This is a genomic window from Streptomyces sp. NPDC026672 (assembly GCF_040638185.1).
Lineage (GTDB): Bacteria > Actinomycetota > Actinomycetes > Streptomycetales > Streptomycetaceae > Streptomyces.
On the sequence record NZ_JBEZXS010000021.1, the window covers coordinates 1 to 57119 of the forward strand.

Consider the following 57119-nt stretch of genomic DNA (forward strand, 5'->3'; position numbering starts at 1 on the left):
GGCGCGGGGGCCCCGAGGGTTTCCCCCGGCGTCTGGTGGGGGGGGGGCCCCGGGCCCCCCCGGGCCCCCCCCTCCACGTCGTAGCGGCACGGCCACCGTCCACCCGGCCGCCTCGTGCCTGTCGGCCGGCTCGTGCCGGCCCGCGGTGCCTATCTGCGGTGGCGGCCGCCGGTCGGGGTCTCGCCGGTCTCCTGGGCGAGCGCCGCCTTCCGTTCCTCCTCGGCCTTCTCCTCCGCCTCCATCTCCGCGAACACGTCGATCGGCGCGGGCGCCTTCGCCAGGAAGACCCACGTCAGCCAGACGGCCAGCAGGAACGGCGGGATCTTCAGGATGACGAGGACCCAGCCGAGCTGGGTGGTGTCGGCCCACCAGTAGAGCGGGAAGAGGATCGCGCACTTGGCGAGCAGGATCAGGCCCCAGGCCCAGCTGGCCTTGGCGTACGCCTTCTTGCGGCCGGGGTTGCGGGTGCGCCAGGAGAGGTTCTCCTTGAACACCGGGCCGAGGATGAGTCCGATCAGGGGCACGCCCGCGAGGGTGGTGACGATGTACGCGAGGGCGAGGCCCAGCGTGTACAGCATGCCCGGCAGATAGAAGTCCTTGGCGTTGCCCGTCATCATCGCGAAGACGACGCCGAAGGCCACGCCGAAGACCCCGCTGAAGGCGTGTTTGACGGTGTCCTTCATCGCCAGCCGCACCACGACCAGGATCAAGGACACCGCGAGGGCGGCGATCGCCGACCAGTGCAGGTCCTTGTTGATCGTGAAGATGGTGACGAAGAGGAGTCCGGGCAGGACCGTCTCGACCATGCCCCGGACGCCGCCGAACGCCTCGAACAGCGCGGCCTCGGTCACCGCCCGCGCTTCGGCCTGCCGCTGGGCGTCTTCCGTCGGCTTGTCGAGTGACGTCACCGGCTACTCCCGTCCGAGGGGTCTCAGTTCGTACTTGGGATTGAACAGCACCCGGCGGCCCCGGCTCATCGAGATCCGGCCCGATGCGATCAGCTTGCGCCCGGGCTCTATCCCGACGATGGAGCGTCTGCCGAGCCACACCACGTCCAGCGCGGCGGTGCCGTCGAACAGTTCGGCCTCCAGGGCCGGGACGCCGGCCCGCGGCCGCAGGGTGACCGTGCGCAACGTACCAGTTACCGTCACGATCTGCCGGTCCCTGCAGTCACCGATACGGGTGCACCCCGCGGTCTCGGTGTCCTCCCGCAGCTCCTCCGACTCCAGGTCCTCCTGGGACGAGGAGAGCCGGTCGAGCATACGGCGGAACCGACTCACCGGCTTCTCGGAACGAGGAACAGCACTCATATCCAAAGCGTACCGGGGCCCACCCGAGGGACCGAACCCCTACGAACTGACGCTCGAACCGACACCCGGAAACTCCAGCCCCCAGAACCCCATCAACCACCCGCGCCCACCTCGCGAACCGCTAACCCATCCCCGGCTCGGTGATGCCGCATCCTCCGCGTGACGCCCCCCCGAACCCCCAGCAGCACCCGCGCTCACTCCTCGCACCCGAAGCCCCACCACCTCCGCCACGCCACGCCACGCCACCCGGAGAACTCCAGCCTCCGCCCCCATCAACCGCCCCCGCTCACCTCTCGAACCGGTAGCCCATCCCCGGCTCGGTGATGAAGTGCTTCGGGTGGGACGGGTTCGATTCGAGTTTGCGGCGGAGTTGGGCCATGTAGACGCGCAGATAGTTCGTCTCCGTGCCGTACGACGGGCCCCACACCTCCTGGAGCAGCTGTTTCTGGCTGACGAGGCGACCGGTGTTGCGCACCAGCACCTCCAGCAGGTGCCACTCCGTCGGCGTCAGGCGCACGTCCCTGCCGCCCCGGTTGACCTTCTTCGCGGCGAGGTCGACCGTGAAGCCCGCGGTCTCGACGAGCACCTCGTCCTCCCCGCCCCCGGCGACCGGCTCGGCACGCCGCACGGCGGCCCGCAGCCGGGCCAGCAGTTCGTCCATCCCGAACGGCTTGGTCACATAGTCGTCGGCGCCCGCGTCCAGCGCCTCGACCTTCTCGTCCGAGGAGTGCCGGGCCGACAGGACCAGGATCGGCACCCGGGTCCAGCCCCGCAGCCCCTTGATCACCTCGACGCCGTCCATGTCGGGCAGCCCCAGGTCGAGCACGATCACGTCGGGGTGGCGGGAGGCGGCCAGTTCGAGGGCGCTCCTGCCGTCGGCCGCCGCGTCGACCTCGTACGCGCGCGCCCTGAGGTTGATCACGAGCGCGCGCACGATCTGCGGTTCGTCGTCGACCACGAGCACCCGGGTCATGACACCTGCCTCTCCGGTGTGACGGCCGTCTCCGCTCCTTCGGCGGGGACGGGCCCGGGACGTGATCCTGCCGCGCGCAGGCTCAGCACCATGGTCAGGCCGCCACCCGGCGTGTCCTCGGCGTTCAGGGTGCCGCCCATGGCCTCGGCGAAACCGCGGGCGACCGCGAGGCCGAGGCCGACCCCGGCACCGCGCGGGGCGTCGCCGTAGCGCTGGAAGGGCTCGAAGATGCGGTCCTTGGCGTCGTCGGGGACGCCGGGCCCGCGGTCCACCACCCGTACCTCGACGCGGTCGGCGATGGCGCTGGCGGCGACCAGGACGCGCCGCTCCTGCGGGCTGTACTTGACGGCGTTCTCCACCAGGTTGGCCACCGACCGCTCCAGGAGCCCGGGGTCGACGGCGACCATCGGCAGGGTCTCCCCGATGTCCAGGTCCACGCTGTCCTCGGGCACACCGACCAACGCCATCGGCACCACCTCGTCGAGGTCGATCTCACGGACGACGGGGGCGATCGTGCCGGTCTGGAGCCGGGACATGTCGAGCAGGTTGCCCACGAGGTGGTCGAGGCGATCGGCGCCCTCCTCGATGCCTTCCAGGAGTTCGGCCCGGTCCTCCTCGGACCAGTCGACGTCGTCGGAGCGCAGCGAGGTGACGGCCGCCTTGATGCCGGCGAGCGGGGTGCGCAGGTCGTGGCTGACGGCGGCGAGCAGGGCGGTGCGGATGCGGTTGCCCTCGGCGAGCGCGCCGGCCCGGTCGGCCTCCTCGCGCAGGCGCCGGCGGTCGAGGACGACGGCGGCCTGGGCGGCGAACGCGGCGAGCACCCGGCGGTCCTCGGCGGGCAGGACGCGGCCGGTGAGGGCGAGCGCCATGTGGTCGCCGACGGGCATGTCGACGTCGGCGTCCTCCGGCCGCTCCAGGGGTCTGCCGAAGCCGGCACGCCCGGCGCAGGTCCAGGGCTCGACGTCGCCGGCCCGCTCCAGCAGGGCCGCCGACTCCATGCCGAAGGTCTCCCGCACCCGTTCCAGCAGTTCCTCCAGGCCGGTCTCGCCGCGCAGCACGTTCCCCGCGAGGAAGGACAGGATCTCGGCCTCGGCGCGCAGCCGGGCGGCCTGGTGGGTGCGGCGGGCCGCGAGGTCGACGACGGAGGCCACGGACACGGCGACACCGACGAAGATCGCGATGGCGACGATGTTCTTCGGGTCGGAGACGGTGAAGCGGTGCAGGGGCGGTGTGTAGTAGTAGTTCAGCAGCAGGGAGCCGAAGGCGGCCGAGGCGAGGGCGGGCAGCAGACCGCCGAGCAGGGCCGCCGCGACGGTGAGCGCCAGGAACAGCAGCATGTCGTTGGCCAGGCCGAGGTCGACGGTGTTGAGCAGCAGCGCCATGAGGGCCGGGCCCGCGGCGCCGACCAGCCAGCCGGAGACGATGCGGGCGCGGCCGAGCCGGGCGCCCCGGGCGACGGGCAGTCCGCGGCCCTTGGCGACCTCGTCGTGGGTGACGATGTGCACGTCGAGGTCGGACCCCGACTCACGGGCGACCGTGGCGCCGACGCCGGGTCCGAAGACGTACTGCCACGCCTTGCGGCGCGAGGAGCCGAGGACGATCTGGGTGGCGTTGACGCCGCGCGCGAAGTCGAGCAGGGCGGCGGGTATGTCGTCGCCGACGACATGGTGAAAGGTTCCGCCGAGGTCTTCGACCAGGGTGCGCTGGACGGCCAGCTCCTTCGGGGAGGCGGAGGTCAGTCCGTCGCTGAGGGCGATGTAGACGGCGAGCACCTCGCCGCCCGCGCCCTTCTCGGCGAGCCGCGCGGCCCTGCGGATCAGTGTGCGTCCCTCGGGTCCGCCGGTCAGGCCGACGACGATCCGCTCGCGCGAGCCCCAGATCCGGGACACGCGGTGCTCGCTGCGGTACTGCTTCAGGTACTCGTCGACCCGGTCGGCCACCCACAGCAGCGCCAGTTCGCGCAGGGCGGTGAGGTTGCCGGGGCGGAAGTAGTTGGACAGGGCCGCGTCCACCTTGTCGGGCTGGTAGATGTTGCCGTGCGCCATGCGGCGGCGCAGCGCCTGGGGTGACATGTCGACCAGTTCGATCTGGTCGGCCCGTCGTACGACCTCGTCGGGCACCGTCTCCTGCTGCCGCACCCCGGTGATCGACTCGACCACGTCGCCGAGCGACTCCAGGTGCTGGATGTTGACGGTGGAGACGACGTCGACGCCGGCCGCGAGCAGTTCCTCGACGTCCTGCCAGCGCTTGGTGTTGCGGGAGCCGGGGACGTTGGTGTGGGCGAGTTCGTCCACCAGGGCGACCCGGGGCCGGCGGGCCAGCACGGCGTCCACGTCCATCTCGGTGAAGCGTGCGCCGCGGTACTCCAGCTCCCGGCGCGGCACCTGCTCCAGGCCGTGCAGCATCACCTCGGTGCGGGGTCGGTCGTGGTGCTCGACGAAGCCCACGACGCAGTCGGTGCCCCGCTCCACACGGCGGTGCGCCTCGGAGAGCATGGCGTAGGTCTTGCCCACGCCCGGTGCCGCGCCGAGGTAGATCCGAAGCTTGCCGCGTGCCATGGCCCCATTGTCTTCCGGTGACTGCCGCCTACGCAGCGTCGACCTTACGGCCAACAATCCGGACATCAGGGACGGGGCGTCGGACGGCGGGCATCTTTGACGCATCCCTGACGCAAGGGGCTCCCGCACGACGGGCGGGAGGCGGACGGAACACGGGAAAGGGCCGCACCCCCGAGGGGCGCGGCCCGTGTTCCGGTGGTTCTCAGCGGACTTCGGTGATCTCCGGTCCGCGCTGGAGCTGGCCCATGCCGCCGGAGAAGCGCGAGCCCTCCTCCTGCTGGACGCCCTCGGGAACCATCTGGGCGTCGTTCGGCAACTTCAGGACGATCGGGTCGCGAGGCGCCATCGGGCCGTCGCCGCGCACCACGACCGTGTCCCGGAAAATCTGCTCCAGGAGCCCGGCGGCCTGCGGCTGCACCGCGCCCTGGCCCGAGATCACACCGCGCAGGAACCAGCGCGGACCGTCCACGCCGACGAACCGCACGACCTGGAAACCGCCCGTGCCGTCGGGCAGCTGTACCGGCACCTGGGCCCGCAGCTCCCAGCCCAGCGGACCCTCGACCTCGTCGACGATGCCGCCCTGCTGGGTGATGCCGGTCGCGATCTCCTCGCGCACCTCGCCCCAGATGCCCTCACGCTTGGGTGCGGCGAAGCCCTGGAGCTGGACGGCGCTGTCGCGCAGCACGACGGTCGCCGCGACGATGGCGTCGCCCGCGACCTCGACCCGCAGCTCCATGCCGTCGACGCCCGGCACGAACAGACCGCCGAGGTCCACCCGGCCCTCGCCGGGCTCGCGCACCTCGGTGGCGTCCCAGGGCCCGTCGGGCCGCGGCTCCGGTTCGAGCCGTACGCGGTCGCGCTCCACGTCCTCGTCCGCCTCGGTGTCGACGCTGTCGACGACCTGCTCGGCCTCGCCGGCCGCGTCCTCGGCGGCACCCTTCTTGTTGCGACGTCCGAACACGTCACTGTCCTTCCCGGTCGGATACGACCGAAGCGTATCGATTCCCACCCGTCCGGCCGCCCTCGGCGGCCCGACCGTTTGTGCCGCTCACGTCGCCCACCGCCGCATGACCGCCGGTGGACCCGAAGCCCCCCTCGGCCCGTGCCGAGTCGGGAAGTTCCGCGACCTCCTGGAAGCGGACCCTCTCGACCTTCTGGACGACCAGTTGGGCGATCCGGTCGAAGCGCTCGAACCGCACGGCCTCGCGCGGGTCGAGATTCACCACGATCACCTTGATCTCCCCACGGTACCCGGCATCAACCGTCCCCGGGGCATTCACCAGGGCCACACCGCAGCGGGCGGCCAGCCCCGACCGGGGATGCACAAAGGCCGCGTACCCCTCCGGGAGGGCGATCGACACCCCCGTGGGCAGTACGGCACGCTCCCCGGGCGCCAGTTCACGCCCCTCGGTCGTGCGCAGATCGGCGCCCGCGTCCCCGGGGTGCTCGTACGTCGGAAGCGGTACGTCGGGGTCGACGCGCCGGATCAGGACGTCCAGGGGGCTCACGGGTTCACCTCGAAGGCGCGGACCCGGCGGAGGTGGTCGGGGTCGTCCATCGCGGCCTTGATCTCCTCCGGCCGGCCGTGGTCGACGAAGTGGTCGATCTCGACCTCGACGAAGAGGGCGTCGGCGCGCACGGCGACGGGGCCGCGGGGGCCGTCGAGCCGGCCGGTCGCGGTCGAGTAGATCTTGCGGTCGGCCACGGCGGTGATCTCGGCCTCCAGGTACAGCGTGGCGCCGACCGGCACGGGCCGCAGGAAGTCGGTCTCCAGCCGTCCGGTCACGGCGATGGTCCGCAGCAGCCAGTTCAGGGAGCCCAGCGTCTCGTCCAGGGCCGCGGTCAGCACCCCGCCGTGGGCGAGGCCGGGGGCGCCCTGGTGGGCGGGCTGCACGGTGAACTCCGCGGTGAGCGTGACGCCCTCGCCGGCCCGCGCCTCCAGGCGTAGTCCGTGGGGTTGCCCGTGGCCACAGCCGAAACACTGCTCGTAGTGGGAGCCGATGACGTCGCCGGGCGCGGGAGCGTCGGGGTGCCGCACCGGTGTCACGGCGCCGGCGGGAGGCTGAAGGGTTGAGGAACGACCACTCACAGCCGCAGACCTTACCCGCGCGTCGGCACACTCCGGACACCGTGCCAAGCTTGGCCGTATGCAGCTCTCCGCCACCCCGTACGAAGAACGCCTCACCGCCCCGCGCTCCTGGTGGCTGATCAGTTTCCTGGTGGGCGTCTCGTTCGCCCTGATCCTGCTGCCGTTCGGCACGCTGCCGATGCTGGGCGGGCTGGTGGGCGGCACGGCGGCGGCCGCGGTGACGGCCAGTTCGTACGGCTCCCTGCGCATCCGCGTCGTGGGCGACCACCTGATCGCGGGCGAGGCGAAGATCCCGGTGTCGGCCCTCGGGGAGGCGGAGGTGCTCGACCCGGAGGAGGCACGGGCCTGGCGCACATACAAGGCGGACACCCGCGCGTTCCTCCTGCTGCGCGCGTACATCCCCCGGGCCCTGCGGGTGGAGGTGACCGACCCGGCCGACCCGACCCCGTACCTGTACCTGTCCACCCGGGAGCCGGAGAGGCTCGCGGAGGCGATCCGGGCGGCGCGGGAGACGAAGGCGTAGGACGCACTCCGGGGGCGCGAGGACGGGGCCGTGCGGGGCGGGGAGACGGGGTCCGTTCGATTCAGGACATGTTCCGGCGCGCGCGGCACCCGGTACGTCAGGGGTTGAGTTCGCCCGGGATGTCGCCCGGCTCCAGCGGGTTCACCGGGGGTTCCAGCGGGGGCAGCTCCGGCAGGTCCTCCCAGCGGACCTGGATCTTGCGCAGGTCGGCCCGGACCCGGGCGGCCAGCTTCCTGGTGTCGCGGCGGTTCATCATCGCCCCTACCGCGGCCCCGACCATGAACGGCATCAGGTTCGGCAGGTCGCGCACCATCCGCTTCATGATCTGCTGCCGCAGTTCTCGCTTCATCCGGCCGCCGAGGGCCACGTCGATCGTCGACGGCTTGGACACGTCGATCCCGCGCTCCCCCGACCAGGAGGACAGATACGCGGTGCTGCGCTCCAGGCGGCCGCCGGGCGGGCGCAGGCCGTAGACCTCGTGGAGCTCGGCGATGAGCTTCAGCTCGATCACCGCGACCCCCGTGATCTCCGCCGCCAGTTCCGTCGGCATCGCGGGCGGCACCGGCAGCATCGCGGCGGCACCGATGCCGGCCCCGACCGTGGAGGTGCCGTTCGCCGCGCCGCTGACGAGCTTGTCGGCGATCTGCTCGGGCCCGAGGCCCGGGAACTGCCGCCGCAGCGTCGCGAGGTCGCGCACGGGGACGCGCGGGGCGATGTCGATGATCCGGTCCGCGAGATGCCCCAGCGCGGCCCTCGCCCGGTCACCGCCCTTGCGGACGCCCTCGCCGCCCAGCCTGGCGCCTTCCCGGGCGAGGTCCCGGGCCTTGTCGCGAACGGCCGCCACCCGTCGTCTCGCGACGGGCGCGGGCTGTTCCGCCGGCACCGGGAGGTCACTCCGGCCCGCCGGTTCGAGCGAGGCTCCCCCGTCGGTTGAGCCCCGCTCGTCCTCACGCGCGCGCGGGCCGTCGGGCGGCCCCTGGTCCGCTCCCCCCAGGGGGAAACGGCGCTTCCGGGGTGGGGTCGAGCCAGTCACGGCCGACCCCGCCTCAGTCGCAGTCGCGGCAGATCGGCTGACCGTTCTTCTCCCGGGCCAGCTGGCTGCGGTGGTGCACGAGGAAGCAGCTCATGCACGTGAACTCGTCCTGCTGCTTGGGCAGGACACGGACGGCCAGCTCCTCGTTCGAGAGGTCGGCGCCGGGCAGTTCCAGACCCTCTGCGGCCTCGAACTCGTCGACGTCCACTGCGGAGGTGGACTTGTCGTTCCGCCGGGCCTTCAGCTCTTCAAGGCTGTCCGAGTCGACGTCGTCGTCGGTCTTGCGTGGAGTGTCGTAATCGGTTGCCATGTCGCTCTCCCCCTCTGGGTGTCTGCGGTGTCTCCAGCGCACGTAACGCGTGAGAGGCCGGACTTGTGCCCGACCCGAGGCGGAGATTTTGCCTCACATCAAGGTCTGTTACTCAATCGACACCCAACCGGACTCCTCAAGAGTGATCGGCTTGGATGGCGAAGGGGACCGTACACGGTCCGAACGCCGCACCTCAAAGGCGTCTCACCGTGTACTTCCCGTGATCAAGACCCCCGAAAACCAGGATTTTCCCGGCTTTCCACCCAGAATCATGATCACGGAGAGTGGATGGCCGGAAAATCGCCTTTGTGATCGATCACACACGGACACCCTGGAAGGGCACCCGGAAAATTCCGCGTCGAGCGAACATCTCCGCGTGTGTCGGCGGCCCGATCGAGGTCGGATCAGATCGGAAAAGTGACCCGCATCACGAGCCCGCCCCCTTCTCTCGGCTGGGCGGCGATGTGTCCGCCGTGCGCCCGGGCCACCGACCGCACGATCGAAAGCCCGAGGCCCACACCCTTGTCGCTGCCCGTACGCTCCGTGCGCAGCCGCCGGAACGGCTCGAAGAGGTTGTCGATCTCGTACGCCGGCACCACCGGCCCGGTGTTCGAGACCGTGAGCACCGCCTGTCCGTGCTGGACGTCGGTCGTCACCTCCACCCAGCCGTCCTCGGGCACGTTGTACCGTACGGCGTTCTGCACGAGGTTCAGCGCGATGCGCTCCAGCAGCACGCCGTTGCCCTGGACCACGGCGGGCCTGCGCTCGCCGCGGATCCGGACGCCCTTGGCCTCGGCCTCCCCGTGCACCTGGTCGACGGCCTGCGTGGCCACCTCGGCGAGGTCGACGGGCTTGCGCTCCACGATCTGGTTGTCGCTGCGGGCGAGCAGCAGCAGGCCCTCCACCAGCTGCTCGCTGCGCTCGTTGGTGGCCAGCAGCGTCTTGCCGAGCTGCTGGAGCTCCACGGGCGCGTGCGGGTCCGACAGATGGACCTCCAGCAGCGTGCGGTTGATCGCGAGCGGTGTGCGCAGCTCGTGCGAGGCGTTGCCGACGAAGCGCTGCTGGGCGGTGAAGGCGCGCTCCAGTCGCTCCAGCATGTCGTCCAGGGTGTCGGCCAGCTCCTTCAGCTCGTCGTCCGGGCCGTCCAGCTCGATCCGCCGGGACAGGTCGGAGCCCGCCACCGCGCGCGCGGTACGGGTGATCCGGCCGAGCGGGGTGAGCACCCGGCCCGCCATCGCGTAGCCGAACGCGAAGGCGATCACCGCGAGGCCCAGCAGGGCCAGCAGCGAGCGGCTGAGCAGGTTGTCCAGGGCGACCTGGCGCTGGTGGTCGACGCACTGGCTGATCGCGTCGTTGAAGTCGGCCAGCGGCAGGCTGGTCGTGTTGATCGCGGGGCAGTTGTCGCTGGAGACCTTGAGGTCCGTGAAGTTGACGATCTTGAACAGGGGCTGGTTGCCCGTGTTGATCGCCTGTGCGGCCAGCAGGTAGATGATCGACAGCAGCAGGATGCCGGCGATCAGGAACATCCCGCCGTACAGCAGCGTCAGCCGTATCCGGATCGTGGGGCGCAGCCAGGGGTACGGGGGCTGCGGGCGTCTCGGGTCCCAGGTGGGTTTCGGGGGTGCCTGGGGGTGCGTGGGGGTGGCGGCCACGGTCATCAGATCCGGTAGCCCGAGCCGGGGACGGTGACGATGACGGGCGGTTCGCCCAGCTTGCGGCGGAGTGTCATGACGGTGACCCGGACGACGTTGGTGAAGGGGTCGGTGTTCTCGTCCCACGCCTTCTCCAGGAGCTGCTCGGCGGAGACCACCGCGCCCTCGCTGCGCATCAGCACCTCCAGGACGGCGAACTCCTTGGGCGCGAGCTGGACCTCCTTGCCGTCGCGGAAGACCTCGCGGCGGTTGGGGTCGAGCTTGATCCCGGCGCGCTCCAGGACGGGCGGGAGCGGGATGCTGGTGCGCCGGCCCAGCGCGCGCACGCGCGCGATGAGCTCGCTGAACGCGAAGGGCTTGGGCAGGTAGTCGTCGGCGCCGATCTCCAGTCCCTCGACGCGGTCGCTGACGTCGCCGGAGGCGGTGAGCATCAGCACGCGCGTGGGCATGCCCAGTTCGACGATCTTGCGGCAGACGTCGTCGCCGTGCACGAGCGGGAGGTCGCGGTCGAGGACGACCACGTCGTAGTCGTTGACGCCGATGCGCTCCAGGGCGGCCGCACCGTCGTACACGACGTCGACGGCCATGGCCTCCCGGCGCAGTCCGGTGGCCACCGCATCGGCGAGCAGTTGCTCGTCCTCGACGACGAGTACGCGCACGTCGCTTGTCCTTCCTGTGTCCGCCCGCGTCGCTCCTCGCGAGCGCACGCGGGCAGGGGTCGTCCGTGGGGTGTGACCTCCATCCTGCCCTTTTCGGCCATAAGTCGGGGGTAAGGCGGGGTGGGGCCGGAGGAAACGGGTGCCCGGAGCGGGAATGCGAGATTTTCTCCTCGGGTTGAGGTTTCTTCGGAAGGGAGCGGGGGGAGGACGGATTTACACCCCGCGATCACGCTCTGCATGTGCCGCACCACATGCGGTACCTCGCGATCCGCTTCCCGCAGAGTGGGCGTGGGTGTCCGGCACCGTCGCCGCCCAGCGGGCAGCGCTGGGCACCTGTGAGAGACGTGATCGCCCCTTCCGAACGGCACACCCCCGTGCCACCGACCCACGACCCTGGACGAGGGGGCGCAGCATGGACGCATTCACCACAGGACTTCTGCAGCGCATAAAGACGACCGAGTCCGACCTGTCGCGGGCTCGCGACGAGGGCGACGACTTCCTCGTCGAGGTGGAGCAGGGCGAGCTCGACGACCTGCGCCGCCTCGCCGCCGAACACGGTGTGGAGGTCGGTGCGACCAGCGTCTGACCAGCCCGGCAGCACAACGACGGACCCCGGCGAATCCAGCGCCGGGGTCCGTCGTTTCCGCTCCTGACCTTGCCGCGGCTCGCTCCTGACCGTGCCGGGCCCCGCTCCTGATCGCGCCGGGGCTCAGTCGTGCCAGGCGCCCAGGTCCTCCAGGTGGGCCTGGAGGGGCTCGAAGACGCCGGGGGTGCCGGCGACCAGCAGATCGCGCGAGGGGCGCGCGTTCGGGCGCCCGCCGGTCAGCGCGCCCGCCTCCCGGGCGATCAGGTCGCCCGCGGCCATGTCCCAGGCGTTCAGGCCCCGCTCGTAGTAGCCGTCCAGGCGGCCGGCGGCGAGGTCGCACAGGTCGATCGCGGCCGAGCCACCGCGCCGGATGTCGCGCAGCAGCGGGATCATCCGCGCGGCGACCTCCGCCTGGTGGCTCCGGACCTCGGCGACGTAGTTGAAGCCGGTGGACACCAGGGCCTGGTCCAGGGGCGGCGCCGGCCGGCAGGCCAGCTCGCGCTCCCCCTCCCAGGCGCCCGTGGCCCGGGCGCCACCGCCGCGCACCGCGTGGAAGGTCTCGCCGCGCATCGGGATCTCGACGACCCCGGCGACGGTCTCCCCGTCCAGCTCGGCCGCGATGGACACCGACCAGGTCGGGAGCCCGTACAGGTAGTTGACGGTGCCGTCGAGCGGGTCGATCACCCAGCGCACACCGCTCGTGCCCTCGATGGACGCGCCCTCCTCGCCGAGAAAGCCGTCGTCGGGGCGTTCATGGGAGATCAGGTCGGTGATCAGCTTCTCGGCGGCGATGTCCATCTCGGTGACGACGTCGATGGGGCTCGACTTGGTCGCGGCCACGGCGAGGTCGGCCGGGCGGCCGTCCCGGAGCAGCTCACCGGCCCGGCGGGCGGCCTTCCGGGCCAGTTCGAGCAGGTCCGAGTGCAGGGGGTCGGTCACGGGACTCCTCACGCGTAGGGGCTGTCGGCGCCCGCGGCGGCGGGCCGCGGGGCACGGGCGGGGCAGCAGCCGACCGGGCACAGGTCGTGGCTCGCGCCGAGCGTGCCGAGGGCGCAGGGCGCGACCGGGCGGCCGCTCTCCGCACCGGCGCGCTCCAGGACCAGCTCGCGGACCGCCGCGGCGAAGCGCGGGTCGGCACCGACGGTGGCCGAGCGGCGCACCGGCAGGCCCAGCTCGGCGGCCTTGGCCGTGGCCTCCGTGTCGAGGTCGTACAGGACCTCCATGTGGTCGGAGACGAAGCCGATGGGGGCCATGACGACGGCCGGGGCGCCGACGGCGTGCCGCTCCTCCAGGTGGTCGCAGATGTCCGGCTCCAGCCAGGGGATCTGCGGGGCGCCTGAGCGGGACTGGTAGACGAGCTGCCAGGGGTGGTCGACGCCGGTGCGCTCGCGGACGGCGTCGGCGATCAGCCGGGCCACGTCCAGGTGCTGGCGGACGTATGCCCCGCCGTCGCCGTCCCCGGCCGGGCCGGAGGTGTCGGCGGCGGTGAGCGGGATGGAGTGGGTGGAGAAGGCGATGTGGGCCCGGTCGCGCACGTCCTCGGGGAGGTCGGCGAGGGCACGCAGCACACCGTCGGTCATGGGCTCGACGAAGCCGGGGTGGTTGAAGTAGTGCCGCAGCTTGTCGATCTTCGGCAGGTCGAGGCCCTCGGCCTCCAGGGTGGCCAGCGCGTCGGCGAGGTTCTCGCGGTACTGGCGGCAGCCCGAGTAGGAGGCGTAGGCGCTGGTGGCCAGGACGAGGACGCGGCGGCGGCCGTCGGCGACCATCTCACGCAGCGTGTCCGTGAGGTACGGCGCCCAGTTGCGGTTGCCCCAGTAGACCGGGAGGTCCAGGCCGTGGTCCGCGAAGTCCTTGCGCAGGGCGTCGAGCAGCGCACGGTTCTGGTCGTTGATGGGGCTGACCCCGCCGAACAGGAAGTAGTGCTGTCCGACTTCCTTGAGGCGTTCCTTGGGGATGCCGCGTCCCCTGGTCACGTTCTCCAGGAACGGGACCACGTCGTCGGGGCCCTCGGGGCCGCCGAACGAGAGCAGGAGCAGGGCGTCGTAGGGGCTGGGATCGAGCGCGTCTGGCATGTGTCGATCCTCCCACCCGGCACCGACGGCCGGGGAACGGCGTGGCGACCGGCACGGTTCGGGATATTTCGTCCCGCCGCACACCCGGTGCGCCGGGGTCGCCTCACTCGTAAGCTGTATCAGCCGCGTTCACGCCTTACCGGATCCCGGAGACCCCCGTGCCCAGCCCGTACCGCGCCCTCTTCGCCGCCCCCGGCACCAGGGTCTTCTCCGCCGCGGGTCTCCTCGGCCGGATGCCGCTGTCGATGATGGGCATCGGCGTGGTCACGATGGTCTCCCAGCTGACCGGCCGCTACGGGCTCGCGGGCGCGCTGACCGCGACCCTCGCGCTGGCCGCCGCGGTGTGCGGACCGCAGATCTCGCGGCTGGTCGACCTGCACGGGCAGCGCCGGGTGCTGCGCCCCGCGACACTGGTGTCGCTCACCGCGGCGGCCGGGCTGCTGCTCGCCGTGCGTCTGCGGTGGCCCGACTGGGTGCTGTTCGTGTGCGCGGCCGGGATCGGCACGGTGCCCAGCCTGGGCGCGATGGTCCGGGCCCGCTGGGCGGCGCTGTACCGGGGCACTCCCCACCTGCACACCGCCTACTCGTTCGAGTCGGTGGTCGACGAGGTGTGCTTCATCTTCGGGCCGATCCTCTCCATCGGCCTGTCCACCGTCTGGTTCCCCGAGGCCGGACCGCTGCTGGCCGCCTGCTTCCTGGCCGCCGGCGTCTTCTGGCTGACCTCGCAGCGGGCCACCGAGCCCGAGCCGCACCCGCGCGAGCACCACGGCGGCGGTACGGCGCTGCGCTCCCCCGCGCTCCAGGTGCTGGTGGCGACGTTCGCGGCCACGGGCGCGATCTTCGGGGCGGTCGACGTGGTCACCGTCGCCTTCGCGGACGAGCGCGGCCACAAGGGCGCGGCGAGCCTGGTCCTCGCGCTGTACGCGGCGGGTTCCTGCGCGGCCGGGGTGGTCTTCGGGTTGCAGCGCTTCGCCGGGGCGCCGGAACGCCGGTGGCTACTGGGCGTCTGCACCATGGCCGTGAGTATGATCCCCCTCCTACTGGTCGGAGGCCTTCCGCTCCTGGCCGTGGCGCTGTTCGTTGCGGGCCTGTCCATCGCACCGACGATGATCACGACGATGTCCCTCATCGAAGAGCACGTACCTCGCGCGCGGCTCACCGAGGGTATGACCTGGGTGAGCACCGGCCTCGCGGTCGGCGTCGCGGTCGGCTCCTCCGTGGCCGGCCGGGTGATCGACGCCGCCGGTGCGCGCGCCGGGTACGGGGTTCCGGTGGTGTCCGGGGCCGTCGCGGTGGCGGTCGGTCTCCTCGGGTACCGCCGGCTCGGCAGGCCGGCCACGGGTCGGGGAGGCATCGTTGAGCATCACAGCGAGCGGAAAGAACGGCACGTGGCGTAACTGGGGCGGCAACGTGGCCGCCCGTCCCGCGCGGGAGGTGACCCCCGCCTCCGTGGACGAGCTGGCCGCGGCCGTGCGCCGGGCCGCCGAGGACGGGCTGCGGGTGAAGGCGGTCGGCACCGGGCACTCCTTCACCTCCATCGCCGCCACCGACGGGCTCCTGATCCGCCCCCAGTTGCTCACGGGCATCCGCCGCGTCGACCGCAGGGCCATGACGGTCACGGTCGAGGCGGGCACCCCGCTCAAGCGGCTGAACACCGCCCTGGCGCGCGAGGGCCTGTCGCTCGCCAACATGGGCGACATCATGGAGCAGACGGTCTCCGGGGCCACCAGCACCGGCACCCACGGCACCGGCCGCGACTCCGGTTCGATCGCCGCCCAGCTCAGGGGCCTGGAGCTGGTCACCGCCGACGGTTCGGTCCTCACCTGCTCCGCGACGGAGAACCCGGAGGTCTTCGCCGCCGCCCGCATCGGCCTGGGCGCCCTGGGCATCGTCACCGCGCTCACCTTCGCGGTCGAACCGGTCTTCCTGCTGACGGCCCGTGAGGAGCCCATGCCCTTCACGCGGGTGCTCGACCGGTTCGACGAACTCTGGGCCGAGAACGAGCACTTCGAGTTCTACTGGTTCCCGCACACCGGCAACACCAACACCAAGCGCAACAACCGCAGCGCGGGCCCGGAGCGGCCGGTGGGCCGGCTGTCGGGCTGGTACGAGGACGAGTTCCTCTCCAACGGCGTGTTCCAGGCGGCCCAGTGGGTCGGCCGGGCCGCACCCGGGACGGTGCCGACGATCGCCCGGATCTCCAGCCGCGCCCTGTCCGCCCGTACGTACACGGACATCCCCTACAAGGTCTTCACATCACCGCGCCGCGTGCGCTTCGTGGAGATGGAGTACGCCGTGCCGCGCGAGGCGGTGGCGGACACCCTGCGCGAACTGAAGGCCATGGTCGACCGCTCGCGGCTGAGGGTCAGCTTCCCGGTGGAGGTGCGCACGGCACCGGCCGACGACATCACGCTGTCCACCGCGTCCGGCCGCGACAGCGCCTACATCGCCGTCCACATGTTCCGGGGCACGCCCTACCAGGCGTACTTCACCGCCGCCGAGCGGATCTTCACGGCGCACGAGGGCCGCCCGCACTGGGGCAAGGTGCACACTCGGGACGCCGAGTACTTCGCCGGGGTCTACCCCCGCTTCGGCGAGTTCACCTCTTTGAGGGACCGGCTCGATCCGGACAGGCTCTTCCAGAACGACTACCTCCGCAGGGTGTTGGGCGCCTAGCCGGACCGGAGGAGGACGCACGACAGGCGCCCACAAGAGCGAAACGTTTCGCTCCGGTTCCGGTGATTACGTGAAGTACACCACCACCATGATCATCGACCCCGTCAACAGGCGGCCGAGGAGCACTCCTTGCCAGAAGTTGGGCGGCGTGCCAATCCACGCACGTGGTCCGAATGGAGTACTGTTGCGAGCCCTGGGTCCGGTCTCCCGCCAGGGGTGTCCGGGGCCTTGCTGGACCGCCGGGAGGGGGCTAGTTGCACAGGGTGACAGATTTGGTCACTTAGCGTTGCGAATAGGTAACCGTGCCATAACGGCGATCCAGGGCCTGTGCCCGACACGCCGGGCAACTCGGCAAGGTTGTGGCAGGCTGCACCCGGGCAGGCCACACTCGACTAGCGGAAGCAGCGACGCACGTGACGTCGGCAGGCACCACCCGGGAGGTCCCCATGCCCGAACTGCGTGTCGTGGCCGTCTCGAATGACGGCACACGGCTGGTGCTCAAGGCTGCCGACTCAACGGAGTACACCCTTCCGATCGACGAGCGGCTGAGGGCCGCCGTCCGTGGCGACCGCCCCCGCCTGGGTCAGATCGAGATCGAGGTGGAGAGCCATCTCCGCCCCCGTGACATCCAGGCGCGGATACGAGCCGGTGCCACCGCGGAGGAGGTCGCGCAGCTCGCGGGCATCCCCGTCGACCGGGTGCGGCGCTTCGAGGGTCCGGTGCTCGCCGAGCGCGCCTTCATGGCGGAGCGGGCCCGCAAGACGCCCGTCCGCAGACCCGGCGAGAACTCCGGTCCGCCCCTCGGCGAAGCCGTCCAGGAGCGGCTGTTGCTGCGCGGCGCCGAGAAGGACACCGTCCAGTGGGACTCGTGGCGCCGCGACGACGGCACCTGGGAGGTCCTGCTGGTCTACCGCGTCGCGGGCGAACCGCACGCGGCGAGCTGGACGTACGACCCGCCCCGGCGGCTGGTCCAGGCCGTCGACGACGAGGCGCGCTCGCTGATCGGCGAGTCCGACGACCTCGCCGTGCCGGAGCCCAGCTTTCCGTTCGTGCCGCGCATCGCCCGGCTGCCGCGTGACCGTGCGCTGGACCGGGCGCTCGACCGGGAGCGGCCGGGCCTGCCCGCGCCGGCGGTGGAGCCCGTCGACGAGGGTGCGGGCGAACGTGACTCGCTGACCAGCCTGTTGGAGGCCGTGCCGAGCTTCCGGGGCGACCTGGTGGTCCCGGAGCGCCCGACGGCGGAGCCCTCCGTGGAGGAGGAGCCCGCCGAGCCGGCGTCGGAGGAGCCGCCCGCCCCGGCGGCCTCGGCCGGTTCCGCCTACGCCGACGTGCTGATGCCGCGTTCCGTCGGCGCCCACCGCGACCGTCTCATCGGGGCCACCGACCGCCAGGCCGAGGCCGACGGGGTGCGCCCCGGGCGCCGGGCCGCCGTCCCGAGCTGGGACGAGATCGTCTTCGGGACCCGGCGCAAGAAGCAGGAGTGACGGCCGTACGACCGTACCGAGGGGGCCCGTTCGCGGGCCCCCTCCGCATGTCGTCCCCCGTGCCCTACTGCGGGTCGGGGCCGGTGGCGACCGGACGGGACGGGTCGGCGGACCACTCCGACCACGAACCCACGTACAGCGCCGCCGGGATGCCCGCGACCGCGAGGGCCAGGACCTCGTGGGCGGCGGAGACTCCCGAGCCGCAGTACACGCCGACCTCCGTCCCCTCCGCCGCGCCGAGCGAGGTGAAGCGCTCCCGCAGCTCCGCCGCGGACCGGAACCGGCCGTCCGGGCCCACGTTCTCGGTGGTCGGCGCGGACACGGCACCCGGGATGTGGCCGCCGATCCGGTCGATGGGCTCGACGTCGCCCTGGTACCGCTCCCCCGCGCGGGCGTCGAACAGCACTCCGGAGCGCGCCAGTCCGGCGGCGCCGTCCGCGTCGAGCAGCCCGGCCGCGGCCGGCGCCGGCGTGAAGTCGCCCTCGGCGGGGGCGGGTACGTCGGTCGACAGCGGTTCCTCCCACGCCGGCAACCCGCCGTCGAGGACTCGCACGTCCGGGTGACCCGTCCACCGCAACAGCCACCAGGCGCGGGCCGCCGCCCAGCCCTGTCCGCCGTCGTACACGACGACCGGACGGGCGGCCGAGACGCCCGCGCGGCGCATCGCGGCGCCGAACTCGCCCGTCTCCGGCAGCGGATGGCGGCCCCGCTCCCCGGGGGCCGCGGCCAGCTCTTTGTCCAGGTCGACGTGGACGGCGCCCGGGATGTGCCCCTTCGCGTATTCCGTGCGGCCGTCGAACTCCGGTACTCCCGCCGCGTTCGGGACGCTCAGCCGCCAGCGGACGTCGAGCAGCACGGGCGGGGCGTCCCCGCTCAAGCGGCGCGCTAGTTCGGTTGCGGTGATGATGGCTTTCATGGCCCCATGCATACGTCAGGGGTGGCCGGGTCGTCCAGGTACGGCTACTCTGCTCGGCCGGACAGTCTCGATCACGAGGCGTACGGGACCGGGCACATGCCGTGCAACTGATGGACACCCCGTGGCCATGGCCCTGCTACGGGCGCGAAACGGTGGACCAGGCATCCTCGCGGCGGAGCCGCCGTGAGCGGCGCGGCCGTGACGTGAGGGGCCGGGGTGGGTGCGAGCATCGGCACGGGGGTGCCGACTGCGGCACACCGGGTGCGTTGAGCGTTGACGACACGGCCACCGCGAGGGGCCGGGGAGAGAGTGACGATGACCGAGGCACGGGGGTCGGCCGGACCGAACGGCGGCGCGCACACCCGGCACACGCCCGGGACACCCTGCTGGGTGAGCCTGATGGTGCACGGACTGGCGGCGACCGAGGAGTTCTACGGAGCCCTGTTCGGCTGGGAGTTCGTGCCCGGACCGCAGCAGCTCGGCCCCAATGTGCGGGCCCAGCTCGGCGGCCGTGACGTGGCCGGCATCGGGCAACTGCCGCCCGACCGTCAACTGCCGGTCGCCTGGACGCCCTACCTCGCCTCGGACGACGTGGACCAGACGGCCGACACGGTGCGGCTGTGCGGCGGCACGGTGGGCGTGGGCCCGCTGACCGCGGCCGACGCGGGCCGTCTCGCGGTCGGTTCCGACCCGACCGGCGCGATCTTCGGCATCTGGCAGGCGGCGGCCCACATCGGCACGGGCATCGCCGGTGTGCACGGCACCCCTGCCTGGAACGAACTGCTCACGTTCGAGACGGCGAACGTCACCAAGTTCTACGAGACGGTGTTCGGTCACGAGGGAGAGCCGGTGGTCTCCGCCGACCTCGACTACGTGACCCTCCACATCGGCGGCCGCCCGGTCGCGGGAGTCCACGGCGTCGGGCACGCGCTGACCCGCGACCGGGGGCCGCACTGGCTGACGTACTTCCAGGTCGACGACGCGGACGAGGCGGTGCGCCTGGTCCCGGAGCTCGGCGGGCGGGTCCTGGAACCGGCCCACGACGGCGCCCGCGGGCGGGTCGCCACGGTCGTGGACCCGGAGGGCGCGGTCTTCTGCGTGCTCGAAGGGCCGCGCTGAGAACGCCGGTTCAGGCGGGCGGGACGGGCAGCACGTCCGGGGACAGGGCCGCGGCGCGCGCCGAAGCGGCGGTCATCCGGCGCCGGTGGTGACGGCGGCACAGCACCTCGTAACCGACCTCGTCCGCCGACTGGTTGACGTCCCCGACGACCACCTGGGCACCCTCGACGACCATGTCGCCGCCTATCGTGCGGGCGTTGTGGGTGGCGCGGGCGCCGCACCAGCACAGGGCCTCGACCTGGAGCACCTCGACCCGGTCGGCCAGCTCCACCAGCCGCTGGGAGCCGGGGAACAGCTTGGAGCGGAAGTCGGTCGTGATGCCGAACGCGTAGACGTCGACGTCCAGGTCGTCCACCACGCGCGCCAGTTGGTCGACCTGTTCCGGGCCGAGGAACTGGGCCTCGTCCGCGATGACGTAGTCCGCCCGGCCGCCCTGCGAGAGGTGGTCGACGAGGAACGCGTACAGGTCCTGGCCCTCCTCGACCTCCACGGCGTCGGTGACCAGGCCGAGCCGGGAGGACAGTTTGCCCTGGCCGGCCCGGTCGTTCCGGGTGAAGATCACACCGGCGAGGCCGCGCGCCGAGCGGTTGTGCTCGATCTGGAGAGCCAGCGTCGACTTCCCGCAGTCCATCGTTCCGGAGAAGAACACCAGCTCGGGCATGGCAGGTCGAGCACCTTTCGGCGTGAGTGGGGATGGCGGGGGGGACGGCGATCGGGGGACGGTCAGGAGCGTACTTCGAGCAGGGGGACGAACTGCTCGGCAGGGGTCAGCGAACCGTGGTTGCCGACCATCGCCGACTCCTTGGGCTCCCGCTCCGACGCGATGATCAGGACGTCGTCGTGGGCCGCCGCGACGACGTCGCCGAGGCGGGCGTACACCCGGTCGTCGATGCGCGGGCCGAACCAGCCCGCCTCGATCGCCTCGTCCCGCGAGGCCACCCAGAACCGCTCGCCCAGCACCTCGCGCCAGCAGGTCAGGACGTCGTCCGCGGCGCCCGGCAGCGCGTAGACGTGGCGGGCGCGGCCCTCGCCGCCCAGCAGGGAGACGCCGGCGCGCAGTTCCCAGTCCTCGTCGAAGTCGATCCGGTGGTCCTCGTCGAAGGGCACGTCGACCATGCCGTGGTCGGCGGTGACGTAGAGCGCGGTACGCGGCGGGAGTTGTTCGGCCAGACGCTGGACGAGCCGGTCGACGTACATGAGCTGGCCGCGCCAGGTGTCGGACGCGACGCCGTGGCGGTGGCCCGCGCCGTCGAGCTCGGCGTAGTACGTGTAGACCAGGGAGCGGTCACCGGCGGCCAGCTGTTCGGCGGCGAGGTCCACGCGGTCCTCACCGCTCAGCTTCCCGCGGAAGGTCCCGCCGCTGAGCGCGATCTTGGTGAGCGGGGTGTGCTCGAAGGCGGGCGAGGACACCTGGGCCGTGTGCACACCTGCCTCGTGGGCGAGCCGGAAGACGGTGGGGTACGGCTGCCAGGCGCCCGGGTCGGTGTACGGCTGCCAGCGGAGCTGGTTCATCAGCCCGCCGGTGGCCGGGTCGCGGACCGCGTACCCGGGCAGGCCGTGCGCGCCCGGGGGCAGGCCGGTGCCGACGGAGGCGAGGGAGGTCGCGGTGGTCGCCGGGTAGCCGGCGGTGATCGGCCGGCCGGTGCCGCCGCGCGAGCTGCCGAGCAGCGAGGTCAGGAAGGGGGCCTCGTCCGGGTGCGCCCTGAGCTGCTCCCAGCCCAGCCCGTCGATCAGGAAGACGCAGTTGCGGTCGGCGGCGGTCAGCTCCGGGATGGCCGCGGTCATGCCCGGTACGGACATTCCGGCGGCCAGGGTGGGCAGGAGGTCGGCGAGGGAACCGGTTCCGTACTCGGGCAGGGGCGCGGAGCCGAGGGCGAGGGGTTCCGGGTGGTCGTCCCAGGTGGTGAGCTGGGACATCAGCGGGTGACGTCCGCTGTCGCCTCGGAGATGGCCTGGGCGAAGACGAGCGCCTGGCGCACCGTCTCCGGGCCGTCGCCCGCCTCGCTGACGCGCAGGCTGAGGTCGTCCGCCGTGGAGTTGCCCGTGTAGCCGTGGTCGGCGTCGCAGTTGGGGTCGCCGCACGCGGCGGGCTCCAGGTCGATCCGGGAGACCGCGCCCCAGCCGATGGTGAGGACGACCTCGCGGGGCAGGGTGCCCGGGGTGTACTGCTCGGGGTTGGCGACGACGCGGCTCACCACGACCGACGAGATCCGGTCGAGCTTCACGGACTCGGTGGACGTCGTGGCGTAGGGCGTCGGGGAGGTGGTGTCGGCGGCCTGCTCGTCGGTGTGGCTGACGATGAAGCGGTTGCCGGTGAGGACCAGCACGGTGACGTGCCGGCGCACCTCGTTCTGGTCGAAGGTGGTCTCCTGGTGGACCAGGTACGACCGGACGGGCTCGCCGCCCACCGCGGCCTCCACCGCCTCGGCCACGAGTGCCGGGTAGTAGCCGCTGCGTTCGATCGCCGTCCGCAGGCCCTGGGTCGTCGTACTGGTCTTGGCCATGGCGTCCATCCTAGTCGTGGGCGGGCCTGGTTCGGGCCAGTCAGGAGCGCGGGGAACGGGCTCGCGCGAGGTGTTCGCCGGGTGTTTCCCGGGCGCCGTCCGGCTCAGTACGCCGGGAGCGTACGGGGTCCGAGGTCGTCGCGGGCGGGCGGGGGCGCGAGCCGGACGGTGGCGCCGAGGACACTGAGGCCGTGCGGGGCGACGACGACCGGCTCCAGGGTGACGGCGACGACCTCGGGATGGTCGTCGACCAGGCGGGACACCCTGAGGAGCAGTTCCTCCAGGGCGGGCGTGTCCACCGGGGTGGAGCCCCGCCAGCCGAACAGGAGGGGGGCCGTCCGGATGGACCGCACCAGGGAGTGGGCCTCCCGGTCGGTGACGGGGACCAGGCGGTGGGCCATGTCGTCGAGCAGTTGGGAGGCGGCCCCGGCCAGCCCGAAGGACAGCACGGCGCCGGCCGCCGGATCGATGACCGCCCGTACGACGGTGTCCACGCCCCGGGGCGCCATGGCCTGCACCACCAGCCGCAGTTCCTCCGGCTTGCCGAACAGCTCCGTCAACTCGGCGTAGGAGCGGCGCAGTTGTTCCTCGTCCGCGAGGTCGAGGCGGACGCCGCCGAGGTCCGCTCGGTGGCGCAGGTGCGGGGCGGTGGCCTTGAGGGCGACCGGGTAGCCGAGGGTCCCGGCGGCCTCGGCCGCGGCGTCGGGGCCGGGGGCGGGCAGCGCGCGGCGCACGGGGACGCCGTAGCGGGCGAGCAGGTCGCACGTCTCCTCGGCGTCCGGGGTGAAGCCCCGGCCGCGCGCGAGGAGGCCCTGGATCAGGTCGGCGGCGCCCTTCTCGTCGATGTCCTCGTACGCGGGCACCTTCCCGGGGTCGAGCGCGTCGCGCCGCCACTGTCCGTACCGCACGGCCTCCCCGAGGGCGCGCACGGCCCGCTCGGCCGCGGGGTAGGCGGGGATGAGCCGCGAGCCGCCGGGCTCACCGTCCGGGACGGGCCGCGGGGGCCGCGCGGGGAGGGAACCGTTCGGGGCCGGGGGCGAGGGCGCGCCTGCCGCCGTCGCCTCCCGCGGCGCGGCGGCAGGCGTGGGGGCGGGGGGCGTGGGGTCCGCCGTCGCCTCTCGCGGTGGCGCGGCCTCCGTCCGTCCCCGCGGGACCGCGCCGTCCGGCGCGCCCTGCGGGGCCGTGCTCGTCGCCGCCGACAGGGCCTCGGCCAGGCCGCCCAGTTCCACGTGGACCACGAGGACCGGCTTGGCGGGGGCCGCCGCGGCGGCGGAGCGCAGGGCCTCGGCCAGTTCCGCGTCGTCCGGGGAGCCCTCGCCGATCGCCGGTATGACCGTGACGACCACCGCGTCGTGCGCGTCGTCCGCCAGGGCGGCGGACAGCGCGCGGTGGAAGTCCTCCGCCGTGGCCCCGGTCGTCAGGTCCAGCGGGCGGGCGGGCCGCAGCCCTTCCGCGAGGCACTGGTCGTACGTCAGCAGCCCCAGCGACTCCGAGTTGCCGAGGATCGCCACGCGCGGCCCGGTCGGCAGCGGCTGGCGGGCGAGCAGCAGGCCCGCGTCCACCAGTTCGGTGATCGTGTCGACGCGGATCACGCCGGCCTGGCGCAGCAGCGCGGACACGGTGGCGTGCGGCAGCCGGGTGGCCCGTACCGCGTGCCCCTGCGGCGCGGTGCCCGAGCCCTGCACGACGACCAGGGGCTTCGCCGCGGCCGTGCGCCGGGCGAGGCGGGTGAACTTGCGGGGGTTGCCGATGGACTCCAGGTACATGAGGACGACGTCCGTGTCCGGGTCGTCGTACCAGTACTGGATGAGGTCGTTGCCGGAGACGTCCGCGCGGTTGCCGGAGGAGACGAAGGTGGACACGCCCGTGACACCGGTGACACCTCCCCCGCGCCGGTGCAGCCGGGACAGCAGGGCGATGCCGATGGCGCCGGACTGGGCGAACATGCCGATGCGGCCGGGGCGCGGCGCCTGCGGCGCGAGCGAGGCGTTGAGCCGCACCGTCCGGGAGGTGTTGATGATCCCGAAGGCGTTCGGCCCGATGATCCGCATGCCGTACGTGCGTGCCCGTCGGACGAGTTCGCGCTGCCGCTCGCGTCCCTCGGGGCCGCTCTCCGCGTAGCCGGCGGAGACCACCACGAGTCCCTGCACCCCGTGCTCGCCGCACTCGGTGACCACCTCGGGCACCTGGTCGACCGGTACGGCGACCACCGCGAGGTCGACCGGTCCTTCGACGTCCCGCACCGAGCGGCGGGCCGGCACCCCGTCGGCCTCCGTCATGTCCTCGGGGAACGCCTTGTTGACCGCGTACAGGCTCCCGGTGAACCCGGCGTCGCGGATGTTGGCGAGGAGGTCGCGGCCCACCCCGCCGGGCGCGCGGCCGACGCCGATCACGGCGACGGAGCCGGGGGCCAGCAGCCGGCGCACCGACCGGGCCTCGGCGCGCTGCTCCCGCGCGCGTTGCACGGCGAGCGAGCGGTCGGTGGGTTCGAGGTCGAACTCCAGGCGGACGACGCCGTCCTCGAAGCTGCGCTTCTGGGTGTACCCGGCGTCCGTGAACACCTTGATCATCTTGGTGTTGGCGGGGAGCACCTCCGCGGCGAACCGGCGGATGCCGCGCTCGCGGGCGACGGCCGCGATGTGCTCCAGGAGGGCGGAGGCGACCCCGCGCCCCTGGTGGGCGTCCTGCACCAGGAAGGCGACCTCGGCCTCGTCGGCGGGGGCGGAGGCGGGCATGCCGTCGGCGCCGATGCGGTCGTACCGTACGGTGGCGATGAACTCGCCGCCGATGGTGGCCGCGAGTCCGACCCGGTCCACGAAGTCGTGGTGGGTGAAGCGGTGGACGTCCTTCGCGGACAGGCGGGGGTAGGGCGCGAAGAAGCGGAAGTACTTCGACTCGTCCGAGACCTGCTCGTAGAAGCTGACCAGGCGGTCGGCGTCGTCGGCCGTGATGGGCCGGACGCGTGCGGTGCCGCCGTCGCGCAGCACCACGTCCGCCTCCCAGTGGGCGGGGTACTCGTGCCGGTCCTGCCGGTCCGCCGGGGTCTGCATGGGCCCCAGAGTACGGCTCGCGCACGACAGCGGCGCGGGGCCGTCGGCGGAGGTCTCGCGATGTGGAAAACTGGTCTAGACAACCTTGAACAGCGAAGGGCAGCAACACATGGCTGAGCGCCGCGTCAACGTCGGCTGGGCCGAGGGTCTCCACGCCCGCCCCGCCTCCATCTTCGTCCGGGCCACCACGGCCACCGGCGTCCCCGTGACGATCGCCAAGGCCGACGGCGCCCCCGTCAACGCGGGCTCCATGCTGGCCGTGCTCGGCCTGGGCGCCCGGGGCGGCGAGGAGATCGTCCTCGCCTCCGACGCCGAGGGCGCGGACGCGGCCCTGAACCGGCTGGCCAAGCTGGTCGCCGAAGGGCTCGAGGAACTGCCCGAGACCGCCTGAACCACGCCGGAAAAGCCGCGCCGTCCGCAGGGACGACGCGGCTTCGGCGTTTCCGCGGCCGTGCGATCGAATTCACTGAGGGCATGCGGAAGGACGTGTGCCCGGGAATTCACAGCACACGCGAAAAAGGGCAGCGGAAATACCCGCCACCCGAATGCTCCTCTTTGTATACGGCCCCCGTGTTAATGCCGCAGGCTCGGCGTGTTTACGGGATGTTGCGGGTTCCTCACACGCTCCGCGCCGGCGGCGAACCGCAGCCGGTGCGCGGCCGTCGCCCGCTCGGTGTGCAGCGCCGTGACCGCCCGCGCGCGTTCGCCGTCGCCACGCGCGACGGCGTCCACGATCGCGCCGTGCTCCACCCAGGACTCCACGGGACTGGCGGGCGCCTCCACCGCGTACATCCACGCGATCTTGTGCCGCAGCTGGGTGAGCACCGACGTCAGGGACTGGCTGCCGGACGCCTGGGCGAGCGTCTCATGGAACCAGCCGCCCAGGGAGCGCAGGTCGTCGCTGTTGCCCCGCCTGGCCCGCTCCTGGCCCAGCCTGACCAGGCCGCGCAGCACCTTTAGGTGAGCCTCGGTGCGCCGCTGCGCGGCCCGGGATGCGCCGAGCGGCTCCAGGAGCATGCGCATCTCCAGCAGGTCGGCGGCCTCCTGCTCGGTGGGCTCGGCGACACACGCGCCCGCGTGCCGCCGGGTCACCACGAAGCCCTCGGCCTCCAGGGTGCGCAGCGCCTCGCGGACGGGGACGCGGGAGACGCCGTAGCGGCGGGCCAGGACTTCCTCGGTGAGCCGGGCGCCGCGCTCGTAGACACCGGCGACGATGTCGTCCCGGATGGCCGTGCACACCGAGTGCGCCGGAATACGCATGACCGACCTCCGCCTTAATCCCCGTGAAACGTCTAGGTGGACGCGTGTTCCGTGACTCTATTGCAATGAGCCGGAATTTCCGACGGCGGGCCGGAATCCATGGATATTTTTTGGACAGCGGGGCGGCCGAAACAGGGAAAACCCCGGCTCATGGAGCCGGGGTCCGGACGTCTCGACGGCGGTCCCGTCAGACGTTCACGCCGTGACCGCGGAGATAGGCGACGGGGTCGACGTCCGAGCCGTACTCGGGGGTCGTGCGCGCCTCGAAGTGCAGATGCGGCCCGGTCACGTTGCCGGTGGCGCCGGACAGGGCTATCCGCTGGCCCGGCACGACGGTCTGGCCCACCGAGACGCCGATCGAGGACAGATGGCCGTACTGGGTGTACATGCCGTCCGCCATCCTGATCACCACCTCGTTGCCGTACGCCCCGCCCCAGCCGGTCGACACGACGGTTCCGGAGCCGACCGCGTGGACCGGGGTGCCGCTCGCGGCGTGGAAGTCGATGCCGGTGTGGGAGCCGGAGGACCACAGGGAGCCGCCGGTCTTGTAGCCGGTGGAGACGTACGAGTGGGCGACGGGCGCGACGAAGGCGCTCAGGCGCTTACGCTCGGCCTCACGGGCGGCGCGCACCTTGACCGCGCGCTCCTCCACGGCCTCCTCGGCCGCGGCCCTGCGTGCGGCGGCCTGCCGCTGGGCGGTGGCCTGGGCGTCGATCTGCCGGGCGACCGCGTCCCCCATGGTGACGACGGGAACGAGTCCCGTCGTCTCGGCGGGAGCGTCGGCGGCGAGCGCGGGGGTGGCCGCGAGGGTGCCCATGACGCCGGTGGTGGTGAGGGCCGCGAAGCCTGCGGCGCGGGCGGTGGTGCGGTGCGTCCGGCCGGCACGGCGGTGCTTCCCGGTGGCGCGCGTGAACGCCATGGAGTGGCTGGTCCTTTCCTTCCCTCTCGCCTACCGGGTTAGCTGGGGGTCCCCCCAGGCTTTTTGGGCTCTGGGGGAGGGTTCGGAGCAGGAAGGTCTCCTACGGGCTCCCCGCCGTGTGCGGGGGCGCCCGATTCACCCCAGGGACTGTGTGGGCCCCTCCAGCCGCGAAGGCGGCGACAGGAGGGCGGGTCCCCGGCTCCCCTGGCTCGCGCCGTACGGGGACTCGGCGATGACTGTCCGGTGCCGCGGGCGCGGCGCACTGCCTGACGAACAGCCCGGACGACGCTAAGCGGGACATCTTTCAATCCCCAAACCGATCCGGGCTTTTGTAGCGCATGCCACAGGGCAGAAAGGCAGCCTCCGCCCCAATTCGGACATCCGGAAAAACACATGGGGCCCCTGACGACCCGTCGGTCACCGGGGCCCCACACGCGGACGCGCTAGTCGGCGGAGACGACGCTCACTTCGCCGATGCCGAGCGCCTCGACGGGCTCCTTGATCTGCGCGGCGTCCCCGACGAGGATCGTCACCAGCCGGTCCACCGGGAAGGCGTTGACGACCGCGGCGGTGGCCTCCACGGTGCCCGTGGCGGCGAGCTCCCGGTACAGCGTCGCCTGGTAGTCGTCGGGCAGGTGCTGCTCGACCTGGTCGGCGAGAGTGCCGGCGACGGCCGCCGCCGTCTCGTACTTCAGCGGCGCCACGCCCACCAGGTTCTGCACGGCGACGTCGCGCTCGGCGTCCGTGAGCCCCTCCTGCGCGAGCGTGCGCAGCACGGTCCACAGGTCCTGGAGCGCGGGACCCGTGTTCGGGGTGTCCACGGAGCCGCTGACGGCGAGCAGCGAGGCGCCGCTGCCGTCCGGGGCGGACCGCAGGACCTGCCCGAAGGCCCGCACCCCGTAGGTGTAGCCCTTCTCCTCGCGCAGGACGCGGTCGAGACGGGACGTCAGGGTGCCGCCGAGGCAGTAGGTGCCGAGCACCTGCGCGGGCCACACGCGGTCGTGCCGGTCGGCGCCGACCCGGCCGATGAGCAGCTGGGTCTGGACGGCTCCGGGACGGTCCACGATGACGACCCGTCCGGTGTCGTCGGCGCTGACCGGCGGCACCGGACGCGGCTGCGCCTTCGAGCCGGTCCACTCGCCCACGGTCTCGCCGAGCAGGTCGTCCAGGTCGGTGCCGGAGAGGTCGCCGACGACCACGGCGGTGGCGGTCGCGGGCCGCACGTGCCGCTCGTAGAACGCGCGGACGGCCGCCTCGTCGATCTTCTCGACCGTGTCCTCGGTGCCCTGGCGCGGGCGCGACATGCGCGAACCGGCCGCGAACAGCTCCTTGGACAGCTCCTTGGCCGCGCGCCGCGAGGGGTTGGCCAGCTCGTGCGGGATCTCGTCGAGCCGGTTGCGGACCAGCCGCTCGATCTCCGTGTCGACGAACGCGGGCGCGCGCAGGGCGTCGGCGAGCAGGCCGAGGGCCTTGCCGAGGCGGGAGACGGGAACCTCCAGGCTCAGCCGGACGCCGGGGTGGTCGGCGTGCGCGTCGAGGGTGGCGCCGCAGCGCTCCAGCTCGGCGGCGAACTCCTCGGCGGAGTGCTTGTCGGTGCCCTCGGAGAAGGCCCGCGCCATGATCGTGGCGACACCGTCGAAGCCGGCCGGTTCGGCGTCCAGGGGCGCGTCGAGCAGCACCTCGACGGCGACGACCTGCTGGCCGGGGCGGTGGCAGCGCAGGACGGTCAGGCCGTTGTCCAGTGTGCCGCGCTCGGGGGCCGGGAAGGCCCACGGCTTCGCGTCGCCCGCGTGGGGGCGGGGGTGGAACTCCATCGCGGCGAGCTCGGTCACTTGGCAGCCTCCTTGTTGTCGTCGTTGCCGTCGTGGTCGGCACCGGCTTCGACGGTGGCCTCCGACTCCGGGTCCTCGGGGATGCCGGGGTCCTCGGTGTGCTCGGCGGCCTCGGCGGACAGCGGCTCGTAGACCAGGACCGCGCGGTTGTCGGGGCGCAGCCGGGCCCGCGCGGCCTCCTTGACCTCGTCGGCGGTGACGGCGAGGACGCGCTGCACGGCGGTGAGGGCGAGCTGCGGGTCGCCGAACAGCACGGCGTAGCGGCACAGTTCGTCGGCGCGGCCCGCGACCGTGCCGAGCCGGTCGAGCCACTCGCGCTCCAGCTGGGCCTGCGCGCGCTCCATCTCCTCGGGCGTGGGGCCCTCCTCGGCGAAGCGGGCCAGCTCCTCGTCGATGGCGGTCTCGATGACGGGGACCTCCACGTCGCCGGAGGTCTTCACGTCGAGCCAGCCCAGCGAGGGCGCCCCGGCCAGCCGCAGCAGCCCGAAGCCGGCGGCGACGGCCGTGCGGTCGCGCCGTACGAGCCGGTTGTAGAGGCGGGAGGACTCGCCGCCGCCGAGGACGGTCAGCGCCACGTCGGCCGCGTCCGCCGCGCGCGTGCCGTCCTGCGGGAGCCGGTAGGCGGCCATCAGGGCGCGGGCCGGGACCTCCTCCACGACGACCTCGCGCAGCTGTTCGCCGATGACGTCCGGCAGGGTGCCGTCGCGCGGCGCGGGCTTGCCGTCGTGGGAGGGGATCGAGCCGAAGTACTTCTCGACCCAGGCGAGGGTCTGCTTCGGGTCGATGTCGCCGACCACGGACAGCACCGCGTTGTTGGGCGCGTAGTAGGTGCGGAAGAACGCGCGGGCGTCCTCCAGCGTGGCCGCGTCCAGGTCGGCCATCGAGCCGATCGGCGTGTGGTGGTAGGGGTGGCCCTCCGGGTAGGCGAGCGCGGTCAGCCTCTCGAAGGCCGTGCCGTAGGGCACGTTGTCGTAGCGCTGGCGGCGCTCGTTCTTGACGACGTCGCGCTGGTTCTCCATGGACTCGTCGTCCAGGGCGGTGAGCAGGGAGCCCATGCGGTCGGCCTCCAGCCAGAGCGCGAGCTCCAACTGGTGGGCGGGCATGGTCTCGAAGTAGTTGGTGCGCTCGAAGCTCGTGGTGCCGTTGAGCGAGCCGCCGGCGCCCTGGACCAGCTCGAAGTGGCCGTTGCCCTGCACCTGGGCGGAGCCCTGGAACATCAGGTGCTCGAAGAGGTGAGCCAGACCGGTGCGGCCCTCGACCTCGTGCCGGGAGCCGACGTCGTACCAGAGGCACACCGCCGCGACCGGGGTCAGGTGATCCTCGGAGAGCACCACGCGCAGGCCGTTGGCCAGGCGGTGCTCGGTCGCTGTCAGGCCCCCGGAGCCTGCCTCGGCTGTGGCCGTGTGACCCATGGGCATGTACGTCCCTTCGATCGCTGATGCGGTCCTGGAAACCGCCTGCGTCCTGCCAGTCCTGCCACTGTATGCAGCGTGCGGACCCCCGGCGAAGTTCCCGGCGGGACGTACGCCCACAGCGGATCGCGTAGCCTGCGGTGGTCGTGCCGCGCGGCGGCCCCCGCGACGGCCTCCCACGCCGGGACGGACCGCCGGGCACCGGGTCCCGGCCCGGGCTGTCGGTGCCACGGTCCACAATGGTCCCCGTCAGACCGCGTTCACGTTCACGCTTTCACGCTTCAGCAAGAGCCTCAGCAAGAGTGAGCCGCCCCGTAGGCGGGCGACCCGAACACAGGAGGAGCCGGCAGCGATGGCCCGCCGCAGCACGAAGACCCCGCCGCCCGACGACGCGTTCGAGGAGCGGATCCTCGACATCGACGTCGTGGACGAGATGCAGGGTTCGTACCTCGAGTACGCGTATTCGGTCATCTACTCCCGTGCCCTGCCCGACGCCCGTGACGGCCTCAAGCCGGTGCACCGGCGGATCGTCTACCAGATGAACGAAATGGGCCTGCGCCCCGAGCGCGGCTACGTGAAGTGCGCCCGTGTCGTCGGCGACGTCATGGGCAAGCTCCACCCGCACGGTGACGCGTCGATCTACGACGCCCTGGTGCGCATGGCCCAACCATTCTCCATGCGCGTCCCGCTGGTCGACGGCCACGGCAACTTCGGCTCGCTGGGCAACGACGACCCACCGGCCGCCATGCGGTACACCGAGTGCCGCATGGCCGAGGCGACGAGCCTGATGACCGAGTCGATCGACGAGGACACGGTCGACTTCGCGCCCAACTACGACGGCCAGGAGCAGGAGCCGGTGGCCCTGCCGGCCGCCTTCCCGAACCTGCTGGTCAACGGCACCTCGGGCATCGCGGTCGGCATGGCGACCAACATGCCGCCGCACAACCTCGGCGAGGTCGTCGCGGCGGCCCGGCACCTGATCCGCCACCCGAACGCGGACCTGGACGCGCTGATGAAGTTCGTGCCCGGTCCCGACCTGCCCACCGGCGGCCGCATCGTCGGCCTCTCCGGAGTCCGCGACGCCTACGAGACGGGCCGCGGCACGTTCCGCATCCGCGCGACGGTGTCGGTGGAGACCGTGACCGCGCGCCGCAAGGGCCTCGTGGTCACCGAGCTGCCGTTCACGGTCGGCCCGGAGAAGGTCATCACGAAGATCAAGGACCTGGTCGGCTCCAAGAAGCTCCAGGGCATCGCGGACGTCAAGGACCTCACGGACCGCGAGCACGGGCTGCGCCTGGTCATCGAGATCAAGAACGGCTTCGTGCCCGAGGCCGTCCTGGAGCAGCTCTACAAGCTGACGCCGATGGAGGAGTCCTTCGGCATCAACAACGTCGCCCTGGTCGACGGCCAGCCGCTCACCCTGGGCCTCAAGGAACTGCTGGAGGTCTACCTCGACCACCGCTTCGACGTCGTGCGGCGCCGCTCGGAGTTCCGGCGCAGCAAGCGGCGCGACCGGCTGCACCTGGTGGAGGGCCTGCTCACGGCCCTGATCGACATCGACGAGGTCATCCGGCTGATCCGCTCCAGCGAGAACAGCGCGCAGGCCAAGCGGCTCCTGATGGAACGCTTCTCGCTGTCGGAGATCCAGACGCAGTACATCCTCGACACGCCGCTGCGCCGGCTCACCAAGTTCGACCGCATCGAGCTGGAGTCGGAGAAGGAGCGGCTCAACACGGAGATCGCCGAGCTGACCCGGATCCTGGAGTCCGACGCCGAGCTGCGCAAGCTGGTCTCGGCCGAACTGGCCTCGGTGGCGAAGAAGTTCGGCACCGAGCGGCGCACGGTGCTGCTGGAGGCCACGGGCGCCCCGGCGGCCGTGCCGCTCCAGGTGGCGGACGACCCGTGCCGGGTGCTGCTGTCGACGACGGGCCTGCTGGCCCGCACGGCGAACGGCGGGCCCTTCCCCGAGGACACCGGGGGCAGGCACGCCAAGCACGACCCGATCGTCTCCGCGGTGCCGGCCACCGCGCGCGGCGAGATCGGCGTGGTGACGTCGGCCGGACGGCTGCTGCGGGTGAACGTGGTGGACCTGCCGCAGCTGCCGGAGGCGACGGGGGCGCCGAACCTGTCGGGCGGCGCACCGCTGTCCGAGTTCGTCTCCCTGGACGAGGGCGAGACGGTGGTGTGCCTGAGCACGCTCGACGAGTCCTCCCCCGGTCTCGCGCTGGGCACGGAGCAGGGCGTGGTCAAGCGTGTGGTGCCCGACTACCCGTCCAACAAGGAGGAGTTGGAGGTCATCACGCTCAAGGAGGGCGACCGGATCGTCGGCGCGGTGGAGCTGCGCACCGGCGAGGAGGACCTGGTCTTCATCACGGACGACGCGCAACTGCTGCGCTACCAGGCGTCCCAGGTCCGTCCGCAGGGCCGGCCCGCCGGCGGCATGGCGGGCATCAAGCTCACCGAGGGTGCGAAGGTGATCTCCTTCACAGCCGTCGACCCGGCGGTGGACGCGGTGGTGTTCACGGTGGCGGGCTCGCGCGGCACGCTGGACGACTCCGTCCAGACGACGGCCAAGCTGACCCCGTTCGACCAGTACCCGCGCAAGGGCCGGGCCACGGGCGGGGTGCGCTGCCAGCGGTTCCTGAAGGGCGAGGACTGCCTGTCCCTGGCGTGGGCGGGCCCGACCCCGGTGCGCGCGGCACAGCGCAACGGCGCGCCGGTCGACCTGCCGGAGCTGGACCCGCGCCGGGACGGCTCGGGCACGTCGCTGGCGAAGACGGTGTCGGTGGTGACGGGCCCGGTGCTCTAGACCGGCTCGTCCCCGTCGGACCCCTCGAATCCGTCGGGCCCGTCGGGTCCGTCGGATCCCTCAGGTCCGTCAGGTTCTTCGGGATCGCCAGGTCCCTCGGGATCGTGCACATAGCGCAGGACGCCCCACATGCCGTGCTCGTCGGCGTGCGGGGCGTCCTTCGTCGTGGCCTCCAGCTCCTTGGCGAGGGCGGCGGTGTCGAGGCCGGAGCCGATCAGGACGAGCTCGGTGCGGCGGTCCCCGGCGGCCGGCCAGGGCTCCGGGTAGAAGCGCAGGAAGCGGCCGACGGCGTGCACGGCGTAGCGGTTGCGGGGGTCGTGGGGTCCGAAGTCGACGTACCCCTTGATTCGGTAGAGCCCCTCGGGCCGGCTGTCCAGGAAGGCCATCAACCGGCGCGGGTCGAGGGGGACTTCGCCGACGTAGGACAGGCTGTCGTAGGCGGTGTGCGGATGGCCCGCGTGGGTGTCGTGGTCGTGGAGGTCGTCGAAGGAGAGCTGCCCGAGGCGTTCTCCGACGGGACGGCGGTCGAAGAGGAACTCGGGGTCGATACGGCCGTAGGTGGCGGGCACGACGGCGGCCCGGTCGGTGAGCGAGCCGACGAGGTCGAGCACGCGTTCGGGGTCTGACACGCGGTCCAGCTTGTTGACGACCACGAGGTCGGCGAGGGCGAGATGCCGGTCGATCTCGGGGTGGCGCGCGCGGGTGGCGTCGAACTCGGCGGCGTCGACGACCTCGACGAGCCCGCCGTAGACGGTCCCGGGGTGTTCGCTGGCGAGCAGCATGCGCACGATCTCCTGGGGTTCGGCGAGCCCGCTGGCCTCGACGACGATGACGTCGACGCCCGTGCCGGGCCGGGCGAGCCGCGCCAGGTAGGTGTCCAGTTCGCTCGCGTCCACGGCGCAGCACAGGCATCCGTTGCCGAGCGAGACCGTGGAGTCGCCGAGGGCCCCGGCGACGGCCATCGCATCGATCTCGACGGCTCCGAAGTCGTTGACGATCGCCCCGATGCGGCTGCCTCCGCCGCGGTGGAGGAGGTGGTTGAGGAGCGTCGTCTTCCCGGAACCGAGAAATCCGGCCAGGACGACGACGGGGATCTCGTGCGGGGTCCCGCTCGGATCCGCAGCGGGGCTCGGGTCCGTACCGGGGCTCGGCTGACTCACCGTGCGACCTCTCTCACGCCGACGCGCGCACCGGCGCGCGTCCGCGGTGCACGTACGAGAACTGAATGCCGGACCAGGATACGAGCCGCGGGAATCATCGTTGGTGGAACGATTCTTGGTCCCCTCCGCTGGGCAGACGTCTGGCACGGCGCCCGGCCATGCGACCCTTCGTTCCCTCCGTGCGCCTCTTCTCCGCCTTCCGCCGAGCGGAGCCGCTCGGCACCCTGGAAGACGGCAAGGGCCGCCCACCGCTCGCCGGTTTCCGTCAACCACCCGCATCCGACGACCGGCGGACGGCCGCCTGATCGGGGGTTGTTTGACATGGCCACACAGACCTTGGGGTCTCGGGGGTGCGGCGCCGTCGCCGCGGCGGGGCTCGCCGTGGCGGCGGCGGTCGCCACGTTCGCCGCCCATCGCCGGCGCGCCGGACAACTCGAAAAGGCACGCGAACGCGCCCAGCAGCAGACGAATTTGGCGAGTCAGCAGCGGCTTCAGTGGGAACTGCTGAGCAAGGCGATGGAAGATCCGGCACTGGCCGCCGTACTGGACACCCACGGCGGCGCCATCCCGCCCGAGAAGTACCGCCAGTTCCTCTTCGCCAACGCGCTCTACACCAATGCCCTGCTCGCCTATCGCATAGGGAACGTCAACAGGGCGGAACTCTTTGGTCACCTGCGTGGGACTGTGCAGAACCCGATCTTCCGCGAATACTGGGAAGCGACCCGCACCGCTCGCGCCAGCCTGGAGCAGCGTTCGGTGGAGGCGCAGGTGGGGCGCATGCTGGACAAGCTCATCCAGGATCTGGACGAGGCGGACACGGAGGAATGGTGGGTCGTCGGCGAACCCCCCGAATAACGTGGCCCGGTACCGCGGCGGGGCTGCCGGAGGGCGGGCGGACGCGAGCCCCATGTTTATCCGAGCCTCCGCGGACCCGAGCCAGCCAGCCTGTCCGCCGCCCCATTCCTCCGACTTACAGGACCATCATTTTGAAGATCATTCGTCGCCTGGGTGTTTCTCCCCGCGAACGCGGAAGCATGACCGGCGACACCTGTCCCGACATCTTCGAACTCAGCGACGGCAACTTCGCGGTCATCGGTGTGGAGGCGACGGAAGAACTCGACGCCGAACTGCCCCCCGACGCGGCGCGCGGCGACCGGGAACGGATCGTCGTCATCTCCCGCGAGACACTGCTGCGCGCCAGGGACGACATTCCGTCGGCGTAGCGCTCTTGTGCTCCTTTGTGACCGAAATCCATCCCCATGGAGGGAGGTGTTTCGGCCAATATCACGCGCGCCGGTAGTCTTCGGCAGTGACTACACCAGACATCGTCCGCCGCATCGGCGCCTCTCCACGTCAGCGTGGAAGTCTTGACGGCAACACGTGCCCCGACATCTTCGAGCTCGCCGACGGCAGCTTCGCGGTCATCGGCACCGACAAGACCGAGGCACTGGACGGGAAACTCCCCGCCGACGCGGGCAGGGCGGACTACGAGCGGATCGTCGTGATCACGCGCGAGACATTGCTTCGCGCCAAGGTCGACATCCCGGACGCCTGACCGTTTCCGGCACACGGACCGAACCATCCGTCCAGGTGCCCTCCGGGGGACACCATCCCCGATCGACGACTCCAGTGGCGGTCCATCGGCCGCCACTGCCGCCTCGGGCGACCCGAGTGACGCGTCCGGGCGACCCGGGACCCGATCCGAGCGGTCCGAAAATCGCCGCCCGCTCGCCCTCCCGCCCTTCCGGTCCGGCCCTTCCCCTCCTGCCCTTCCACTCCGGGCCCTCCCGCTGCGAGCCTTCCCACTCCGGGCCCTCCGCTCCGTCCGGCATCTCGACTCCGCCCCCCTCGGCTTCCGCCCCTCCGCTTCCGTCGGCCTCGGCTCCGCCGGTCTCCGCTTCCGCCGCCTCGGCTTCTCCTGGCCGCCCCCGGCGCGGCGACGATGACTCCTCGGATCCTCCCGGCCGACATCACGCGTCAGTCGCCCCTCGGCGTCCACCGGCGAACCCCGCGCCCCGGTCGCCCCTTCGACGGAAGACCTCTCCGTCACCCGAACGGCGGGCCGTACCGCGCCCGTCCGCGGTCGACGACGGCAGGCCGGAACGCGCCCGTGCATGGCGCGACGCCCGCAGACCCGAGCAGCGCCCCCGGCCCAGCCGTCTCCGTCTCCCCTCGCGTCCGGCTCGACCGTCGCCGGAGCGGAACACGAGTGAGGCTGGAAGTCACCCCGAGGAAGTCAGGTTAGGCTCACCTCTGTGAGTAGGTGTGCGACCGTCTCCCGGAGCCTCGACGAGCCCGTTTCCGGAACCGCGGCCACGGCGACGACGTGGCTGCTGCTGGAACAACCCGGGCCGTGGGGCGCCGAAGCGCTGACTTCGAGCCACTTGGACCGCGAGCTGGGCCGCGCCCTGAAGCGGGCCGCCGAGGGGACGGGCGTGCGCATCGCGCTGATCCGCCGTCCCGGCCGCCACGCGGACTCCGGAGCGCCACCCCTGCGCCGGGTGTACGCCGCCCACACCGTCCCCGGCGATGTATGGCTGCACAGCGCCACCACCCGCGACCCGCGCCGTCTGCTCGACCTCGACTTCACGGCCCTGGGCGCGGGTGACCACCGGACGTTCGGGACGGCCCTCGGCGGCGAACCGCACGTGGGCGCCCCCCTCGCCCTCGTCTGCACCAACGGCAAGCGCGACCGCTGCTGCGCCCTGCTCGGCAGGCCCCTCGCGGCCGAACTCGCCGCGTCCGGCGTCCCGGGTGTCTGGGAGGTCACCCATCTCGGCGGTCACCGCTTCTCCCCCACGGTGCTCGTCCTGCCGTACGGCTACGCGTACGGCCGCGCCGAGGCCCACGCCGTCAAGGAGGTGCTGCACGGCGTCCAGGAGGGCCGGGTGGTCGTCGAGGGGTGCCGGGGCAACTCGGCCTGGGAAAGGCCCGGTCAGGCGGCCGAACTGGCCGTCCGCACGGCCGTGGACGAGTACACGACGGGCGTGCTGAGCGTGCTGCGCACCGAGGGCACGGCACCGCGCTGGACGGTGACCGTCGCCCACGTGGACGGCCGCCGCTGGCGCGTGGTCGTGGCCCAAGGCGCCTCCCTGCCGCCGCGGCCGGAGAGCTGCGGCGCGTCGGTGCTCGGCACTCCGGGCCGGATGGACGTGGTGTCGGTGCGGGAGACGACGCCGGCCGCCCTGGCGAGTTGAGCCGCACACCCCCGTACGCCCCCCTCTCCCGCGATCGGGCCGGAAGATGTACCGAACCCCCTACGGACGCGCACACCCACCGACGTACCGTCAGGGGCATGAGTACCACCGCTCCCCCGCGCCGTCCGCGTCCCGGACTGCGCCTCGGCCTGCCCCGACGGGTCTTCTCGCAGGTCCTGTTGATGCAGGTGGCGATCGCCGCCGGAGTCGCGGTGCTCGCCACCGGACTGTTCCTGGCGCCCCTGAGCAAGCAGCTGGACCAGGAGGCGATGCGCCGGGCGCTGGCGATCGCGCAGACCACGGCGCAGGACCCGGCGATCGCCGAGGGCCTGACCACCACTCCGCCCACGGTCGGTGGCCCGGTGCAGCGGGAGGCGGAGCGGATCCGGCGCTCCACGCAGGCGGAATACATCGTGGTGATGGACCGCCGTGGAGTGCGCTGGTCGCACACCACGCCCGCCGAGGTCGGCGAGCACGTCTCGACCGATCCGAGCGCGGCCCTGGCCGGTCGGCAGATCATGGAGATCGACCGCGGCACCCTGGGCCGCTCCGCGCGCGGCAAGGTGCCGCTGTACGACGCCGACCACCGGATCGTCGGCGCGGTCTCGGTGGGCATCGCCTACGACAGCGTCCGCGCGCGGCTGCTGAGCGCGATCCCCGGCCTGCTCGCGTACGCGGGCGGCGCCCTGGCCGTCGGCGCGCTGGCCGCCTGGCTGGTCGCGCGCCGGGTCCAGCGGCAGACCCGGGACCTGGCCTTCTCGGACATCTCGGCGCTGCTGGCCGAGCGGGAGGCGATGCTGCACGGCATCCGCGAGGGTGTGGTCGCGCTCGACCGGACGGGCCGGATCCGGCTGCTCAACGACGAGGCGCGGCGGCTGCTCGGCATCGGGGACGAGGCGATGAGCCGCACCCCGGACGAGGCGCTGGGCGAGGGACGGACCACGGACGTGCTGGCCGGCCGGGTGACCGGCACCGATCTGCTCACCGTGCGCGGACAGCGGGTGCTGGTCGCCAACCGGATGCCGACGGACGACGGCGGCGCCGTGGCCACCCTGCGCGACCGGACCGAACTGGAGCAGCTCGGCCGCGAGCTCGACTCCACGCATGGGCTGATCGACGCCCTGCGCGCCCAGGACCACGAGCACGCCAACCGCATGCACACGCTGCTGGGGCTGCTCGAACTGGAGATGTACGACGACGCCGTGGAGTTCGTCGGGGAGGTCGTCGGCGACCACCGGGTCACCTCGGAACAGATCACCGAGAAGATCCAGGACCCGTTGCTGGCGGCCCTGCTGGTCGGCAAGGCGACCGTGGCGGCCGAGCGTGGTGTCGCCCTGTGGGTGTCGGACCGCACCCGGCTGCCGGACCGGCTGATCGACCCGAGAGGGCTGGTCACGGTCGTGGGCAACCTGGTGGACAACGCGCTCGACGCCGTCGCCGGCACCCCGCACGCGCACGTGGAGGTCGAGTTGCGCACGGAGGGCCGTACGGCCGTCCTCCGGGTACGGGACACCGGTCCCGGAATCCCGGCCGAGCAGCGGGAGTTGATCTTCACCGAGGGGTGGTCCACCAAGGAGCCGCCCGCGCACGGCAAGCGCGGCCTCGGACTGTCCCTGGTGCGCAGGCTCGCCGAACGGCAGGGCGGCGGCGTGCGGGTGGGCGAAGCGCTCGGCCGGGGCGCGGAGTTCACGGTGGTACTGCCCGACGCGCTCAGCGAGCCGGAACCTGAGCCCGCGCCGGCTCTGCGCGGTGCGGGCGACACGTGTGCGGTGGCCGACGGGGGCCCGCTGCCCGACGCTCGTCCGGCGTCCGGCACCCATGTGCCCTCGGATGCGGGTACGGTGCCCGACGCGCGGGTGACGCCCGGCGGGCGTACGGCGGCGGAGGGGCGGGGGCCCGCCGACGGGCGCGTGACGGCGGCTCGGGGGCGGGAGGAGGAGGTGTGATGATCGAGGTCCTGGTCGTGGACGACGACATCCGGGTCGCCCGGGTCAACGCCGCCTACGTCGAGAAGGTGCCGGGTTTCCACGTGGCCGGCGAGGCGCACAGCGCGGCCGAGGCGCTGGGCCGTCTCGAGACGCTGCCGCGTGTCGACCTGGTCCTGATGGACCACTACCTGCCCGACGAGACCGGCATCTCGGTGGTACGGGAGATGCGCCGCCGCGGCCATCAGACCGACGTGATCATGGTGACGGCGGCCCGGGACGTGTCGACCGTCCAGGCGGCCATGCGCAACGGTGTCCTCCAGTACCTGGTGAAACCGTTCGCCTTCGCGGGGCTGAGCACCAAGCTGGAGGCGTACGCCCGGCTGCGGCGCACCCTGGACGCCGGCGGCGAGGCCGAACAGGCCGAGGTGGACCGGATCTTCGGCGCGCTGTCCACACCGACGGAGCCGGAGCTGCCCAAGGGGCACTCGCCCACCACGGCCGAACTGGTGCGCCAGTCGCTGCTGAAGGCCGGACGCCCGCTGTCGGCCCAGGAGATCGCCGAACTGACCGGGGTGAGCCGGCAGACCGCGCAGCGCTATCTCAAGTTCCTGGAGCGCACGGGACGGGCGAGACTGACCCTCAAGTACGGCGACGCGGGCCGCCCCGAACACCGTTACGAGTGGGCGACCCGCGTCTGACGCGGCACGGCGCGTCCGTCAGCCGGCGGCCTTCTCCACGAACTCCGTCGTGTACGTCTTGGCGAGGTCCACGTCGGCGTTCTTGATGTTGGGGTTGAACGCCTTGAGGACCTTCTCGACGGTCTCCGGACCGCCCTGGGGCATCACACCGTCGTCGGTGAACATCGGCAGCGTGCTCTTGATCGACTCCGCGTAGAGCTTCTTGTCGCCCTGGGAGTAGTCGGCGGGCATCTTGGCCGCGATCGCGTCGGCGTCGTGGGTGGACATCCACTTGAGCGTCTTGACGAACGCGTTGGCCAGCTTCTGGACGGTGTCCTTGTGGCCGTTCACCCAGTCCGTCTGCATGTACAGGCTCGACGACGGATAGGGGCCGCCCAGCGCCTGCTGCGAGCCCTCAGGGGTGCGCATGTCGAGCAGGATCGTGCCCGCCTTCTTGTCCAGGATCGTCGCGACGGTCGGATCGGTCGTCATACCGCCGTCGATCGCGCCCTTCTGGAGGGCGGCGATGAACGTGGGTCCGGCGCCCACCGCGACGGGCGTGAACTCGTGCACCTGCACCCCGTTCTTGACCGCGAGGTACTTGGTCAGGAAGTCGGTGGAGGAGCCGAGTCCGGTGACACCGAGCTTCTTGCCCTTGAAGTCCCCGGGCGACTTGATGCCGCCCTTGGCCGAGACGATCTCGACCTCGCCCGGCGCGTGCGAGAACTGCACGACCGACTCCACCGACTTGCCCTTCACCTGGAGGTCGAGGGTGTGGTCGTAGAAGCCGACGGCGCCCTGCACCTGGCCGGAGACGAGCGCGGTCTCGGCCTGCACGCCCGCGGGCTCGGTGAGCAGCTCCACGTCGAGGCCCTCGGCGTCGAAGTAACCGAGCCGCTGGGTGAGGATGGCGGGCATGTAGATGACCTTGTCCAGGCCACCGACCATGATCTTGACCTTCTCGCCCTTGCCGTCGCCCTTGCCCGCGGAGCCGCTGGACGCGGTGCTCGCGGCGTCGTTGGCACAGGCGGTGAGCGAGGTGAGGGCGAGCAGGCCGGCGGCGGCCAGCGACGCGTATCTGGCGGTCTTGCGCATGACGGTTCACGTCCTTGTGAGAGGGCGGTGCGGGGAGTGGCTGGGGGGCTGGGAGCCGGGAGCCGGGGCGGAGCCGCGGGCAGCCGCTCGTGGGCTGGTCGGGCTCGGTCGGCCCGCGCGGGTTCGGTCCGCCGTGGGGGTTCGGTCGGCCGCGCGGGCTCGGTCAGCTGTCCGAACCGGTCGGCTTCCAGCGGAAGATGCGGCGCTCGGCGAAGGTCAGCAGGCCCTCGGCGACGAGTGCGACGGCCGCGAGGATGACCATGGCGGCGTAGACACCGGCCGCGTTGAAGGTGCCCTGGGACTGGGCGACGAGCAGGCCGATGCCCTTGGTGGCGCCGATGTACTCACCGACGATGGCACCGATCAGGGCGAACCCGAAGCTGACGTGGAGACTGGTGAAGATCCAGGACGTGGCCGAGGGGATGACCACCTGGAGGGTGACCCTGCGGTCGCTGGCGCCCAGGATGCGGGCGTTCGCCACGAGGTTGCGGTCGACCTCCCGCGCGCCCTGGAAGGCGTTGAAGAACACCGGGAAGAAGACGAGCACCACGGCCGAGGCGACCTTGGACGCCGGTCCGAGCCCGAACCAGATCACGAAGATCGGCGCGAGGACGATCCTGGGAACCGAGTTGAGGATCTTGATGTACGGACCGAGGACGTCGGCGAGGAAGGTGATCCGCCCGAGGGCGATGCCGAAGACGACACCGACGATCACACCGATGATCCAGCCCACCAGCGCCTCGTACAGCGTGTACCAGATCTGCTCCCCCAGGGAGCCGAGGGCGGTGCCGTGCGTCACCCAGGTGTAGATCTGGTCCCAGATCTTCGAGGGCATCGAGAAGTTGAAGGAGTCGATGGCCCCGGTCCGGGAGAGCACCTCCCACAGCCCGAGCACACCCACCAGGACCAGCACGCGCACCGCGTTGACCACCAGCTTGCGTCTGCGGGCGGCCTGGGCCCGCGACCGCGCGCGGTCCGGTGCCTTGGCCGTGTCGACGACCGGGGTGCTGAGGACGTCATGCGACATCGGCGACACCCCTCTCACGCGTGATGCGGACCTCTTCGCCGAGGGACTCCCAGATCTCGCGGTAGATCTCGATGAACCGCGGCTCCAGGCGCACCGACTCGACCTTGCGCGGCCGGGGCAGGTCGATGTCGAAGACCTGCTTCACGGTCGCGGGCCCGGCGGTCATCACGACGACCTTGTCGGCCAGCGCGATGGACTCCTCCAGGTCGTGGGTGACGAAGACGACCGAGGCTCCCGTGCCCTCCCACAGCTCCAGGAGTTCGTCGGACATCAACGCCCTGGTCTGGACGTCGAGCGCCGAGAACGGCTCGTCCATCAACAGGATCTCGGGGTCGTTGACGAAGGTCGCGGCGAGGGCGACCCGCTTGCGCTGGCCGCCGGAGAGCTGGTGCGGATAGCGGTCCTCGAAGGCGGAGAGGCCCACCCGGGCCAGCCACTCGCGGGCCTTCTCCTTGGCCTCGGCCTTCGGCACACCGCGGAAGCGGGGACCGGCCATCACGTTGGACAGCACCGACCGCCAGGGGAAGGTGGCGTCCTGCTGGAAGACAAAGCCGACCTTGTCGCCGACGCCGGAGACCGGCCGGCCGGCCACCAGCACCTCGCCGTCGCTGGGCTCCTCCAGACCGCTGACGAGGGTCAGGGTGGTGGACTTGCCGCAGCCGGTGGGGCCGACGACGGCCACGAACTCACCGCGTCCCACGGTGAGGTCCAGGCCCCGGACGGCCGTGTGCAGACCCCCCGACGGGGTCCTGAAGGTCTTGCTCGCGCCCCGCAGTTCGATGGCGGGGCCGGTGTCTGCGCTCATGGCCCGGACGGTAGGTGTGGCGCCCGCCACAGCAGCAGTCTTCTGGGCGCAAGCCGTTCTTTTGCTCGCAAGAGCCTGTTGTGCTCTTTTAGCTCGGGTTACAACTGCGGAGCCGAAACATGGCCTTAACCCCGGCCTGGCCTTGAGGAAATGAGGCCCCATGATCGAAGTCCTGGTGGTGGACGACGACTTCCGCGTCGCCGAGATCAACGCCCGGTACGTGGAGAAGGTTCCCGGCTTCCGGGTCGCCGCCCGCGCGCACAGCGCTGCCCAGGCCCTGGCCGCCGTGGAACGCGAAGCCATCGACCTGGTCCTGCTCGACCAGTATCTGCCGGACCGGACCGGCCTCGACCTGATCCACCGTATGCGGGAACAGGGCCACGGCACCGACGTCATCATGATCACGGCGGCCGGCGACGTGACGACCGTGCAGAAGGCCATGCGCATGGGCGCCCTGCACTACCTGGTCAAACCTTTCACCTTCGCCGCGCTGCGCACCCGCCTGGACTCCTACGCCGCCCTGCGCCGCACCGTCGACCGCGTCGGCGGCCGGGGCCTGGCCGGCCAGGAGCAGGTGGACCGGATCTTCGGCGCACTGCGCACCGCGCCCCCGCCGAGTTCCCCCGGGTTGCCGAGCGGCCACTCGGAACCCACCACGGACCTCATATGCGGCGTCCTGCACCGCTCCGACGAACCGCTGTCCGCCCATGAGGTGGCCGCCCGCACCGGCCTGAGCCGCTCCACCGCCCAGCGCTACCTGCGCCACCTGGAACAGGCCGGCCGGCTGCGCCTCACCCTCAAGTACGGCGACACCGGCCGCCCCGAACACCGGTACGCCTGGGTGGCGCCGTGACGCCACCCCTCCCGGACGCACCGCCGATCGCACGCACGGTCCGTCTACACGGCCCCCGCCCCCGTCAGCGACCGCACCTCGGTCTCCGCGTGCTTGGCCTCGTCCGGGGCCTCGGCCGAGGTGACAGTGCCCAGCCAGCCGGCGAGGAAGCCCAGCGGAATGGAGACGAGCCCGGGGTTCTGGAGCGGGAAGTACTGGAAGTCCACCCCCGGGAACAGCGACTCCGGACTGCCCGACACCACAGGTGACAGCAGCACCAGCCCCAGCGCCGGCACCAGCCCGCCGTACACCGACCACACCGCGCCCCGTGTCGTGAAACCGCTCCAGAACAGCGAGTAGAGCAGCACCGGCAGGTTCGCCGACGCGGCCACGGCGAACGCCAGGCCCACCAGGAAGGCGACGTTGAGGTCCCGCGCGAGCAGGCCGAGCGCGATGGCGACCACACCGATGCCGACCGCCGCCACCCTCGCCACGGCCACCTCACTGCGCGGCTCCCCGCGCCGGCGCCGCAACGAGGCGTACAGGTCGTGCGCCACGGACGCCGAGGAGGCGAGCGTGATCCCGGCGACCACCGCGAGGATCGTCGCGAACGCCACCGCCGCGACGATCGCGAACAGCACCGTCCCCCCGGTGGACTCCACACCGCCGCCCAGATCGAGCGCGAGCAGCGGAACGGCCGTGTTCCCGGCCTCGTTCGACTTGCGCACCTCCTCCGGACCCACGATCGCCGCGGCCCCGAAGCCGAGCACGATCGTCATCAGGTAGAACCCGCCGATCAGCCCGATCGACCACACCACCGAACGACGCGCGGCCCGCGCGGTCGGCACCGTGTAGAAGCGGGACAGGATGTGCGGCAGACCCGCCGTGCCCAGGACGAGCGCCAGGCCCAGACTGATGAAGTCGAAGCGGGCCGTCCAGTCCCCGCCGTACTTCAGCCCCGGCGCCAGGAACGCGTCCCCGTGCCCGCTGCGCTCCGCCGCCGTGAACAGCAGATCGTCCAGGTTCCCGCGGAAGCGCACCAGCACCAGCACCGTCAGCAGGATCGTCCCGGCGAGCAGCAGCACCGCCTTCACGATCTGGATCCAGGTGGTGGCCCGCATCCCGCCGAAGGACACATAGATCACCATGAGCGCGCCGACCCCGATGACGGTCCAGGTCTGCGCCGCCCCGCCCGTCCGGCCGAGCAGCAGCCCGACCAGGCTGCCCGCGCCGACCATCTGCGCCACCAGATAGAGCACGGACACCGTGACGGACGACGTTCCCGCCGCGACCCGCACCGGCCGCTCGCTCATCCTCGCCGCCACCACGTCGGCGAGCGTGAACCGGCCGCAGTTGCGCACCAGTTCCGCCACCAGGAACAGCACCACGAGCCACGCCACGAGGAACCCCACCCCGTACAGCAGCCCGTCGTACCCGAACAGCGCGATCAGCCCGGCCACTCCGAGGAAGGACGCGGCCGACATGTAGTCACCCGCGATGGCGAAGCCGTTCTCCATCGGGGAGAACAACCTGCTCCCCGCGTAGAACTCCTCCGCCGAACCGTGCCGCTTACGGCTCACCCATGTCGTGATCCCCAGCGTCACGGCCACGAACACACTGAACAGCGCCAACGCCAACGTCTGATGAGTCTCCGTCATGACACACCGCCTCGGGCTCCACGCGTCATCTCCTGGGTGTCCCACCGCAGTTCGAGCGCCGCCCGGTCCCTGCGCAGCCGCGCGTGCCGCGAGTAGGCCCAGGTGAGCAGGAAGGTGCTGAGGAACTGTCCGAGCCCCGCCACCATCGCCACGTTCACCGCGCCCGCCACGGGCCGGGCCATGAACCCTGGTGCCGTCGTCGCGGTGATCACATATCCCACGTACCAGGCGAAGAACACGGCCACCCCGGGCACCACGAACCTGCGATACCTGCTGCGCACCTCCCGGAACGCCGCGCTGCGCTGCACCTCGACGTAGACGTCACGCGCCCGTGCGCCCGTCCCCTCCGGCTCCTCCCGTGCCGCCGGCACTACCGGGGCGGGCACTCCCGTGCCGTCCGGTTCGCCCCAGCCGGAGGCCAGCGCGTCGTACCAGGGATCGTCGTATCTCACTTCGTCATGAGGGCCGTGGTCCTCGTGCCGGCGTGCCGCACTCTCGGGACCGCCCCCGCCGCCGTGGGGGCGACCATAACTTGACTGCATGCCCAAGGATGGACAGAACGGGAGCTTCCCTGACTCTTCTTCCCAGACCACTTCACCCCATCAGGTGACTCAATTCCCCGGTGGCCGCACCAGCCCCTTCCCGTACGCGTAACGCACCGCCTGCGCACGGTCCTTGAGCCCCGTCTTGGCGAAGAGATTGTTGATGTGGGTCTTCACCGTCGCCGTGGAGACGTGCAGCCTGCGGGCGATCTCCTGGTTGGTCAGTCCCTCGGCGATCAGCACCAGGACCTCCATCTCCCGCCCGGTGAGCCCGTCGGGCGGCTCGACGCGCGCGGAGGGCGGTTCGGGCTCCGACAGCCGCTCCAGCAGCCGCCGTTGGACGCTGGGCGACAGCCCCGCCTCCCCGGACAGCACGCTGTGCACCGCGCGCACGATCTCGTCACCGCCTGCGTCCTTGGTGAGATATCCGCGCGCCCCCGCTCTCAGTGCGGGGAACAGCGAGTCGTCGTCCGCGAACGTGGTGAGCACCACGACCTGGGTGCCCGGATACTCCGCCCTGATCCGCCGGGTCGCCTCCACCCCGTCGCAGCGGGGCATCCGCAGGTCCATCAGGACCACGTCCGGGGAGAGTTCGGCGACCAGCTTCACCGCCTCCTCGCCGTCACCGGCCGCACCGACCACCTCGATGCCGGGCAGCAGCCCCAGCAGCATCACGATGCCTTCGCGGACCACGGTCTGATCGTCGGCGACCACGACCCGCGCCGTCCTCCCGCCCGCCTCCTCCGTCATGCGGGCACCTTCAACGTCACCACGAACCCCTCTTCACCCGGCCCGGCCTCCAGCGAGCCGCCCAGCAGCTCGGCACGCTCCCGCATGCCCAGCAGACCGTACCCGGCGCCCGCTCCCGTCAGCTCCTCCGCCGCACCTCCCGAATCCCTCACGTCCAGCGTCACTTCGTGCTCCCCGTAGTCGAGCAGAACCCTGACCTTGGCCCCGTACGCGTGCTTGCGGGCGTTCGTCAGCGCCTCCTGGGCGACCCGTCGCACCGCCTGCGACGCCTCGGCGGGCAGTGCTCTACGCTCACCCCTCACGGTGACCTCGGCGCCGTCCGTCGCGCTGACCAGCCCGCTCAGGAACTCCTCCAGCGGGGTCAGCTCGCCGCGCAGCGCGGAGAGGGCCTGCCGGGTCTCCTCCAGCCCGTCCCGCGCCATGCCCCTCGCCGCGACGACCCGTTGGAGTATCTGCTCCCGGTCCGCGCCCCGCTCGATCAGCAGCCGGGCCGCCTCCAGGTGCACGAGCTGGGCCGAGAGGCTGTGCGCGAGCACGTCGTGGATCTCCCGCGCGATCCTGGCCCGCTCGGCCAGGGCCGCCGACTCCGCCTCCGCCGCTCTCGCGGCCCGCTCCTGTGCCAGCAGGCGCTGCGCGCCTCCTCGGGCCTCGGCGTCGAGTCGCAGCACGTATCCGGCGAGCGCCAGGCCCACCACCGTGGCAGCGGTGGTCAGCCAGTCGTCGTTGGTGACCACCGCGAACGAGGCGAGGCCCACGGTGGTGACGGGCAGCGCCGCGCGGAGCGGCAGCCGCTCCAGCGACGAGACGGCACAGCCGCACCACAGGACCAGCGCCGGTGCGCGGAACCCGGTGGTCTGAGCGACGACCGCCATGCCCAGCAGCAGGGCGACCAGCAGGAGGGACGGCCACAGGCGGTGTTCGTAGGTGGTCCGGAAGAAGGCCCAGCCGAGAGCGCCGGCCGCCAGGACCCCCACCACGGCACCGGCCGTGCCCCAGCCGTGCGCCTGGTGGGCCTGGAAGCTGCTCCACAGCAGCAGCCCGAGGACCAGCAGACGCACGGCCCAGGCGAGCAGACGCCGCGGCCGTGAGACCCCCTCCCGGCCGAGCGCCTCCCGTGAGGGCCAGCGCGTCCAGGCGTTCTCCGTCACGCGCCCTCCTTCCACGCCGACGGGCGCATGGCGTCACCGTACGCCGTGGCCGCGGCGGGCGCCCCGGGCAGGGACTGCGCACGCCAGACCAGGATTCCCGAGCGGACCAGCAGGGTCCCTGCGAGGGCGAGGAGCAGCGCGGAGCTGTCCTGGTGGACGCCGATCGCCGCGCCGAGGGCGAAGAGACCGACGCGCAGGGCGATGCCGACGATCCAGACGACGACGCTCGCCTTGGTGCTCCTGGTCCACACGACGCCGTCCGGCTCGGTCCACACGCGGGTGGTCCAGGCCCAGCCGGCACCGGTGGCCAGACCTATGAGCAGCTCGACGGCGAGGAGGAGAGCGGACTCGGTGTGGTGGTGGGCGTCGAGTATGCCGGGCTCGCGCAGGGCGATGACGACCAGGACCACGGGCACGAGCCACCAGCGCCTGCCGGCGCCGATCGGACGGGCGCGGAACTGGCGGACGATCACCAGCGCGACCACGGCGACGATCACCAACGCGTTGACCAGCCCGGGCATCGGAGCCTCCGTGAGCGGAAGGGAGAGACCGGCAGCGGTTGCCGCCGACACCCAGAACGCTACGGAAATCCGCAGGTCAGCAGATCGGAGCCCGGGTGGACCGAGGGTGGAACCTTCCGCCGGGCACCCATCCACCCATGGGTGGAGAGCCCGGCGATGCCCCGTCCACTCCCCCGGGCCGTCGTCAGACCCGTTTGCCGGGGATACCGCCCAGCGCCTCCGGCCGAGGCACGATCCGGCCGGAAGCATCGTCCGAGATCACGCCGTCCGGTGCACATGGGCAAGCCGCGCCGTTCCCCCGTACTCCGCGTCGGACCGCCTCCACCCGTGCGGTTCGTGCGGCCCGACCGCCCCGGCCCGTTCAACCGGGCCCGCCAACCCGCCGGGCCCCGGCACCGTAAGTACCCGGCCAGGGCCCAGCGCAGCTCGGCGCAGCGCCTACGCGTCGATCCGCGACCGGTCCAACGTGGCCGCCGAGCTGGAGATGAACTCCTTGCGCGGAGCCACGTCGTTGCCCATCAGCAGGTCGAACACCTGCTCGGCGGCATCGAGGTCGGACAGGTTGATCCGGCGAAGAGTGCGGTGGCGCGGGTCCATCGTCGTCTCGGCCAGCTGGTCGGCGTCCATCTCGCCCAGGCCCTTGTAGCGCTGGATGGACTCCTTGTACCGGACGCCCTTGCTCTGGAACTCCATGAGCTTGTCGCGCAGCTCGCGGTCCGAGTACGTGTAGACGTACTTGTCCTGGCCCCGCTTGGGCTGGGTCAGCTCGATGCGGTGCAGCGGCGGCACCGCGGCGAAGACCCGGCCGGCCTCGACCATCGGCCGCATGTAGCGCTGGAACAGCGTCAGCAGCAGACAGCGGATGTGGGAGCCGTCGACGTCGGCGTCCGTCATCATGATGATCTTGCCGTAGCGCGCCGCGTCGAGGTCGAAGGTCCGGCCCGAGCCGGCTCCTATGACCTGGATGATCGCGCCGCACTCGGCGTTCTTCAGCATGTCCGTGACGGACGACTTCTGGACGTTGAGGATCTTGCCGCGGATCGGCAGCAGTGCCTGGAACTCGGAGTTCCGGGCCAGCTTGGCCGTACCGAGCGCGGAGTCACCCTCGACGATGAACAGCTCGCTGCGCTCGACGTCGTCGCTGCGGCAGTCGGCGAGCTTGGCGGGCAGCGACGACGACTCCAGGGCCGTCTTGCGGCGCTGCGCGTCCTTGTGCTGGCGGGCCGCGATCCGGGTGCGGGCGGCGGCGACCGCCTTCTCCATGACCACGCGCGCCTGCGCGGCGTCGTCGCGCTTCGTGGAGGTCAGGAACGCCTTGAGTTCCTTGGAGATCACGGTGTTCACGATGCGGCGGGCCGCGGACGTGCCGAGGACCTCCTTGGTCTGCCCCTCGAACTGGGGCTCGGCCAGGCGCACGGTGACGACTGCGGTGAGACCCTCCAGGGCGTCGTCCTTGACGATGTCGTCCTCGGCGACACGCAGCAGCTTCTTGGCGCGCAGCACCTCGTTCATGGTGCTGGTCACGGCTGTCTCGAAGCCGGCGACGTGGGTGCCGCCCTTGGGGGTGGCGATGATGTTCACGAACGACCTGAGGTTCGTGTCGTAGCCGGTGCCCCAGCGCATGGCGACGTCGACGGTGAGCTCACGGGTGACCTGGGTGGGAGTCATCTGGCCGTGCTCGTCGAGCACCGGCACGGTCTCCCTGAAGGTCCCCTGGCCGGAGAAGCGGAGGACGTCGCAGACCGGCCTGTCGGTGGCCAGGTACTCGCAGAACTCGCTGATGCCGCCGTCGAAGCGGAAGGACTCCTCGCCCTTGCTGCCGCCCTCGCCGAGGCCGAACTCGTCGCGCACGACGATGGTCAGGCCGGGCACCAGGAAGGCGGTCTGGCGGGCGCGCTGGTGGAGGTTGTCCAGCGAGAGCTTGGCGTCCTTGAGGAAGATCTGCCGGTCGGCCCAGTAGCGCACGCGCGTGCCGACGCGGGTCTTGGGGATCTTCTTGGTCTTGCGCAGACCGCTCCGCGCCTCGAACTTGTCGTTCGGGCCGTCGCTCGCGAAGACGCCCGGCACACCGCGCCGGAAGCTGATGGTGTGCACCTGGCCGTCGCGGTCGACCTCGACGTCGAGCCGCGCGGAGAGCGCGTTGACGACGGACGCGCCGACGCCGTGCAGACCGCCGGAGGCCGCGTAGGAGCCGCCGCCGAACTTGCCGCCCGCGTGGAGCTTGGTCATCACGACTTCGACGCCGGACAGGCCGGTCTTGGGCTCGACGTCCACGGGGATGCCGCGGCCGTTGTCGCGCACCTCCACCGAGCCGTCCTCGTGGAGGATCACCTCGATGTGGTCGCAGTAGCCACCGAGGGCCTCGTCCACGGAGTTGTCGATGATCTCCCACAGGCAGTGCATCAGACCGCGGCTGTCGGTCGATCCGATGTACATGCCCGGACGCTTGCGCACGGCCTCGAGACCCTCGAGAACGAGGAGGTGCCGCGCGGTGTAGTTGGAACCGTCCCGGTCTGCTCCTGCCAGCAGCGCTGTGGACGGCACGGACGTATCGGCGGTCACGCGGTTCGCTCCTCGCTGAATTTCAGGTGGGGCCCTTCTGGGTAAGGGCGCGGCTTCGTTCGCCGCCATGAGGGTACCGATGCCTGGTAGAGCCGTTGTAACGCCACCCTCGTCTCCACGTCACCCTAGTCCAGGGTCGTATGGGTGTTCGATCCCTCGATGGAGTGAAGTACATATCACGTTCCCTTCGAGGCATGAACCATTTAGGCTCCGGGCACGTCCTCATGCACAACCGGCAAGCCAGCCGGGGGGACGACAACCGATGGAACCGATGGACCGAGCGAACCCGTAAGACACGAAGACACGTAATACGGCACATTCGCCGCCAACCGGCAGCAAACAGCCGACCCGGAAAGATTTTTTTCGCGGAAAGGCCACGAGCGGGAACGTTTTCGGGCTGGTTGGATGTTGACCCTGGTACGACAGCTCGTCGAGCTAGAGAAGAGGCGACGTGACTACTGTTCTGACCCCCGCGAGCCCCCTGACGGCCGCCGACCGCTGCGACCGTTGTGGCGCTCAGGCATACCTGCGCGTCGTCCTGCTCAGCGGCGGTGAACTGCTCTTCTGCGCCCATCACGGCCGCAAGTTCGAGCCGGAACTCAAGAAGATCGCCGCTGAGATACAGGACGAGACGGAGCGGCTGACGTCCGTTCCGGCATCTGCCTCCGAAGAAGAGCGCTGACACCTCGCATCCACGACGAGCCAGTTCCGGCACAGGCCGGCAACGGGCGGTCGCCCCTCCGGGGACGGCCGCCCGTCGTCGTATTCGTATCCCTACAGGCCGTGAAGCGGCCTCAGAAGCCCTGCCGGGCCCCCGCGGTACTCGTGGTGCCCCTCGCGCCTTCGAGGGCGCGTACGACCTCGGAGATCCGCGTGTAGACGCCGGGGCTCGCCGCGCGTCCGCAGCCGTTCCCCCATGACACGAGCCCGATCAGCCGGCCCCTCGCGATCAGCGGCCCACCGCTGTCGCCCTGGCAGGCGTCCGGCCCGCCGGCGGCCTCACCGGCGCACAGCATGGAGTCCGCCCGGTACGCGCCCTCGGGCCCGCCCGGATACGCCTGCCGGCACGTCTCGTCGGGCAGCACATGAATACGTGCCGCGCGCAGCCGCTTCGTGTAGTCGCCCGCGCCGGTCGTGTCGCCCCACCCGTAGACGGTGGCACTCGTTCCGGGGGCGTAGGCCGGGTCGCCCGCGGCGGCCATGGTGATGACGGCGTTCCGCGGCAGGGATTCGGCGAGTGTGATCACGGCGAAGTCCCCGGCATTGGTCGTCGCGTCGTAACCGGGATTGACCGTGACATCGCTCACGCGGATCTCGTGCCCTCGCGTCGACAGGAGGTCCGTGCGGCCCGCAATCACCCTGAGGTCGCGCACCTGGTCCGGCGGTGCCCCCAGCACCTCCTCGGCCATGCAGTGGGCCGCGGTGACGACGGTCGTACGGTCGACGGCCACCCCTCCGCAGAACTGTCCCGCCCGCGTACCCCCGAACCGGTCACGGCTGGCCAGGGCGACCGTCCAGGGGCTCTGGGATACGTCGACGGGAAATCCGCCGACGACAACGCTGTCGGCGGCTGCGGGAACCGCCGTGGCCAGCGGTATGACGGCGGTCACGGCCGCCGCGACCAGCGGCCCGATCAGCGCGGACTTCACAGGACGACGCATGCACGTTCCTCACTCTGAGTACCGTTGGGACACCCAGAGTGATCCACGGCGCTGCCTCCCGCAGCACGAAGGCCCGGCTCCCCGAGGGGAGCCGGGCCTTCGACGCCGTACGACCGTGACCTAGTCGAGGTAATCGCGCAGCACCTGGGAGCGCGACGGGTGGCGGAGCTTCGACATGGTCTTGGACTCGATCTGGCGGATGCGCTCACGCGTCACGCCGTACACCTTGCCGATCTCGTCGAGGGTCTTCGGCTGACCGTCGGTGAGACCGAAGCGCATGGAGACGACACCCGCCTCGCGCTCGGACAGGGTGTCGAGGACCGAGTGCAGCTGCTCCTGGAGGAGCGTGAAGCTGACCGCGTCGGCCGGGACGACGGCCTCGGAGTCCTCGATGAGGTCTCCGAACTCGCTGTCGCCGTCCTCACCCAGCGGGGTGTGCAGGGAGATGGGCTCGCGGCCGTACTTCTGGACCTCGATGACCTTCTCCGGGGTCATGTCGAGTTCCTTGGCCAGCTCCTCCGGGGTGGGCTCGCGGCCCAGGTCCTGGAGCATCTGGCGCTGCACGCGCGCGAGCTTGTTGATGACCTCGACCATGTGCACCGGGATACGGATGGTGCGGGCCTGGTCGGCCATCGCGCGGGTGATCGCCTGACGGATCCACCAGGTGGCGTACGTGGAGAACTTGTAGCCCTTGGTGTAGTCGAACTTCTCGACCGCGCGGATCAGACCGAGGTTGCCCTCCTGGATGAGGTCCAGGAAGAGCATGCCGCGGCCGGTGTAGCGCTTGGCCAGGGAGACCACCAGACGGAGGTTGGCCTCCAGGAGGTGGTTCTTGGCTCGGCGGCCGTCCTCGGCGATGATCTCCAGCTCGCGCTTCAGCTTCGGCGCCAGCTTGTCGGCGTTGGCCAGCTTGTCCTCGGCGAACAGACCCGCCTCGATGCGCTTGGCCAGCTCGACCTCCTGCTCGGCGTTGAGCAGGGGGACCTTGCCGATCTGCTTGAGGTAGTCCTTGACGGGGTCGGCGGTGGCACCCGCGGCGGCGACCTGCTGCGCGGGCGCGTCGTCCTCGTCCTCGTCGGACAGGACGAAGCCCGCGCTCTCGGTGCCCTCGGGCTCGTCGCCGCCCTTGGCCTCCTCGAGCACCTCTTCCTCGAGGAGTTCGGCGTCGTCCTTCTTGGCGGTGGTCTTCTTGGCCGTGGCCGTCGTCTTCTTGGCGACGGCCTTCTTCGCCGTCGCCTTCTTGGCAGGCGCGGCCTTCTTGGCCACGGCCTTCCTGGCGGACGAGGCTTCCTCGGCCGGGTCGACGGCAACGGGTTCGGTGGGCGCTGCCGGGGCCGCGGTGGTGGCGGTGGCCTTGCGGGTGGTCACCGTCTTCGCCGCGACCGTCTTGGTGGCGGTGCGCTTGGCCGGACTCTTCGCTGCGACGCTCTTTCGGGTGCGCTTGGGCTCCGCGGCACTGACCATCAGCGTCACACCCTCTTCCTCGAGGATCTGGTTGAGGCTGCGCAGTACGTTCTTCCACTGAGTGGCCGGAATCTGGTCAGCTTCGAAGGCCCGACGCACATCGTCGCCGGCGATCTGCCCCTCAGCCTTTCCCCGCTCAATGAGCGCCATGACAGAGACGGACTCGGCGATCTCCGGCGGGAGCGTACGGGATGTGCTGGCCGACACGAACAACCTCTCGGAACGTTGGAAAACGGCTTCCGGCCCCGTCCACGAAGGACAGGAGCCGACCACCGGCCTGGGGACGGGCCGACGGCGCGGGCGGGAACCGGGAGGATTCACAGCGCCTTTTACGGCGTCCGTATTCCCTCCGCGGCTGTCACCTCTTAGGTCATCGCACTGGCCCCAAGAGCGTTACGCCCAATCTTCGTGGCCCGAGTCACACCCCGTAAGCGCTCAAAAACGGTCAGACACGGGCAGACCTTAGCGCCGCGGGCGCTGACCAGGGTCGCTCCGCCGGTCGGTCCGCGTCGTCGCGCCGCCGTACCCCGCCGGACCGACTGTCGTCCGGCGGGGTACGGCGGCAGACGGTTCGCCGGCCCGGCGTCGCCGCGGGAACGCGACGCACTCCGACCGCACCGCCCGCGATACAGGTCAGTGCTCGCGCGGTGCGGGAACCACGCGCTCCACCTCGGGGTGGACGGTGAGCAGTTGGCGCATGGCGCTCTCGGCGGCCGCCCCGTCGCCGGCGCCCAGCGCGTCGACGATGCGTCCGTGCTGGGCGAGGGACGCGTCGGTGGGCCGGTCACAGCCCGTGACCGGACCGCCGGAGACCTGGAGCGCCGCGGACACGATGCCGGAGAGGTGCTCCAGCATGCGGTTGCCGGCGATCTGGATGAGCAGCGAGTGGAACTCGGCGTCGGCGCGGGAGAACGTGAGCGCGTCGCCCTGCCCCATGGCGTGGCTCATGATGTCGACCATGTCGCCGAGCCGCTGCTGGACCTCGTCGCGCCCGTGCCCGGCGGCGAGGCGCGCGGCGAGGGGCTCGATGGTCCAGCGCAGCTCGCTCAGCTCGCGGCGCTGGTCGTCGCGCTGCGGTCCGAAGGCGCGCCACTCGATGATGTCCGGGTCGAGGAGGTTCCAGTCGCTGACGGGGCGCACGCGCGTGCCGACGTTGGGACGGGCACTGACCAGGCCCTTGGCCTCCAGGACACGCAGGGACTCGCGGACGACGGTGCGGGAGACCTCGAAGCGCTGGCCGATCTCCTCGGGCACGAGGGGGCGGTCCGCGCCCAGGTCGCCCGAGACGATCATCTGGCCGAGCTGCTGGACGAGTTGGCCGTGCAGACCGCGGCCGCGACTGCCCGCGGCGCGCCGGCCCACACGGCCCAGCTCGGGGTCCGCGCCGTCCCAGGAGGGCGCCCCGACACGGTCGGGGAGGCCGGCCTCGGGGTAGGAGTAGCGGTCGAGATCGCCCGGGCCGGCGAGGCCGGAGTCGGCGGAGCGGGCGGCGGTCATCATGGTGTGCGCAAGGGTACTCACGCATCCTTTGTCGGCGCCGCCTCCAACTCCCTTGAGGGCTTTGGTGAAAAGCACACGAAAGGGTGATCGCTCACCCCGTCGCAATTGACGCCTTATCGGAAGGAAACGTCCTCTCTCCGGGGAGTTGTGCTCAGAGGTGGTGCCGAAGCGTACGGACGGTCGTCATCGAACCCTGCTGCGCAGGGTGGTGAGCACATACGCGCACAGCAGGGCGGTCAGCGACAACGTCATTGCGCCGCCGACGGGTTGGGCCAGCACACGGGTCGCCGCCACGAGGTAGTGCTCGCCCCCGAAGGGCCACTGGAGCAGCAGGACTTCCCTCATGCGCATCGGAAACCCGGCCGCCGTGTGCACGGTTGCCCCTTCAAGGGCCTTCTGCACAAGGGGAACCACGACGACGGGTACGGCGACCACGGCGGCGAAACCGCCGGACGTGGACCGGAAGACGCCCGCGGCCAGGACGCCCGCCCAGGCGCAGCCCACCACGAGCCCGAACCAACTCGCGCTCAGCGGGAACCAGTCCGCGGGAACCTGCGCGAGGTCCCGCCCGTACACGACATAGAGCAGTTCGGCGTCGCAGCCCAGGGTCAGGAAGGCCAGCAGCACAGCGGTGCCGCCGGAGACGAGCAGCTTCGCGGTGAGCAGCCCCAGCCGGCGGGGCACGGTGCCGCTGTCCGTCGCCAGGGCGGGGTGGCGGAACTCGTCCCCGAACGCCAGCGCCCCGAGCAACCCGGCGCCGAGCGCCGCGGGCGGCAGCGGCATCTCCCGCGGCCACGCCGCGAACAGCCGCGCCTGCGGGGTGTGCCCGATCCGGGCGAGCAGTAC

52 protein-coding genes (1 of these 52 running past the window's edge) are annotated in these 57119 nt (G+C 71.7%); 16 read left to right on the forward strand and 36 right to left on the reverse strand.

The window, feature by feature from the left end; genetic code table 11:
* Window positions 1–149 precede the first annotated feature (149 nt).
* From AB0F77_RS23820 to AB0F77_RS23850, 7 genes are all read right to left on the reverse strand, one after another.
* On the reverse strand, window positions 150–908 hold the full coding sequence (locus AB0F77_RS23820) for a DUF3159 domain-containing protein (protein ID WP_361952090.1): 759 nt from the start codon (window positions 906–908) through the stop codon (window positions 150–152).
* Between the two features lie 3 nt (window positions 909–911).
* Window positions 912–1310, reverse strand: coding sequence for an OB-fold nucleic acid binding domain-containing protein (locus AB0F77_RS23825; RefSeq protein ID WP_361952093.1), 399 nt, complete (start codon window positions 1308–1310; stop codon window positions 912–914).
* 286 nt (window positions 1311–1596) lie between these two features.
* On the reverse strand, window positions 1597–2283 hold the full coding sequence (locus AB0F77_RS23830) for a response regulator (protein WP_361952096.1): 687 nt from the start codon (window positions 2281–2283) through the stop codon (window positions 1597–1599).
* Complete coding sequence (locus AB0F77_RS23835; protein ID WP_361952099.1) at window positions 2280–4841, reverse strand: ATP-binding protein; 2562 nt, start codon at window positions 4839–4841, stop codon at window positions 2280–2282. Before AB0F77_RS23835 ends, AB0F77_RS23830 begins: the two co-directional genes overlap by 4 nt.
* A gap of 202 nt (window positions 4842–5043) precedes the next feature.
* Window positions 5044–5802: a DUF3710 domain-containing protein gene (locus tag AB0F77_RS23840; protein ID WP_361952102.1), complete on the reverse strand. Its 759-nt coding sequence runs from the start codon at window positions 5800–5802 to the stop codon at window positions 5044–5046.
* 1 nt (window position 5803) lies between these two features.
* Window positions 5804–6349 carry a dUTP diphosphatase gene (gene dut / locus AB0F77_RS23845; RefSeq protein ID WP_361952105.1) on the reverse strand — a complete coding sequence of 182 codons (546 nt, stop codon included), beginning with the start codon at window positions 6347–6349 and terminating at the stop codon, window positions 5804–5806.
* Window positions 6346–6930: a PaaI family thioesterase gene (locus AB0F77_RS23850; RefSeq protein ID WP_361952108.1), complete on the reverse strand. Its 585-nt coding sequence runs from the start codon at window positions 6928–6930 to the stop codon at window positions 6346–6348. The genes dut and AB0F77_RS23850 overlap by 4 nt, the downstream gene beginning before the upstream one ends.
* A 58-nt stretch (window positions 6931–6988) precedes the next feature.
* Between AB0F77_RS23850 and AB0F77_RS23855 the strand changes: the two genes are divergently transcribed.
* Window positions 6989–7453 carry a DUF3093 domain-containing protein gene (locus AB0F77_RS23855; protein ID WP_361952111.1) on the forward strand — a complete coding sequence of 155 codons (465 nt, stop codon included), beginning with the start codon at window positions 6989–6991 and terminating at the stop codon, window positions 7451–7453.
* 97 nt (window positions 7454–7550) lie between these two features.
* Here AB0F77_RS23855 and AB0F77_RS23860 read toward each other — a convergent pair whose 3' ends face one another.
* From AB0F77_RS23860 to AB0F77_RS23875, 4 genes are all read right to left on the reverse strand, one after another.
* On the reverse strand, window positions 7551–8486 hold the full coding sequence (locus AB0F77_RS23860) for a hypothetical protein (RefSeq protein WP_361952114.1): 936 nt from the start codon (window positions 8484–8486) through the stop codon (window positions 7551–7553).
* Between the two features lie 13 nt (window positions 8487–8499).
* Entirely contained in the window at window positions 8500–8796 is a 297-nt protein-coding gene (locus tag AB0F77_RS23865) for a DUF4193 domain-containing protein (protein ID WP_005481602.1), read from the reverse strand.
* A 404-nt stretch (window positions 8797–9200) separates the two neighbouring features.
* Window positions 9201–10448, reverse strand: a complete 1248-nt coding sequence (locus AB0F77_RS23870; RefSeq protein WP_361952418.1) for a HAMP domain-containing sensor histidine kinase — start codon at window positions 10446–10448, stop codon at window positions 9201–9203.
* Window positions 10449–10453: 5 nt separating this feature from the next.
* On the reverse strand, window positions 10454–11107 hold the full coding sequence (locus AB0F77_RS23875; protein ID WP_355171385.1) for a response regulator transcription factor: 654 nt from the start codon (window positions 11105–11107) through the stop codon (window positions 10454–10456).
* A 412-nt stretch (window positions 11108–11519) separates the two neighbouring features.
* Here AB0F77_RS23875 and AB0F77_RS23880 point away from each other — a divergent pair, with 412 nt between their 5' ends.
* Window positions 11520–11693 carry a hypothetical protein gene (locus AB0F77_RS23880; protein ID WP_361952118.1) on the forward strand — a complete coding sequence of 58 codons (174 nt, stop codon included), beginning with the start codon at window positions 11520–11522 and terminating at the stop codon, window positions 11691–11693.
* 123 nt (window positions 11694–11816) lie between these two features.
* On the opposite strand, the gene AB0F77_RS23885 is transcribed toward AB0F77_RS23880, so the two are convergent.
* On the reverse strand, window positions 11817–12632 hold the full coding sequence (locus AB0F77_RS23885) for an inositol monophosphatase family protein (protein WP_361952121.1): 816 nt from the start codon (window positions 12630–12632) through the stop codon (window positions 11817–11819).
* Between the two features lie 8 nt (window positions 12633–12640).
* Window positions 12641–13765: a ferrochelatase gene (locus AB0F77_RS23890; protein WP_361952124.1), complete on the reverse strand. Its 1125-nt coding sequence runs from the start codon at window positions 13763–13765 to the stop codon at window positions 12641–12643.
* 158 nt (window positions 13766–13923) lie between these two features.
* Here AB0F77_RS23890 and AB0F77_RS23895 point away from each other — a divergent pair, with 158 nt between their 5' ends.
* The 3 genes from AB0F77_RS23895 to sepH all read left to right on the forward strand — a co-directional run bounded on the left by AB0F77_RS23895 (window position 13924) and on the right by sepH (window position 17925).
* The gene (locus AB0F77_RS23895; RefSeq protein ID WP_361952127.1) at window positions 13924–15162 is read left to right on the forward strand and encodes an MFS transporter; all 1239 of its coding nucleotides are present in this window, start codon (window positions 13924–13926) and stop codon (window positions 15160–15162) included.
* A complete protein-coding gene (locus AB0F77_RS23900) occupies window positions 15122–16441 on the forward strand; it encodes a D-arabinono-1,4-lactone oxidase (RefSeq protein ID WP_361952130.1) in 1320 nt (439 codons plus the stop codon). Before AB0F77_RS23895 ends, AB0F77_RS23900 begins: the two co-directional genes overlap by 41 nt.
* Window positions 16442–16887: 446 nt before the next feature.
* Window positions 16888–17925 (forward strand): septation protein SepH, encoded by a 1038-nt coding sequence (gene sepH / locus AB0F77_RS23905; protein ID WP_361952133.1) that lies wholly within the window; start codon window positions 16888–16890, stop codon window positions 17923–17925.
* Window positions 17926–17989: 64 nt separating this feature from the next.
* On the opposite strand, the gene AB0F77_RS23910 is transcribed toward sepH, so the two are convergent.
* A complete protein-coding gene (locus tag AB0F77_RS23910; protein WP_361952136.1) occupies window positions 17990–18841 on the reverse strand; it encodes a sulfurtransferase in 852 nt (283 codons plus the stop codon).
* A gap of 315 nt (window positions 18842–19156) precedes the next feature.
* On the opposite strand from AB0F77_RS23910, the gene AB0F77_RS23915 reads away from it, so the two are divergent.
* Entirely contained in the window at window positions 19157–19960 is an 804-nt protein-coding gene (locus AB0F77_RS23915) for a VOC family protein (protein ID WP_361952139.1), read from the forward strand.
* 10 nt (window positions 19961–19970) lie between these two features.
* On the opposite strand, the gene AB0F77_RS23920 is transcribed toward AB0F77_RS23915, so the two are convergent.
* From AB0F77_RS23920 to AB0F77_RS23935, 4 genes are all read right to left on the reverse strand, one after another.
* Complete coding sequence (locus AB0F77_RS23920; RefSeq protein ID WP_361952142.1) at window positions 19971–20621, reverse strand: thymidine kinase; 651 nt, start codon at window positions 20619–20621, stop codon at window positions 19971–19973.
* A 62-nt stretch (window positions 20622–20683) separates the two neighbouring features.
* On the reverse strand, window positions 20684–21877 hold the full coding sequence (locus tag AB0F77_RS23925; RefSeq protein WP_361952144.1) for a nucleotide pyrophosphatase/phosphodiesterase family protein: 1194 nt from the start codon (window positions 21875–21877) through the stop codon (window positions 20684–20686).
* Window positions 21877–22473, reverse strand: a complete 597-nt coding sequence (locus AB0F77_RS23930; protein WP_361952147.1) for a DUF5998 family protein — start codon at window positions 22471–22473, stop codon at window positions 21877–21879. Before AB0F77_RS23930 ends, AB0F77_RS23925 begins: the two co-directional genes overlap by 1 nt.
* Before the next feature lie 95 nt (window positions 22474–22568).
* On the reverse strand, window positions 22569–25514 hold the full coding sequence (locus AB0F77_RS23935) for a GNAT family N-acetyltransferase (RefSeq protein ID WP_361952149.1): 2946 nt from the start codon (window positions 25512–25514) through the stop codon (window positions 22569–22571).
* Window positions 25515–25623: 109 nt separating this feature from the next.
* Here AB0F77_RS23935 and AB0F77_RS23940 point away from each other — a divergent pair, with 109 nt between their 5' ends.
* Entirely contained in the window at window positions 25624–25905 is a 282-nt protein-coding gene (locus AB0F77_RS23940; protein ID WP_361952152.1) for an HPr family phosphocarrier protein, read from the forward strand.
* A gap of 182 nt (window positions 25906–26087) precedes the next feature.
* Here the strand turns inward: AB0F77_RS23940 and AB0F77_RS23945 are convergent, their stop codons facing one another.
* The 4 genes from AB0F77_RS23945 to AB0F77_RS23960 form a co-directional block, all read right to left on the reverse strand.
* Window positions 26088–26774, reverse strand: coding sequence for a GntR family transcriptional regulator (locus AB0F77_RS23945; RefSeq protein ID WP_361952155.1), 687 nt, complete (start codon window positions 26772–26774; stop codon window positions 26088–26090).
* Window positions 26775–26961: 187 nt separating this feature from the next.
* Window positions 26962–27693, reverse strand: coding sequence for a M23 family metallopeptidase (locus tag AB0F77_RS23950; RefSeq protein WP_361952158.1), 732 nt, complete (start codon window positions 27691–27693; stop codon window positions 26962–26964).
* A gap of 443 nt (window positions 27694–28136) precedes the next feature.
* Window positions 28137–29525 carry a pitrilysin family protein gene (locus AB0F77_RS23955; RefSeq protein WP_361952161.1) on the reverse strand — a complete coding sequence of 463 codons (1389 nt, stop codon included), beginning with the start codon at window positions 29523–29525 and terminating at the stop codon, window positions 28137–28139.
* On the reverse strand, window positions 29522–30943 hold the full coding sequence (locus tag AB0F77_RS23960) for a pitrilysin family protein (protein ID WP_361952164.1): 1422 nt from the start codon (window positions 30941–30943) through the stop codon (window positions 29522–29524). Before AB0F77_RS23960 ends, AB0F77_RS23955 begins: the two co-directional genes overlap by 4 nt.
* A gap of 346 nt (window positions 30944–31289) precedes the next feature.
* Between AB0F77_RS23960 and AB0F77_RS23965 the strand changes: the two genes are divergently transcribed.
* On the forward strand, window positions 31290–33746 hold the full coding sequence (locus AB0F77_RS23965; protein WP_361952166.1) for a DNA topoisomerase IV subunit A: 2457 nt from the start codon (window positions 31290–31292) through the stop codon (window positions 33744–33746).
* On the opposite strand, the gene AB0F77_RS23970 is transcribed toward AB0F77_RS23965, so the two are convergent.
* Window positions 33743–34840, reverse strand: a complete 1098-nt coding sequence (locus AB0F77_RS23970) for a GTP-binding protein (RefSeq protein ID WP_361952421.1) — start codon at window positions 34838–34840, stop codon at window positions 33743–33745. The two genes, AB0F77_RS23965 and AB0F77_RS23970, sit on opposite strands and share 4 nt — an antisense overlap.
* Before the next feature lie 387 nt (window positions 34841–35227).
* Here AB0F77_RS23970 and AB0F77_RS23975 point away from each other — a divergent pair, with 387 nt between their 5' ends.
* The 6 genes from AB0F77_RS23975 (at window position 35228) to AB0F77_RS24000 (ending at window position 40729) form a co-directional block, all read left to right on the forward strand.
* A complete protein-coding gene (locus AB0F77_RS23975) occupies window positions 35228–35761 on the forward strand; it encodes a DUF6082 family protein (protein ID WP_361952169.1) in 534 nt (177 codons plus the stop codon).
* Window positions 35762–35892: 131 nt separating this feature from the next.
* The gene (locus AB0F77_RS23980; protein ID WP_361952172.1) at window positions 35893–36129 is read left to right on the forward strand and encodes a hypothetical protein; all 237 of its coding nucleotides are present in this window, start codon (window positions 35893–35895) and stop codon (window positions 36127–36129) included.
* Between the two features lie 86 nt (window positions 36130–36215).
* A complete protein-coding gene (locus AB0F77_RS23985; RefSeq protein WP_361952175.1) occupies window positions 36216–36461 on the forward strand; it encodes a hypothetical protein in 246 nt (81 codons plus the stop codon).
* Between the two features lie 700 nt (window positions 36462–37161).
* Window positions 37162–38103 (forward strand): sucrase ferredoxin, encoded by a 942-nt coding sequence (locus AB0F77_RS23990; RefSeq protein ID WP_361952178.1) that lies wholly within the window; start codon window positions 37162–37164, stop codon window positions 38101–38103.
* 98 nt (window positions 38104–38201) lie between these two features.
* Entirely contained in the window at window positions 38202–40049 is a 1848-nt protein-coding gene (locus tag AB0F77_RS23995) for a sensor histidine kinase (protein WP_361952181.1), read from the forward strand.
* Complete coding sequence (locus tag AB0F77_RS24000; RefSeq protein ID WP_361952184.1) at window positions 40049–40729, forward strand: response regulator; 681 nt, start codon at window positions 40049–40051, stop codon at window positions 40727–40729. The genes AB0F77_RS23995 and AB0F77_RS24000 overlap by 1 nt, the downstream gene beginning before the upstream one ends.
* Window positions 40730–40747: 18 nt before the next feature.
* On the opposite strand, the gene AB0F77_RS24005 is transcribed toward AB0F77_RS24000, so the two are convergent.
* From AB0F77_RS24005 to AB0F77_RS24015, 3 genes are all read right to left on the reverse strand, one after another.
* Window positions 40748–41803 (reverse strand): ABC transporter substrate-binding protein, encoded by a 1056-nt coding sequence (locus AB0F77_RS24005; protein WP_361952187.1) that lies wholly within the window; start codon window positions 41801–41803, stop codon window positions 40748–40750.
* Window positions 41804–41966: 163 nt separating this feature from the next.
* Entirely contained in the window at window positions 41967–42830 is an 864-nt protein-coding gene (locus AB0F77_RS24010) for an ABC transporter permease (protein WP_361952190.1), read from the reverse strand.
* Window positions 42820–43635, reverse strand: a complete 816-nt coding sequence (locus AB0F77_RS24015) for an ABC transporter ATP-binding protein (protein WP_361952193.1) — start codon at window positions 43633–43635, stop codon at window positions 42820–42822. Before AB0F77_RS24015 ends, AB0F77_RS24010 begins: the two co-directional genes overlap by 11 nt.
* Before the next feature lie 160 nt (window positions 43636–43795).
* Here AB0F77_RS24015 and AB0F77_RS24020 point away from each other — a divergent pair, with 160 nt between their 5' ends.
* Entirely contained in the window at window positions 43796–44488 is a 693-nt protein-coding gene (locus tag AB0F77_RS24020; RefSeq protein WP_361952195.1) for a response regulator, read from the forward strand.
* A gap of 44 nt (window positions 44489–44532) precedes the next feature.
* Here AB0F77_RS24020 and AB0F77_RS24025 read toward each other — a convergent pair whose 3' ends face one another.
* The 6 genes from AB0F77_RS24025 to AB0F77_RS24050 all read right to left on the reverse strand — a co-directional run bounded on the left by AB0F77_RS24025 (window position 44533) and on the right by AB0F77_RS24050 (window position 51648).
* Window positions 44533–46125 (reverse strand): cation acetate symporter, encoded by a 1593-nt coding sequence (locus AB0F77_RS24025; protein ID WP_361952198.1) that lies wholly within the window; start codon window positions 46123–46125, stop codon window positions 44533–44535.
* Window positions 46122–46667 (reverse strand): DUF485 domain-containing protein, encoded by a 546-nt coding sequence (locus AB0F77_RS24030; RefSeq protein WP_361952201.1) that lies wholly within the window; start codon window positions 46665–46667, stop codon window positions 46122–46124. The genes AB0F77_RS24025 and AB0F77_RS24030 overlap by 4 nt, the downstream gene beginning before the upstream one ends.
* 69 nt (window positions 46668–46736) lie before the next feature.
* Window positions 46737–47417 carry a response regulator transcription factor gene (locus AB0F77_RS24035; protein ID WP_361952204.1) on the reverse strand — a complete coding sequence of 227 codons (681 nt, stop codon included), beginning with the start codon at window positions 47415–47417 and terminating at the stop codon, window positions 46737–46739.
* Window positions 47414–48565 (reverse strand): histidine kinase, encoded by a 1152-nt coding sequence (locus AB0F77_RS24040; protein ID WP_361952207.1) that lies wholly within the window; start codon window positions 48563–48565, stop codon window positions 47414–47416. Before AB0F77_RS24040 ends, AB0F77_RS24035 begins: the two co-directional genes overlap by 4 nt.
* A complete protein-coding gene (locus AB0F77_RS24045; protein WP_361952210.1) occupies window positions 48562–49086 on the reverse strand; it encodes a DUF1453 domain-containing protein in 525 nt (174 codons plus the stop codon). The genes AB0F77_RS24040 and AB0F77_RS24045 overlap by 4 nt, the downstream gene beginning before the upstream one ends.
* Before the next feature lie 438 nt (window positions 49087–49524).
* On the reverse strand, window positions 49525–51648 hold the full coding sequence (locus AB0F77_RS24050) for a DNA topoisomerase IV subunit B (RefSeq protein ID WP_361952213.1): 2124 nt from the start codon (window positions 51646–51648) through the stop codon (window positions 49525–49527).
* Between the two features lie 451 nt (window positions 51649–52099).
* Between AB0F77_RS24050 and AB0F77_RS24055 the strand changes: the two genes are divergently transcribed.
* Entirely contained in the window at window positions 52100–52330 is a 231-nt protein-coding gene (locus tag AB0F77_RS24055) for a hypothetical protein (protein ID WP_109495566.1), read from the forward strand.
* A gap of 112 nt (window positions 52331–52442) precedes the next feature.
* Here the strand turns inward: AB0F77_RS24055 and AB0F77_RS24060 are convergent, their stop codons facing one another.
* The 4 genes from AB0F77_RS24060 to AB0F77_RS24075 all read right to left on the reverse strand — a co-directional run.
* Complete coding sequence (locus AB0F77_RS24060) at window positions 52443–53309, reverse strand: serine protease (RefSeq protein ID WP_361952216.1); 867 nt, start codon at window positions 53307–53309, stop codon at window positions 52443–52445.
* Between the two features lie 120 nt (window positions 53310–53429).
* Window positions 53430–54980 (reverse strand): RNA polymerase sigma factor, encoded by a 1551-nt coding sequence (locus AB0F77_RS24065; protein ID WP_361952219.1) that lies wholly within the window; start codon window positions 54978–54980, stop codon window positions 53430–53432.
* A gap of 426 nt (window positions 54981–55406) precedes the next feature.
* Complete coding sequence (locus AB0F77_RS24070; protein ID WP_361952222.1) at window positions 55407–56294, reverse strand: FCD domain-containing protein; 888 nt, start codon at window positions 56292–56294, stop codon at window positions 55407–55409.
* 162 nt (window positions 56295–56456) lie between these two features.
* Window positions 56457–57119: the 3' end of an ATP-binding cassette domain-containing protein gene (locus AB0F77_RS24075; RefSeq protein WP_361952225.1), read on the reverse strand. The gene runs 1482 nt beyond the window's last position; only the last 663 of its 2145 coding nucleotides appear in the window; its start codon lies beyond the right edge, outside the window — the gene reads right to left on this strand; it ends in the stop codon at window positions 56457–56459.

Bases quoted from the DNA above. Each gene is read 5' to 3' on its own strand.
- AB0F77_RS24045 (WP_361952210.1), bottom strand. From the start codon at position 49,086: ATGCCCGGGCTGGTCAACGCGTTGGTGATCGTCGCCGTGGTCGCGCTG.
- AB0F77_RS23975 (WP_361952169.1), top strand. From the start codon at position 35,228: ATGGCCACACAGACCTTGGGGTCTCGGGGGTGCGGCGCCGTCGCCGCG.
- AB0F77_RS24010 (WP_361952190.1), bottom strand. From the start codon at position 42,830: ATGTCGCATGACGTCCTCAGCACCCCGGTCGTCGACACGGCCAAGGCA.
- AB0F77_RS24035 (WP_361952204.1), bottom strand. From the start codon at position 47,417: ATGACGGAGGAGGCGGGCGGGAGGACGGCGCGGGTCGTGGTCGCCGAC.
- AB0F77_RS23950 (WP_361952158.1), bottom strand. From the start codon at position 27,693: ATGGCGTTCACGCGCGCCACCGGGAAGCACCGCCGTGCCGGCCGGACG.
- AB0F77_RS23930 (WP_361952147.1), bottom strand. From the start codon at position 22,473: ATGGACGCCATGGCCAAGACCAGTACGACGACCCAGGGCCTGCGGACG.
- AB0F77_RS24030 (WP_361952201.1), bottom strand. From the start codon at position 46,667: ATGCAGTCAAGTTATGGTCGCCCCCACGGCGGCGGGGGCGGTCCCGAG.
- AB0F77_RS23855 (WP_361952111.1), top strand. From the start codon at position 6,989: ATGCAGCTCTCCGCCACCCCGTACGAAGAACGCCTCACCGCCCCGCGC.
- AB0F77_RS24025 (WP_361952198.1), bottom strand. From the start codon at position 46,125: ATGACGGAGACTCATCAGACGTTGGCGTTGGCGCTGTTCAGTGTGTTC.
- AB0F77_RS23880 (WP_361952118.1), top strand. From the start codon at position 11,520: ATGGACGCATTCACCACAGGACTTCTGCAGCGCATAAAGACGACCGAG.
- AB0F77_RS24000 (WP_361952184.1), top strand. From the start codon at position 40,049: ATGATCGAGGTCCTGGTCGTGGACGACGACATCCGGGTCGCCCGGGTC.
- AB0F77_RS23995 (WP_361952181.1), top strand. From the start codon at position 38,202: ATGAGTACCACCGCTCCCCCGCGCCGTCCGCGTCCCGGACTGCGCCTC.
- AB0F77_RS23910 (WP_361952136.1), bottom strand. From the start codon at position 18,841: ATGAAAGCCATCATCACCGCAACCGAACTAGCGCGCCGCTTGAGCGGG.
- AB0F77_RS23965 (WP_361952166.1), top strand. From the start codon at position 31,290: ATGGCCCGCCGCAGCACGAAGACCCCGCCGCCCGACGACGCGTTCGAG.
- AB0F77_RS23830 (WP_361952096.1), bottom strand. From the start codon at position 2,283: ATGACCCGGGTGCTCGTGGTCGACGACGAACCGCAGATCGTGCGCGCG.
- AB0F77_RS23935 (WP_361952149.1), bottom strand. From the start codon at position 25,514: ATGCAGACCCCGGCGGACCGGCAGGACCGGCACGAGTACCCCGCCCAC.
- AB0F77_RS23890 (WP_361952124.1), bottom strand. From the start codon at position 13,765: ATGCCAGACGCGCTCGATCCCAGCCCCTACGACGCCCTGCTCCTGCTC.
- AB0F77_RS23825 (WP_361952093.1), bottom strand. From the start codon at position 1,310: ATGAGTGCTGTTCCTCGTTCCGAGAAGCCGGTGAGTCGGTTCCGCCGT.
- AB0F77_RS24020 (WP_361952195.1), top strand. From the start codon at position 43,796: ATGATCGAAGTCCTGGTGGTGGACGACGACTTCCGCGTCGCCGAGATC.
- AB0F77_RS24060 (WP_361952216.1), bottom strand. From the start codon at position 53,309: ATGCGTCGTCCTGTGAAGTCCGCGCTGATCGGGCCGCTGGTCGCGGCG.
- AB0F77_RS23865 (WP_005481602.1), bottom strand. From the start codon at position 8,796: ATGGCAACCGATTACGACACTCCACGCAAGACCGACGACGACGTCGAC.
- AB0F77_RS23940 (WP_361952152.1), top strand. From the start codon at position 25,624: ATGGCTGAGCGCCGCGTCAACGTCGGCTGGGCCGAGGGTCTCCACGCC.
- AB0F77_RS23945 (WP_361952155.1), bottom strand. From the start codon at position 26,774: ATGCGTATTCCGGCGCACTCGGTGTGCACGGCCATCCGGGACGACATC.
- AB0F77_RS23960 (WP_361952164.1), bottom strand. From the start codon at position 30,943: ATGCCCATGGGTCACACGGCCACAGCCGAGGCAGGCTCCGGGGGCCTG.
- AB0F77_RS23835 (WP_361952099.1), bottom strand. From the start codon at position 4,841: ATGGCACGCGGCAAGCTTCGGATCTACCTCGGCGCGGCACCGGGCGTG.
- AB0F77_RS23915 (WP_361952139.1), top strand. From the start codon at position 19,157: ATGACCGAGGCACGGGGGTCGGCCGGACCGAACGGCGGCGCGCACACC.
- AB0F77_RS23925 (WP_361952144.1), bottom strand. From the start codon at position 21,877: ATGTCCCAGCTCACCACCTGGGACGACCACCCGGAACCCCTCGCCCTC.
- AB0F77_RS24005 (WP_361952187.1), bottom strand. From the start codon at position 41,803: ATGCGCAAGACCGCCAGATACGCGTCGCTGGCCGCCGCCGGCCTGCTC.
- sepH (WP_361952133.1), top strand. From the start codon at position 16,888: ATGCCCGAACTGCGTGTCGTGGCCGTCTCGAATGACGGCACACGGCTG.
- AB0F77_RS24015 (WP_361952193.1), bottom strand. From the start codon at position 43,635: ATGAGCGCAGACACCGGCCCCGCCATCGAACTGCGGGGCGCGAGCAAG.
- AB0F77_RS23920 (WP_361952142.1), bottom strand. From the start codon at position 20,621: ATGCCCGAGCTGGTGTTCTTCTCCGGAACGATGGACTGCGGGAAGTCG.